This is a genomic window from Bacillus sp. ISL-46, from assembly GCF_018613205.1.
In genome coordinates, this window is the sequence record NZ_JAGGQR010000055.1 from 1 (window position 1) to 57,671 (window position 57,671).

A 57,671-nucleotide genomic window follows, 5' to 3' on the forward strand; every position below is an offset into this window, starting at 1 on the left:
CTCTAACGGGTACAGTTTAAGCATGCTGTCAGCCTTTTTAGATTAGCAAAATAGTTGAATATCTTGTTAACGGTTATAATGATAGTGGAGTTGATTAGGATGAATGCGAAGGAGATATCCACACGGATCGATGTTCTTGATTATTTACGGGGATTTGCACTAATGGGGATTATCCTGGTTAACATCATTCCATTATTGTCAGTAAGATTACCCAATCCCCATACAACTGATGCATCCTACTTGAGGTTTTTATACTTATTGGTGGAAGGTCGCTTTTATACGATCTTTACCTTTTTGTTTGGTGTGGGGTTTTATATATTTATCTCCAGGGCAAATGCGAAGGGGAAAAATGGCTATGTTTTGTTTTTGCGGCGAATCCTCGTGTTGTTTTTCTTTGGGTTAGTGCATGTGCATTTTCAACCAGGGGAAGCATTAACGGTTTACGCTATTTGCGGTCTGATTATTTTACCCTTTTATAAAGCGAACAAGGTTGTAAATCTTGTTTTTGGAATGGTCATGTTGCTGGTCCTAAGTTTGTATGCTCAGAAAATGTTTATGGTGGTTCCATTGATGTTGTTAGGAATCGCCGCCGGGCAATATCGGATGTTTGAGCGAATATCACAACATTTAAAGCAAACTGTTATTTTTACTGGCATAATGTTTGTATTAAGTGTGGCAGGTCTTATTTATCAATATCAGCATGCCCCGTTTATGTTTGGATCGGATGGGGATTTCAAAGATACGCAACGATTCTTAAGGATTGGAATCTCGCTCGGTCCGATGGTCTCTGCCCTTTATGTCGGGGTACTGATTTTGCTTCTGAATTTCCCCGTTGTTCGGCAGGTTCTGTCACCTTTAAAGAGCTATGGACGGATGGCGTTGACAAATTATGTTTCACAAACGACCTTTATCCTAGTTGCGGGGAAGTTGCTGGATTTATTTGATCATATCACTTATTTACAATCACTTTATTTTTGTTTAGCTATTTATGTCATTCAACTTACGTTCAGTGCGATTTGGCTGCGCCACTTCAGCTTCGGCCCATTGGAATGGGTGTGGCGCACGTTGACCTATTTCGAATTCCCGCCAATGCGAAAAACTAGAGTATAGAGAGCAAACGCCCTCCGCTTGATGGGGGATACTAAAGAATGTCAGTCCTCTAATGTTTAAAGCTGGAGGACTGACTCGATTTTTGTTACAGCTTATGTCTGGAGACACTGTTATTTTTCAATATCCACATCGTGTTCCTTTGCTAATTTATCCAATTTAGTTTGATAATCACGAATATGTTTACGCGCGTCAGCCAACATCTCATTGGCCTTTTGGATCAAATTGGCGTCCTGTTCTTCTAACGCCTGTTTAATTATTGCAAAGGCTTTAAACTGTATATCCGCCCCTTCAATATATATTTCGTGGATTTCTCTTACCTCATCTGTTTCAATCTTTACAGAATCTAGCTCTTTAATAAATTCGTTGTAATTTGGAATAACATCATTATTTAAGACATCGTACATTGTTTGATCATCCTGATAGTTTGTACCCGAAACCCCTTCATAGGCTGAAACGGCAGCCCTCTCTAATTTCCCCGCTTCCTTCATTTCTTTATTTACATAATTAAGTAAATCATCTTGCACAGGATCACTGGAGCAACCAGACAATAAAATCAAAATGGGTAGGATTATAGCCAATATCCATTTTTTCAATACATTCACCTCCTAATGCCCAATTTATGAGGGTTAGGAAGTCCATTATGAGTGTGGAAAATATTATTTTATTAATCATCACGTGGCTTTATGTAGTCTTGTTTAGGAAATGCAGCTCTTCAGTAAATGTTTTATTTTGGTAATCTTACTGAAAAAAGTTCTCAATTAGACGTTGACTTCAAAATTCAGAATGTTAAAATCAAATTTATAAATAATTGATAATGATTTTCATTATCAGTATTGGAACGCTAGAATTATAGAAATGATGGGGACAGTTATGAAGAAACGGTATTTACTATTAGCTTTATTCATCTTATCCGCATCTTCACTATTTGTTGGTGTTAGCAGTCTCTCACCAGTAGACTTGCTAGACTTTCAATCAGAGGAGAGGCAAATTTTCTTGGTGAGCAGAGTGCCGAGACTTGTTGCGATACTACTCGCGGGAGCAGGGATGAGTATTGCTGGATTGATTATGCAGCAACTTAGCCGCAACAAATTTGTATCGCCGACAACAGCCGGAACATTGGACGCTACTCGTCTGGGGATTCTGGTTTCGATGTTGCTATTTGCAAATGCGTCTATGCTTGAAAAAATGGTCGTAGCCTTTGCCTTTGCGCTTGCCGGTACATTTTTATTTATGCAAATTCTAGATCGAATTAAGTTTAAAGATGCTATTTTTATTCCGCTTGTGGGACTCATGTTCGGCAATATTTTATCATCCGTCACGACTTTTTTTGCTTACCGAGCGGATGTGATTCAAAATATGTCCGCCTGGCTCCAAGGCGATTTTTCAATGATCATGAAAGGTCGTTATGAACTCCTCTACATAAGTATTCCAATTTTAGTCATCGCCTATTTTTATGCCAATCGCTTTACAGTGGCTGGGATGGGGGAAGATTTTTCGAAAAACTTAGGTCTTGCCTATCGAAGTGTGGTAAATATCGGGTTGACACTCGTTGCTCTAATTACGGCATCAGTGGCCCTGACCGTCGGTATTATCCCATTTCTAGGTTTAATCATTCCAAATATCATCTCCATTTTCAAAGGAGACCATCTACAAAAAACGTTACCGCATACAGCGCTTCTAGGGGCCATTTTCCTGATAGTTTGCGATATTTTAGGGCGGGTACTCATTTATCCCTATGAGATTTCGATTAGTCTCATGGTTGGTGTGATTGGCAGTGGGATTTTCTTATACCTGCTGTTTAGGAGGAAAGCCTATGCGTAATTCCATGAAAATGGCCGGTCTCATATTGATTGCTGCGGGCTGTTGTGCAATATATCTCATACATGATTTAAATGGAAGCTTTGATTATGCTTTGCCAAGGCGCTTTACGAAGGTACTTGCCATGGTTTTGACGGGCTTTACCATCGCTTATGCGACAGTAGTTTTTCAGACAATTTCGCATAACCGCATTTTAACACCGAGCATCATGGGGTTAGATGCCCTTTATTTATTATTACAAACGGTGATTATATTCTTTCTTGGTTCTTCGCATATGATTGTCGTCAATAAACAAATAAACTTTTTACTTTCTGTAGCCGTGATGATTTTGTTTGCCCTTTTCTTATATCGATTCTTATTTAAAAAAGGTGGCCTGCCTATCTGCTTTTTATTGCTAATTGGAATTATTGTCGGGACCTTTTTCTCCAGTATCTCGACGTTTTTACAAGTGTTGATTGATCCGAATGAGTTTCTGATAGTTCAAGATAGGATGTTTGCTAGTTTCAATAATATCAACTCAGACTTAGTGTGGATGGCAATGGTCACTATTGTATTTGTACTGATTTACGCCTGGAGGTATGTCAAGTATCTCGATGTTTTATCGCTCGGTCGGGAGATGGCTATTAATCTAGGTGTTCCCTACGATTCGATTGTGAAACAAATGCTTGTCATTGTCGCGATATTCATTTCAATCTCGACGGCGCTCGTCGGACCGATTACCTTTTTTGGCCGAGAAAAACATGAACTTAATTGGTGAAATGTTTGGAAAAGAAGATAAGGTGGCAAGTGAATTAAAAGACATTAAAGCTAGTATTGAAAAGTTAAATAAACAGGCTTCAGCACTTGATAAGAAAGGTCTAATTCTTTTAGCGAATGAAGGGAAAGTCAGTGCCTACGGACCAAGTTCCCGTTTGGGCTTAATCCATGATGTATTTGGGTTTGGTGCTGCTGATCAAAAAATTGAAGTATCAACTCATGGACAGAGCATTACGTTTGAGTACATTATGGAGAAAAACCCTGACGTATTGTTTGTTATTGACCGTGCGACAGCAGTTGGCGGAGAAATTGGCGCAAAGGAAATTATTGAAAATGAGTTAGTTAAAAAAACTGCTGCCTTTAAGAATGATAAGATTATCTACCTAGATGCAGACACATGGTACCTAAGCGGTGGAGGCTTAAAATCTGTCAAATCAATGGCCAAAGAAATTGAGGCAGCATTATAAAACAAGAAACAACCCAACAAACGCTTGGACTTAAGCTCCGAGCGTTTGTTTTTATGAACTAAAGCAGCTTAAATTGTCCGCGTGGGACGGACATTTGGGCTAAGTGTCTTTCGGTGGTGCCTGACACCATTTTGTAAAATACTTCTTTTCTTTATCGAAAAACTCTGTAAAATGGAGATTAAGAGTATAATTGATGTGTTTGGAGAGATCTCTATGTCGAAGAGTTTCCCGATTTTTACGAAAGAGTATGAATCTGTGGTTTATAATCCAGATGATTTAATTGACTTATTTCTTGACTGTACCGCAGACGCCATTTGTATGGTCGATATGGAAAATCGGTTTATTCGAGTGAACCATGTGTATACGAAGATATTTGGCTATACAGAGGACGATGTCATCGGAAAAAGAGTTGAAGAATTTTCCAATCCTGACATTGTGCATGATATTATTGAATCAGTCAAAAGTGGTGAAGCATATCCTGATATGGTTACCCAAAGATACCATAAAGACGGAAGCATACTTGATATTGCTGTTTCCTATTCTCCCTTTCGAAATTCATGTGGGGAAATTATTGCTGTTATTGCAATCTTTCGCGATATAACAGAGCATATAAATATTGAAAGAGAATTAAAAAAGACACGTGAACTGTACAAGCTTATAACTGAAAATACATCGGATATGATTAAGGTCTATTCGAGAGATAAAAAGATTGTCTATGCATCTCCTTCTCATGAAAACGGAATTGGATATACTCCTGACCAGTTAATAGGTAAAACCGTATACGATCTTATCATGCCTGAGGAAATAGACCATTTTGACAGAGTTTATCAAAGGTTAATAGAAACAAAGGAACCTCAACTGCTACAAACAAAGTTGCAAAAAGGTAATAAGGAAGTAATATACTCGGAGACCACTATTTCTCCAATTTTTAATGAACAAGGAGAAATTGATTCCTATGTGACGGTGGGAAGGGATATTACAGACCGGGTAAAAAATGATGATGCCCTCCGAAATTTAGACCGGCTTTCGATTATTGGCCAATTAGCTGCTGGAGTTGCTCATGAGATACGAAACCCATTGACTTCATTAAAAGGATTTTCAAAGCTGTTGAAAGATACCACGAACAAAGAAAAACAAGGTGATTATTTATCAATCATCATGAACGAATTAGATCGTATTGATATGATTGTGAATGAATTTATGTCGTTGGCAAAACCTCAAGCCATTCAATTTGATCAAGAAAATCTAAATTCAATCATAGAAAGCACGGTTAATATTCTTCATCCACAAGCTTTATTACATAATGTGCAAATAACCAACCATTATCAAAATGATGATATTGATTTGCTTTGTAATCCCAATCAGTTGAAACAGGTTTTTGTTAATTTTTTAAAAAATGCAATTGAATCGATGCCGTTTGGTGGAAAAGTCAAAATTCATGTTCAAAGGGTAGAAGGCAAACGAGTGCAGATTAGCTTTTCGGATGAAGGAATCGGCATTGACGGAGAACTTATGCGCTATTTGGGAACTCCGTTCTATACAACCAAGGATAAAGGAATCGGACTTGGCCTAACTGTCAGCAACAAAATCATCCAGGAACATAATGGTACTATGAAAATCGACAGTCAACCTGGGAAAGGTACCACTGTAAAAGTTGAACTGGAATGCTTTTAAAAAGGATGTAAAAAAAGGGTGTCAGGCATCATTAAGGGACAATTGTCCCTTGTGGTGCCTGACACCCTTATTTGGTGTAACGATTTGCATAGCTAGAAGCAACAAAGGCATTTGGTTTGATTTTCGGTTCAACCCCCATCGATTCGATTCTCGTTACCATTTCTTTTACAAACTCACTCGTCTTGTTTCGTTTCCCAGCACCGATATCAATGTGTCCCTCCATTGTGAAGGTTGCTCCTTTATATATATAGGGGAGGACAAGATTGATTAACTCATTTTTCCTTTCTTCGTTGAACATCGAAACAATTTCCTCAGTTAACGACAATTCAAGGGAAATCCGTTCATGTAAGTGAGTCATTTTTCTTGGAATAATGACCTTCCTTATGCACGCCCATACTCCTTTTCCTTTATTTTGAATCACAATTCCTGTGATAAAAACAGTTGTGGATCTATGGACTTGAGAATCTGTGCCAACCATTAGTCGATAGTTCCCACTTGGATCTAACTTCATGAATGTTACAATCCGTTCAAAGACTTGTTCGAACGACAGCCCATTCTCCTGAAGATTTTGAAACAAATCGTGATAAGCCCCGTCTTTTTTCATCTTGAAGCACCACATCTTTCCTTTCCAACTAAAAAAATTTAGTCTCGACTCTTACTCCTATCTTATGGAAAGTGATTTATTGTCGTGCAGCCATTGAAAGTATTCGATCTTTATTGAAATGTATGTAGATAAGTGAGCAAAAATGCATGGGTGTGACACCTTAGGGTGTCAGGCACCGTCCGTGGACAAATGCTTCATTTGTCCGTCCTGTGAGGACAGCGCGAAGGCTGCTCGGTATTGATTCGGTTTTGAATTATGCCCAATTAACAACGGAAAATGGAATCTGCTAACCCTATATAGAAATTAATAGCGATGAAACAACCTTTTTTTTAAAAACAATTATTTGCCTAACAATATTTGTGCCAGTCCATCATTAGATAAAGAAACGAGATTTAATCTAGATAGGGATGGATGGAAATGGCAAAGAGAAACCGAGGGAAAACAATCAGCTACCTGCCTTCAAATGGCCGGGGAACCTGCCCGCTGTGTGAAAGGACAAGAATCAAGCTACTATATACGCATACAACAGAAACAAACCAAACCATCAAAGTTTGCAAAAACTGTCGGGATAAATAAACAATGGTGTCAGGCACCGCTCGTGGACATTTGTCCTTTTGCGGTGCCTGACACCTTTTTCTTTTTTTAGTGATATCGGGCAAAGGGGGTCGTACACTCATTTTTTAAAAGGATATTAACACTAATTGTCGAATAAACTTAACTGTAGTGCAATTAGCCTAAAGAGGTTGTGAGCGTGTAGTCCCAAATAAATAGATGTTAAAGGGGTGGGATGGATGGCGAAGCGGATTGTAAAACAGCATGAATTAAATTTTTTGAAGCGGGAGCTTAGGTTCTTAGAAGATTCAGAGATTCTTCCTGCAGGAAAGGCCAATGAGATAGATGAGATTTACGAGGTACAGAGACTTTCTTTCACAAAAACACTTTTGTATGTTGGTTCTATTTTGATTGGAGCGGGGGTACTCAGTTTTATCGCGAGTAATTGGGATGAGATTGGAAAAACAGCGAAGCTCCTGTTAATCATCGCGCTTTTCGTTGCCAGTAATCTGGCAGGATTTAAAATGGAAAGGAACTATCCAAAGACATCTAAAAGCCTTTATTATGTAGGTGTTCTTGTGTTTGGGGCGGGGATTTTTCTTGTGGAGCAAATGTTTCATCTCGGAACAAATTCACAAAATGCTTTTTTATGGTGGTCGCTTGGCATTTTGCCGTTGGCATGGGTATTACGGGATAAATGGATCCTACTAGCATCTTCCCTTTTTGTCCTCAAATACATGCAGGATGGACAATATCTCGAAGGGGTAAATATCCCGTATTGGACACTGCTTTGGATTGCCGCCATTTATTTACTTAATGAAAAAATAGGGTTTTCAAAAGTAACTGGATTTGTCGCTGGCTTATTATCGCTAGCATTTATCGGGACGGTCATTAGCTTTTTTGTCAACCGCTATGACTATACTGATTTTCCTTACGTGTATGGATTAATCTATTTGGTCATAGGCGTGGCTCTAGTCCTCTCAAGAGGGAGAATTAGAGACATTTACGTTGTCTTGGGATACCTCGTTCATGGTGCCGCAGCGCTATTGTTATCTTTTGAAGATACCTGGCCAATGGATTGGATGTATATTCCTTTTTCGGTCATCTATGTGCTCTATGTATTGTACTTAATTAAAAAAGGAAGTTTGCTCAGTATCATTATTTTATGCGTGATGATCTTCCGTTTTTACTTGGATTTATCCTTTGAGTTTTTGCCGAAATCGTTCGTATTTATTATAGGAGGATTCCTGCTCCTAGGTTTCGGTTTTTATTTTGAAAAACAAAGGAAAAAAGGGGTGAGTGTGCATGAATAAGCGAGCAAAGCAGTTGGTTTTGGCCTGTTCCGTACCGGTGCTGATTTTGTTAGGCATGTGCTTCACGCCCCTCTATACCATGTTAACGGGAGTGGATATGATTCTCCAAACCAAACCGTTGGACCCATCCGACCTATTTCGAGGTGATTATGTGACCCTTCAATATGAAGCTGAAGAAGTCCCGATAAGTTTGGTGGATAAGGCTGTGGTCTCACGATTGCAGGACCAGGGGGGACAGTTTGAAGTATTCGTTCTTATGGAGAAAAAGGACGGAGTCCACACCCCCATTAAAGTCAGCCTTGAAAAACCTGATAAGGGAATATTCCTAAAAGGAACAATAAACTATATTGATAAAGGCAACCAAGGACAAGAAATTGCCTTCATTGAGTACAATCTGGATAAATACTTCCTAGAGGACAACACCGGGGCAGAATGGGAAAAAGCCTCTGCTAAAGGAGAAATACTAGCCAAACTAAAAGTAAACAACGGCTATGCCGTCCTGACCGATATCACAACCAAGTAATTGTGGTGTTAAAAAGTTGGTGTCAGGCACCGCACGTGGACAAAACTGCCTTTTGTCCACGTGGAGAGGACACAGGTCCTTTTCGGTGCCTGACACCTTTTTCGTTCCGATTGTTAACTTGAATTAAAATTGAGTTGACAATATAGTAAGTAACCATATATTTTAATATTATAACAATTAATATTGGGGTGGGAGAATGAAGAAAAAATTAAGAGCGTTGGATATAACACTAGTGGGGATGTTTGTGGCATTGATGGCGATTGGGGCAAACCTAACCTCGTTTGTGCCTTTTATGGTGGTGGGAGGAGTTCCAATTACATTCCAAACCTTCTTTGCAATCTTAGCAGGGGCTATCTTGGGGAGCCGGTTAGGATCCATAGCGATGGCGGTTTATATGCTAGTTGGCTTTGCGGGCGTTCCTGTTTTTGCTAAATTTGGGGCAGGTCCATCCACAATTTTTAGTCCTACCTTCGGCTTTATTCTATCGTATATTTTTACAGCGTTTATCATTGGAAAAATCGTTGAGAAGAAGAAAACTGTCGCAGCCTTTATCATCGCCTCCTTAATCGGAATGGCGGTAAACTACTTCTTCGGTACTAATTGGATGTATTTTGCCTATAAGCTTTGGGCAGCTGCACCAGAAGGATTCACCTACAAAATGGCCTGGTTATGGATGGTTGCTCCACTGCCAAAAGACATAATCTTAGCCGTCCTTGCCGGAATCATGGCCCACCGACTAGAAAAAACCGTCCTTTCAAAAGGACAATTTAAACATCTAAAGCGTGTTTCTTAAGGGCATCAAGTTATAAACAAACTAAGGGTGTCAGGCACCGCTCGTGGACATTTGTCTTTTAGCGGTGCCTGACACCTTTTTTTGTGACACCTTTTTGTGACACCCTTTTTCGAAGTAATTGCTTGATACGAAACTTTTAGATTATTCGGATGTTATACATATAATTTACAAGGGCATTTTGATATAATTCAGGAATAATGGATTTATATATTGATAGAAGTTATTACAGAATGGGTGATTACAATCATCAGGTCACGATTGAGAAGCTTAAATACCCTGCGTAATCAGATTCTAGCTGTTTTTTTGTTTGTTATGATGATTGTTCTTGCGATTGTTTCCATTATGGTATACAACCAGGTTGGAACTTTAATGAAGGACAATGCAGAGGAACAAATTCAGCAAACAGCAGTTGAAGCAAATGGAAGAATGGAAACATTATATAGACAAGTGGACACACTGTCGAACCAATTGGCGACGAATGGTACCGTCCAGCAGCTACTGTTAGGGATCGTTGACGGGGATATCATGGATTTCGCCAAGCAGCAATCGTTAATCAAAGTCATCAATAATTTCTACGCTTACTCGGATGGGATTTCCAACTTTGAACTATTTACATCTAAGGGGAAAAGAATTTATCCTTTTGATAATAAGCACTTATCTAACCGCATTCAACCGAGATGGATCGAGGTAGCGGATAAAGAAAAGGGACGATTAGTATGGGTAGGAAAAGACCCGGCCAATACCAATTATTCTTATGCCATTAGAAGAGTGAGTTTAATAGACCGTTGGTTTTCAAACGGGGGATATTTGGTCGTTCGGATCTCTAACAGCTATTTTCAAGTAAAAGAGAACATAGAGGAACATGGAGAAAAGGGGTATATGATGCTCCTTGATCGAGACTTAGCTCCAATTACTGCCAATTATGGAATTGATATTCAGAATATGCTTCTAGAAGGACAAAAAGCCGTTACCATTAATAAAAAAGAGTTCATGATAGTAAAGGAATCGTCCAAACTGACGGGCTGGACATTGGTTATCTTAAAGCCGACGAGTTTCCTTTCAGAACGTGTCTCAGCGGTACGTCCCGTTATTTTACTATCGGGTGTAATCGGATATATCATTTTCTTTGTCTCTTCTATTTTTTTGGCGACGATGATCACGAGGCCAATTAAGCGACTAACCAATACAATGAAGAAAGCTAAGATGGATGAACTAAAGATAAATCCTGGAAGTTCCGCGTCGTTGGAAATTATTGAACTTAATAATACCTACAACCAAATGGTCGAAAACACGAATCACCTAATACAAGAGGTGTATGAAAAGGAACTGTTGCGGAGTAGAACTGAATTGAAAGCGCTTCAATCCCAAATCGATCCCCATTTTCTTTACAATACATTAAATGCCCTTTACTGGTCATTAGAAGAAAAGGGAGAAGAGGATTTGGCTGGGACAGTCATTGCAATGTCAGAGCTTTTCCGCTATACAATTGGAAACAAAAATAGTGGCGAATGGGTAACCATTCACGATGAACTTGAACATATTGAACGCTATTTACAGCTGATGAAAATGAGGCTGGGTGACCGATTGATATGGTCTATATCGGTGCGGCCAGAATACATAGATATAAAAATACCAAAGCTTATCATTCAGCCTTTAGTTGAAAATGCAATAATCCATGGAATTGAGAAAAAGAGAAAGCAAGGTGCCGTCTTTATCCATGTTGAAAAAGTGGACGACTCCTCAAATATCACGATAACCGTAAAGGACAATGGCTCAGGAATGGAGGCGGAAATGCTTTCACAAATTAATCACGCGATAGAAATGGATGGTGAGTCTTCCATTAAAGGAATGGGGATGGCGCTTACCAATGTGAATAAAAGAATTCGACTTTATTATGATCAATACAATTTGAAGCATCTATACCTAGTTAGTGAACAAGGCGAGGGAACACAGGTTACATTTGAAATTCCAGAGCTGAGGAGGTAAATAACAGATGTCTACCAAGACTATTTTAATCGTCGATGATGAGCAAACAACAAGACAAGGCTTGAAAAAAACACTGGAAATATGGTCCGCGGGAAAATATGAAATAATAAGTGCTACTGATGGACCTGAGGCATATGAGCTATTTGGCAAACATAAAATTCACCTTCTAATTACAGATGTATGCATGCCTGAGATGGATGGTTTGAAACTGTTGAAAAACATTAAGGATAGAGGATATAAGCCCGTTGTGATGATTATTTCTGGACATCCTGATTTTGAATATGCTCAGGAAGCAATTCGTCTTGGAGTAATTAATTATCTCCTGAAGCCGTTAAGTAAACAAAAGCTAATTGAAGCAGTTGAGCAGGCATTGGAAACAGGAGCTAACATCGAAAGGGCAGACCATCTAGAAAAAGTTGCCGATCAAAAGCTACTGAATGTGGATGCTCGGAAAGACCTCTCGAATTCTCTAATTAAAGATGCAATTACATACATAAATAAAAATTTAAATAGGCAGGTCAGCTTAAAGGAAGTGGCTGATACTGTCCATTTAAATGCCAGTTATTTCAGTGTTTTGTTTAAAGAACAAACCCGTTTGACATTTAGTGAATTCTTGACGAGAAAAAGGCTGCAAATGGCCAAAAACCTGTTATTGACCACGGATGCACATGTCGAAGATATCGCCCAGCAGGCAGGCTATCAGACAGCTAAGTATTTCATTAAAATCTTTAAGGATTATGAGGGAATTACACCAAGCAAATACAGAAAAGTGGCTGTCCTTGACGAAGCACCTATCCAAAAATAGTGGAATTTCCCCCAATCGCGGTTACCTTACCGTGATTTTTTATTAGTGCTAAAATTCAGTATGTAAGCGAAAACAATTTACTGGGGGTTTTGAAATGTTTAAGAAAGCGTATACATTGTTGCTAGTACTTGCACTTCTTCTTACAGCTGGTCTTGCTGGCTGCAGTGGTTCTGACAAGGCTAGCAATGAGAGCAGTTCCAAGAAAACGATTAAATTCATGCATCTTTGGCCTGCCGGAAGCTCCAAACAACAAAATTTGATCGTGTCAGATATTATCAAGCAATACGAGGCAAATCATAAGGATGTAAAAATTGAGGTTGAAGTACTTGAAAATGAACAATACAAGAACAAAATGAAAGTTCTTTCCTCATCTAACGAGCTTCCAGATGTAGGTTTTACATGGGCAGCTGGATATATGACTCCTTTTGTTAAAGGAAAGCTTTTTTCACCACTTGACGATGTATTATCTGGCGGTTTGAAAGATTCTTTCGTTAGTGGAACAACCGAAGCATATGCGTTAGACGGCAAAACTTATGGTCTTCCACTAGAATTAAACATCGCTCCTATTTATTACAATAAAGAAATCTTCAAAAAATTTAATCTCGAAGTACCTCAAACTTACAGTGATTTCACAAATGTTGTGAAAACACTTGCTAGTAAAGGTGTAGCACCAATTGCACTTGGAAATAAAGATCGTTGGACTGGATCTCTGTGGTATATGTACCTTGCAGACCGTTTAGGTGGTTCTGTGGTTTTAAACAAAGCAATCGATCGTACTGGTTCATTTGAAGATCCTGCTTTAGTAGCAGCTGCAGATGAAATTCAAAAACTTGTAAAAGAAAATGCATTCAATAAAGGATTTAATGGTTTGTCTAATGATGAAGGAAAATCAGAATTCTTAAATGGAAAAGCTGCTATGTACCTGATGGGGACATGGGAACTTCCGAACTTCACGACAAATGAAGAAATTCCACAAGCATTCCGTGACAATGTTGGATTCTTTAAATTCCCAACAGTTGAAGGCGGTAAAGGGAACATCGACAGCTGGGTTGGCGGTCCTGGGGTTGGCTTGTTCGTATCTGAAAACTCAAAGGTTAAGCCTGAAGCAAAAGAATTTGTTAAATTTTTTGTTGAAAAATGGGGAGAGCAATCTGTTGAAAAAGCAGGTGTAATTCCAGCTACTAAAGTTGATACTACCAAAGTTAAATTACCACAACTTTATATTGATGTATTAAACGAATTGAATAAAGCTAGCAATCTAACATTATTCGCAGATGTTCAAATGAGTGCATCTGTTGCTGAAACACATTTGAATCTAATTCAATCAATGTTCGGGAAAGAAGTGAATCCAAAAGATTTTGCTAAACAACACGAAGATGCGTTAAAGGCTGACGAAGGTAAATAATCGTAACTTAGAAAAAAGGGGCATATATCTTTACTTTTGGTATGTGCCCCTTCATTTTTATCCTGTTTGCAAAGGAGTTGAATCGTAATGAATAGAGTTATGTCCAATAAAAAGATAGTTGCTCTGTATATCGCACCAGCGCTTTTTCTTATCCTTGCCTTGATTTATGTCCCAATTGTCCAAACCGGATATTTCGGCTTAATGAAATGGAATGGAATCGGAGAGATGGAATTCATTGGCTTAAAAAATTATGCCCATCTGATACAGGATTCCTTGTTTTGGAAGAGTGCCTACCACTCCTTAATACTGGCAGTTTTTTCAACACTTAGCTTGATTGGTTATTTATTCATCTCGATGATATTGGCAGGCAAAATAAAAGGAGCAGATTTGCTTAGAAAAATCTATCTGATTCCCATGCTGCTTGCATCTGTTGCCATTGCGCAACTCTGGCTGAAAATTTACCACCCTACAAATGGAATTCTAAATAGTGTTCTGGTTTCACTTGGAGTTGAAAATCCACCCGCATGGCTAGCGGAACCAGGCATCGCGCTATACGCGATTATCGTCCCGATTATCTGGCAATATGCAGGCTTTTATATTTTGATCTATTATGCAGCATTGAAAAACATCCCGGATTCCCTTGAAGAAGCTGCGAGAATTGATGGCGCTACGCCACTTCAAATTGCATTAAAAATAAAAATCCCATTAATCATGAATGTAATCAAGGTAACGATTGTTCTTGCAGTTGTCGGATCATTGAAATATTTCGACTTGATTTATGTCATGACTGATGGAGGTCCAAACAATTCCAGTGAGGTTATGGCCTCATATATGTACCATAAAGCATTTAAGGGCTTTGACTTTGGGTACGGAAGTGCTATTGGTTTCTTCTTATTAATCATCTGTTTAGTTGTTACGTATATCATAAGGAAACTTACCACACAGAATGACGATATTTATTAAAAGAGGGGGGATTTAGGTGAATACGGTGAAAACGACTGGATCTCCGGTAATCATAAATAAGGAAAAATCGAGTCTAGCGAAGAGCCCATTCCTTAATCGCGCAGCCTATGGAATTATGTACCTATTCCTTATTATCGTAGCAATTTTTCAAATCTTTCCGATCATCTGGTTATTTCTTTTCTCATTGAAAAATAACCAAGAAGTTTTTAATATGTCTCCCTTTTCCTTGCCAGCACAGCCAAAGTGGGAGAATTACCAAAAGGTTTGGACAGAGGGGAACATTAGCCAATACTTTTTCAACAGTATCACCTACACGGTAGTAGCGGTTGTATTGACTGTTATTTTAGCAAGTATGGTAACATTCGCCCTTACGAGAATGAACTGGAAGGGCAGTAAATTGGTGTTGGGCTTATTCATGGTGGGACTAATGATTCCGGTCCATTCCACATTGATTCCTTTATTCAATACTTTTACAAAAATAAACCTGATTGATAATCCGCTTTCCGTCATCTTCGCCTATACTGCCTTTAATCTGCCGATCACAATTATGATATTGCTTGGATTTTATGAGGCACTGCCAAGAGAGGTAGAAGAGGCTGCTGTTATGGACGGAGCTTCGATTAATCATATGTTTTTCCGGATTACCCTGCCAATGACTGCACCAGTTATTGCAACGGCAGCGATTATTAACATGATTTACAACTGGAATGAATTTGTTTTCGTCAACACATTTATTAGTTCAGACAGCTTTAAAACGCTGACAGTTGGAATTCAGAACTTTATCGGTCAATATACAACGGACTGGGGTGCAATTGGTGCAACACTTGTTATTAGTATCCTGCCAATTCTGATTGCATTCTTAATCTTGAGCAACCGAATTGTCGAAGGAATTGCTTCGGGTTCAGTTAAAGGCTGATTTATTATAATCTAGCAACCTATGAAAATAGGATGGAAGGTATTGAGGGAAACTAGGGATTAGAGGTGATAAACCGTGCAATTAGGAAAAACGATGGGGAAACTGTTCACTTTTTGTGAGTGGATCATGAGGCTTGCATACGTCAATCTATTATGGTTTTTCTTTTCCCTGGCAGGATTGGTTCTCCTAGGAATCATGCCGGCAACGGTGGCTCTTTTTACGATCGTCCGAAAATGGCAGTTGAAAGAAACCGACCTCCCCATTTGGAAAACGTTTCTTTCCGTTTACAGACAAGAATTCAAAAAATCAAATGGATTGGGTATATGTATCGGATTGAGTGGGGCATTTATCATTTTTGACCTTCTTTACTTGAGAACAGTAGGAGGAGCGCTCCAATTTACCTTGTTCATCCCATTACTGATTATCACAGGATTTTATGTACTTACCCTTGTTTATATTTTTCCAGTCTATGTCCATTTTGAATTAAAAACTTTGGATTATATAAAAAATGCCTTTTTCTTAAGCGTACTTAATTTCCACATGACAGTATTGATGCTGGCAGCTTCAGCAGCGATCATTTTCTTGAATTTGTACCAAACAAGCTTCATCCCATTTTTTAGTGCTGCAACGATTGCTTGGATACTGATGTTTGGAGGAAATTATAGCTTTAACCGGGTGGGGGCAAGACACTAGGTTTGCAGCAACTCTTCCAAACAAAAGAAAAATGGCGCATTCCTCATGTCATTAAGATACAGGTACAAAAATGAGCATGAATATTAGTTGATGAACAGGAGTGTTAAAAATGGCTACAATTCAAAATCCAATTTTAACGGGTTTCAATCCAGATCCGTGTATTTGCCGGGTTGGCGAAGATTATTATATTGCGGTGTCGACATTTGAATGGTTTCCAGGGGTGGGGATTTACCATTCCAAGGATCTAAAAAACTGGCGTTTAACAGCGAGGCCGCTAAACCGGCTAAGCCAGTTGAATATGATGGGGAATCCGGATTCGGGAGGAATATGGGCACCAGCACTTACCTACTGTGATGGTCAGTTCTGGCTGATTTATACGGATGTAAAGGTGGTTGAAGGTCAATGGAAGGATTGCCATAATTACCTTGCTACCTGTGAAACGATTGATGGCGAGTGGTCAGACCCAATTTATTTGAATAGCTCAGGCTTTGATCCCTCATTATTCCATGATGAAGATGGTAAAAAATATTTGGTCAACATGAATTGGGATCATCGTATGGGTCATCACAATTTTTACGGGATTTCACTTCAGGAATACAGTCCGGTAGAACAAAAGCTAGTTGGTAAGGCTGAAATTATTTTTAAAGGAACAGATATTAAACTAACGGAAGCGCCGCATTTATATAAAATTGATGACTATTATTATCTATTAACAGCTGAAGGCGGCACGAAATTTGATCACCAAGCAACCATTGCGCGCTCTAAACAACTGAGTGGTCCATACGAAGTGCATCCGGAGAACCCGCTGATCACTTCGTTCCATGCCCCGAGGATTCCTCTTCAAAAAGCGGGTCATGCTTCGATTGTACATACCCATACAGGTGAGTGGTTCCTTGTTCATTTAACTGCAAGACCATTGTCTAGAGAAGGACAGCCTTTGTTAGATCCCCGTGGCTACTGTCCACTTGGAAGGGAAACTGCGATCCAGAGACTAGAGTGGAAAAATGATTGGCCATACGTTGTCGGAGGAAACCAGCCATCTGTTGAGATAGAAGGGCCAAGGGTGGACGAAGTGAAGTGGGACAGGGACTTCCCTGAGAAAGACGAATTTGATACAGAAATGTTGAACCCTCATTTTCAGAGCTTACGGATCCCATTAGGGGAGAAAATCGTTTCATTAAAAGATAACCCTGGCCACTTGCGCCTATACGGGAAAGAATCGTTAACTTCTAAATTCACACAAGCATTTGTAGCAAGACGTTGGCAGCATTTTACCTTTAGCGCGGAGACAAAGGTTGCCTTTAACCCGAATACCTTCCAGCAATCTGCTGGCCTGGTGAATTACTATAATACACAGAACTGGACATCATGCCAGGTCACCTGGAACGAGGACAAAGGGAGAATCCTTGAACTCATGACCTGTGACAATTTTACCTTTGACCAACCGCTTCAAGGTCAAGAAATTGTCATTCCAGAGGATGTTGAATATGTGTATCTTCGTGTGGATGTGAAGACGGATGTATACCAATACTCCTTCTCCTTTGATGGTGAGAACTGGTCAGTGATTCCAGTAACATTCCACTCCTACAAGTTGTCGGACGATTATATTCAAGGCGGCGGCTTCTTCACCGGCGCATTTGTAGGCATGCAATGCCAAGACACATCAGGCCAAAACCTGCATGCAGATTTTGACTACTTTAGTTACAAAAACAACAATTAATACTATTTTACATTTAAGTTTGTTGTTGATATCAAAAAAGGTGTCAGGCACCGCTCGTGGACATTTGTCCACGAGTGGTGCCTGACACCCAGTGCGTTCACACTGATGAAGGGCTATTTTGATTTTTACAGTTGGCAAAAAACTAATCAAACGTTTGATTAAATGGGACTGAGACCATGGCAGATCTGGTCTTATTAATGATAATGAAAAAACTAATCAAGCGTTTGATTAAATGAAGTTGAGGCCATGATAGATTTGATTTTTTTAGGGAAATGGAAAAACTAATTAAACGTTTGATTAAATCGAATTAAAGACATGATAGATCTTGTTTTTAAGCAAAGTGGAAAAACTAATCAAACGATTGATTAATCGTGTCGAGGCCATGATAGATCTGGTTTTTTAAGCAAAGCGGGAAAACTAATTAAACGATTGATTATAAACAGGATCAGGCCACAGAAGTTCATTTGAGTATTTAAGCAAAGTGTAAAACTAATCAAACGTTTGATTAAATTGAATTGAAGCTATGGTACATTGGGCTTTCAAAGAAAAGTGGAAAAAACTAATCAAACGTTTAATTAAATTATGTTCAAGCCATGATACATCTGGCTTTTTAAGAAAAGCAAAAAAACTAATCAAACGTTTGATTAAATCCAAGTAGCAGTAATAAACTTAATAACACACCAGCTTAGTTGGTCTTGTATAATGAAAAAGAATTAATCAACGTTAATGACCTTCAAAAGGACACATCCTGCCGTATCATAAGCTATATTGATGAAAAGGCGTCATCCTAAAATTGGATGATGTCTTTCGAAATTTTGGCCATTCTTGCATGAATTCTAAATTACCAATAATGCCGAGCTACAAACCGAGGCCGGCGATAAATTCCCCTGTTAACAAAATCCAAACATTCTTGTTCCTCAACATAAACTGTGTCCCTCAATCCTCTATTCATATCCATATGAAACTATAATACTGTTAAAAATACTAACAGAAAACGGTGTCAGGCACCACTCGTAGACAAATGTCCACAAGTGGTGCCTGACACCGTCCTTTTTAGTTCGAATCCCCCAATAATCTATTTCAGACTCCTGCTATAAAGACGGAACATATTTGAATTGAAGTTTGGTGGAAATTTGCTTTCCGTACGCGATGACTCTCTCGATTAGGAAGTTTTTTCTTTCTTCCGTTATGTTGAAATTGACATAACCAATACTAATAGCGCCAATTAGTTCATTTATTTGGTTAAAAATAGGGGCAGCCACTGATGATGTGCCTTTCGTTCTCTCCCCATGACTCTCCCCATAGCCCTCTTTCACTATTTGATTTAATACAGTTAAAAAAGTATCTCTATCTTCTTCAGCTACTAGTTCATTTACGATTTTTTGCCTTTCAATTGAGGGCATATGGGCTAACATGACTTTATTTGCTGCTCCAATGTTTAGTGGAATGCGTAATCCTAGTTGATCATATATACGGATCGGATTTTGCTGGCAGTCAATTCTCTCAACGATTAATGATTCTAGCCCCATTGGTTTACTGAAATAAATACTCTCTTCTACCTCAAGCATTAATTTTTCCATCTCGGGGCGAATTAACCCTACAAAATCAAAGGTATCATACATCTGTAAGCCGTATTCTAACCAGGTGTTCCCCATTGAATAATGTTTTAAATTTGGATCCTGTTGTATCAGTCCATGCTGCTTCATTGATTGTAAAAGACGATGCATTGTACTTACAGGTAAGTCACACTCCTTAGATAAATCAGTAATTGAAAACCATTTCTTTGTTTCATTTCCAACAAGGACTTTGATCACCTGCATGGCTCGATCGATCGTTTGCATATCTTCATCTCCTATTTAAATTAGATATCAGTAAAAATATTAATAACTATTAATCAGTAAATTCAAAATATATTGACATGAAATTATTACTACTATAGTATCATATTATAGGTTTTCCTGTCAGGGGAAATGAATTCCACTATACGGAAAAACAAAGGAGGAACTGCTTTGGCATCATCTATGTATAAAAAACTCAATACCGTTATTGTTAAACACCCAAATGAATCCTTTATTAGTCAAGAACATTTAAAAAAGGAATGGGAAAAATTCAACTATATTCATGAACCTGATTTTTCAAAAGCACAGCAGGAATTTGAACAGTTTCTTTCTATTATTAAACAGCATGTGGACCATATTGAATTTTTACCCGCGTCAGAACGTGTAGGATTAGATTCTCTATATGCCCATGATCCCGTTAAATTTACGAAAAAGGGTGCCATTATTTTAAAATCAGGGAAAAAATTACGACAGCCGGAAGCCGAGGTGTATAAACAATTTTTAATAGAAAAGGACATTCCTATATTAGGTGAACTTACTGGTGAAGCAGTAGCTGACGGGGGAGATCTTGTTTGGCTGGATGATCGCACATTGTTAATTGGCCGTGGCTATCGAACGAATGATGAAGCAATCCGCCAAATCAAGGAAATTACTAAAGGTTTGGTGGACGAATGTATCGTTGTTCAGCTTCCGCATGACCAAGGTGAGGACGAATGTCTACATCTTATGTCTTTTATTAGTATCGTAGATGAAAACCTGGCTGTTGTTTATTCGAGATTAATGCCAGTCTTCTTAAGACAAATGCTAATCAAGCGTGGCTTTGAATTAATTGAAGTTCCCGATGAAGAATACCATCGACTAGGCTGTAATGTCCTTGCCTTGGCACCGCGAATTTGTATGATAGTTTCTGGAAGCCCTTACACTAAGCAGAAATTAATGGATGCGGGGGCAAACGTCTATGAATATGAAGGAAATGAAATCTCTTATTTAGGTACAGGTGGTCCTACATGTCTCACTTGTCCTGTTATCCGTACATAATTGAAGGAGGAAATAATATGTTTAAAACTACAATTGTCAAAACACCTGGAGAAAGCTTCATCCATGGCTTAACGACTTCTGATCTAGGGAGTCCTATTTTAGAAAAGGCACTCGAGCAGCATAAAGCTTATATTGATGCACTAAAAACCTGTGGGGTAGAAGTAACCGTCCTGACTAGTCATGAGGATTTCCCAGACTCTACCTTTGTAGAAGACACGGCAGTGCTGACACCTGAGTTTGCGGTTATTTCAAACCCAGGGGCCCCTTCACGTAACGGGGAAATTTTTGAGATGGAGCCGACAATAAAATCCCATTATGAAAACATCTATTATATCAAGTCACCAGGAACCCTTGACGGCGGCGATATTTTACAAATTGATAATCATTTTTATATAGGACTTTCTGAAAGGACAAATTTGGAAGGAGCTGAACAATTAAAGCAAATTCTTGAATTGGAACATTACCAGGCGTCTATTGTTCAACTAGAAAAGTTTTTCCACCTCAAAACAGGTATTTCTTATCTTGGAAATCATACAATTGTTGTCGCAGGTGAATTTATTGATCATCCAGATTTTAATTCCTATACAAAAATTATCGTTCCACCCGAAGAGGAGTATGCAGCGAATTGTATTCGCGTGAATGACTATGTTATCATTCCAGCAGGTTTTCCTCAAACGAAGCAAAAAATGAACGAGGCAGGTTTTCGGACGATTGAGCTCGACATGTCTGAATTTCGTAAATTAGATGGCGGCTTAAGCTGTTTGTCCCTACGTTTTTAAGGAACATTAGAGACTGCTAATAGACAAGGGGTGTGTGGGAGATGGTTGAACGAGAGGGTCAGCAGAATCAATTAAATCGATCGATGAAACGTCGTCATTTGTTTATGCTTTCGTTAGGAGGAGTCATAGGAACAGGGTTGTTTTTAAATGCTGGCTATACCATTAATCAGGCCGGAGCTGGTGGTGCATTAATAGGTTATTTATTTGGTGGGATCATTTTATACTTGGTCATGGTGTGCCTAGGGGAACTGGCTGTCCACATGCCCGTAACAGGCTCATTTCAAACATATGCAAGTAAATTCATTAGTCCTTCCGCTGGATTTTCGTTAGGATGGATGTATTTCGTTGGTTCAGCCACAACGGCTGGGGTTGAATTTACCGCGGCAGGAATCCTAATGAAACGGTGGTTTCCTGATGTTTCAGTCTGGATATGGTGTGCTGTTTTCATCGCCCTGTTATTTGTCCTCAATGCTCTTACAACCAGAGGATTCGCAGAGGCAGAATATTGGTTTGCAGGTATTAAAGTGGTTGCTGTTATTTTCTTTATTATTATTGGTTTCGCTGCTATTTTTGGAATCATTCCATTGGCGGACCGTCCTGCACCATTTTTAGAAAACTTAGCACCATCTGGATTGTTCCCTGCAGGTTTTGTCATCCTTTTTGTTACGATGATGAATGTTATCTTTTCCTATCAAGGATCTGAACTGATTGGAATTGCTGCTGGGGAAAGCGAAGAGCCGGAAAAGAATATTCCCCGAGCCATTCGAAACGTCCTTTTTAGAATTATCGTCTTTTATCTAGCTTCTATTGTTATACTATCCGCCATTTTCCCATCTAAGGAACTGGGATTATTGGAAAGTCCATTCGTAACCCTTATGGATATGGCAGGTATTCCTTTCGCACCAGATATTATGAACTTTGTTATACTGACAGCGATATTATCGGTTGGAAACTCATGTATTTACGCGTCGACCCGGTTACTATGGGCGATGGCGCAAGATGGAATGGCTCCAAAACGGTTTGGAAAGCTATCAAAACGCAGGGTTCCATTTGCTGCTCTAGTATTTACGATGCTTTTTTCTCTATTATCCTTGCTAACTAGCTTTATTGCAGCCGACACAGTGTTTGTGTTGTTAATGTCGATTGCCGGCATTTCTGTTACGATTTCGTGGATCGGTATTGCCCTTTCACAGTTATTGTTTCGAAGGAAATACCTGCAAGACGGCGGAAAATTAGAGGAGTTACAATATAAAGTCCCATTTTATCCATTAATACCAATTATTTGTATCGTATTCTGCGTTTCAATCTTAATATTCTTGGCCTTTGATCCGACCCAATTAGTAGGTTTACTAGTGGGTTTAGGATTTTTAGCCGTATGCTATATTTCCTATTATTTTAAGAATAAAAAGGACAAATTGAGCGCAAATAATGATGTGGACTATCGATAGGGTGTCAGGCACCACTCGTGGACAGTTGGTTGTATTTGTCCATCTCAGGTGGACAGTTGTGATTCACCATATTGTATTTAATTAAAGGAGTAATCGGGTAATGAATCAGCTAAATTGGGGGACACCAGAGGCACTTCGTGAGCTTTTGTGCGAAGTGGTGAGCTGGAGAAGCATGACATTAACAGAGGGTGAACGTAATTTTCCTTTAAAGCTAGAAGTAAAACTACGAGGGTTGGGCTATTTTCAGGAAAATCCTACTCATTTGCTTCTTCACGATGCCGATCAGGGCAGGCGGTTTTTAACTGCTTTATATAAACATCCAAATGCAAAAGAAACCATCGTTCTCATTAGTCATTTTGATACAGTGAATACGGAGGAATATGGAGATCTAGAGGATTTTGCTTATCAGCCAGAAGAGCTAACCAACTTGCTCCATGAAAGATTGGAAGGGTTACCGGAAGATGTGGTGCAGGATCTAAAATCTGGAGAATATTTATTCGGCAGAGGCACGATGGATATGAAAATGGGACTTGTAATGCATATGGGATTAATCGAAAAAGCAACTGTCGAACAATGGCCGATTAATCTTCTCTTGTTAACCGTGCCAGATGAGGAAGTAAATTCGGCGGGTATGTGTGCAGCTGTACCGAAATTATTAGAACTAAAGGAAAAGCATGATCTCACCTATAAGCTTTTCTTGAACGGAGAACCCGTATTTTCACAAGAACCGGGTGACGAAAATTATTATGTGTATTCAGGTTCCATCGGTAAAATTATGCCATCGGCACTTTTTTACGGGAAAGAGACACATGTTGGTGAACCTCTCAGTGGAATCACAGCACCATATATTGCATCGTTTTTGACGCAGAAGATGGAATGGAATTTGAGCCTCCAAGAAACGGTGAGGGGTGAAACAACCCCTCTTCCGGTTACACTTCAACAAAAAGATTTAAAACTTGAATACTCCGCTCAAACACCATATCGCGCAGCAGCCTTGTATAATGTGTTTTTAATGGAGCGGAATGCGGAAGAAATTATGGATATCTTTGAAAAAGTGGCTGTTAACGCGGCTAGTACCTGCAACCGGGCATATATGGAAGTCTGCAAAGAGCAGTATGTAGACCCAGTTGGTGAAGTGCATGTCTTACGTTATGAAGCTTTACTTACGCATGCGATTAATAAATTTGGAACAGATTTTGTCGAAGCAATCAAAGCAGCCATTCATGCAAATTCAGAATGGGATGACCGTGAAAAATCCCTCCGAATTGCAGATACTCTAATGATTCAGTGCCAGGAACTTGCACCTGCGATGGTTTTGCTATTTGCTCCACCTTATTATCCAGCGGTAAATTCATCAAATGATGAACTCATTACACAATGTGTAGAATATGTGAAAGAGCAAGGTCTCGCAAAATTTAATTTGCCTGTTCAGCAAGTTCACTATTTTAATGGAATTAGCGACTTAAGCTATGTTAATTATCAGGACGATGGGGAAGGATGGACCGTCTTCAAATCAAATACCCCGGTATGGGGCAGCGGTTACAGCATCCCATTCGATGCGATGAAAGAACTCCAAGCTCCTGTCTTAAATGTTGGCCCACTCGGAAAAGACGCCCACAAACGAACGGAGCGACTTCATATGAAAAGTGCATTTGAAGAAGTTCCGGTTCTTGTCGAAGGTATGATAAAAATGATGATTAATAACTAGGAAAGAAACTGATTCGCATCGTCGAATCAGTTTTTTTTATTTGCTGGGACTACTCTTATTCAAATGTTCAATTTTTATTAAGAAAATATAAAGAAAAATAGGCCTTTTTAAGGAGGAGTTGATCTGACAATTTAATGGAAAATGTAGCTTTCTGTTCAAAAGTAATTTACTCTCATACAAATTACCTATATTTTAGCACTTCCGATTTATTCGCCTTTACAATTGTTTACATTCGCTTAATAAACCCCCGCTATAATGAAAATCGTAATACAGTACATTCAAGTTTATTTGAGGGGGAAAACGAATTGTTTAAGAAAAAACTTATGAAAAAGGTTCTTCCAGTTGCTGTCCTTTCAAGCATTGCTTTTAGCAGTCTTGTTGGAACTGGAACAGCAAACGCTAAATCCGAAAAAGTAGATAAAAACAATGCAGATATAAAAAATGTCATTTTTCTAATCGGGGATGGAATGGGCGTTTCTTATACGTCGGCCTACCGTTATTTAAAAGACGATCCGTCTACTAAAAGAGTGGAGTCAACTGAGTTTGATAGATTTCTAGTTGGACAACAGACTACCTATCCAGAGGATGCAAAGCAAAATGTAACGGATTCAGCATCAGCCGCTACAGCAATGGCCGCTGGTATAAAAACCTATAATGCTGCCATCGCGGTTGACAACGACAAATCTGAAGTAAAAACAGTTCTTGAAGCTGCGAAAGAGCAGGGGAAATCAACAGGTCTAGTTGCAACATCAGAAATCACACATGCCACACCTGCATCGTTTGGTTCTCATGATGTAAACCGTAATAATATGAATGCCATTGCGGATGATTATTATAATGAGATGGTTAACGGAAAACACAAAATTGACGTCCTTTTGGGTGGCGGATCAGATTTATTTATCCGCACAGACCGTAACCTTACAGAGGATTTCAAAAAAGACGGATACAGTTATGTTTCAAACCTTCAAGAATTGAAAAAAGACAAAAATGACCAGGTTCTTGGATTATTTGCGAAACGGGGTATGCCAAAAATGATCGACCGGACGGCTGAGATACCTTCCTTAGCAGATATGACGACTTCGGCCATTGAGCGCTTAAATCAAAATAAAAAAGGGTTCTTTTTGATGGTGGAAGGAAGCCAAATCGACTGGGCAGGTCATGATAATGATATTGTAGGCGCAATGAGTGAAATGGAAGATTTCGAAAAAGCGTTCAAAGCAGCGATTGAGTTTGCTAAAAAGGATGGACATACATTGGTTGTGGCAACAGCTGACCATTCAACTGGCGGTTACTCCATCGGTGCCCGCGGAGAGTATAACTGGTTTAGTGCACCGATTAATGCAACAGAACGCACACCTGATTTTATGGCAGAGCAAATTGCTAATGGGGCAGATGTGAAAGACACGTTGACTAAATATATCAATCTCACTTTAACAGATAAAGAGATTCAGTCTGTAAAAGATGCTGCGGCTACGAAGAAAGTAGTGGATATCGATAATGCGATCGAACAAATTATTGATACCCGTTCATTCACCGGATGGACGACGGGCGGACATACGGGGGAAGATGTAAATGTATATGCATTTGGTCCTGACAGCGAACGCTTTGCCGGTCAAATTGATAATACGGATAATGCCAAAATCATCTTTGACATTCTTGAAAAAGACAGCCGAAAAACAGTCATCGAAGACAAGTAAGTTTAAAAATTAAGTAGATTAGGATTGGAAAATATGATATCCCGTTGCCTTTTTAGCAGCGGGATATCTTTCTAAAAAGGAGTTTTACGTGATGGGAGGAATTGATATGAAACAGGCAATAATAACTATTTTATTTGTATTTCTACTTACGGGTTGTTCATTTGTTTCAATTCAACCAACTAATGAGAAAACTGATTCAAAAACAGAGAATACTTCCACAGCTACCAAAAAGATCTCGAAAGACGAACATGACGCCTATTATAATAGCCCTCAAGTTACGGATGATTCAACCTTACAAAAACCCGGACAGTCTGTTACGGATGAAAAAGGAGAGGCTACCTTAAAAGCGATCAAACAAATAAATAAGGTATATCATTTTGGGGATATCGAGTACACGATCAAAGAAATGAAACTACTTCACTACCGACCTGATTATAGTTTAATTGACTATTTCCATCCGTTAACGGAATCCGAGGAATTTGATTTTATTAAAATAAGTGTCGATATTAAAAATCAATCCATAGAAAAGCGTAATTTTGCCCCAGTCGCCCTTTTTGAAACGAATACAGGTGAGAAAATGGACTGGAAACAGGATATGTATCTTGAACATTTAAATGGAGAAATCGGAGGAAACCAAATCAAACGGGGGAGTCTAGGCTTTATAGTTGACCAAGCTGGCAGCAAAAAAACGGAATGGATTAAAATTCTAACCAGTGACGTGTTTAATGATAAACAGGAAAGGCTGGAGGAAGCACAAAAAATCCAACTTGATTTTTAATGGAGAATAAAAAGGTGTCAGGCACCACTCGTGGACATTTGTCCACGAGCGGTGCCTGACACCCTTTGACCTGTGTAAAATTTTTACGAATATATAAAGACCTTGAGTAATAGTACCTTTCTGGATGAAACGGAAGGACATCAGGGCCCTACCCATGATTGGGATAGGGCCCTTTTTGTATTCCGAGGTTGTGCAACAAATTGGTACAATTTTTATGAGAGGGTAGTCATTATGGATATAGTATAATAAAAATATTGAAATTTCTAATTGTACATGTCTTCTTCTGGAGGGATTGCGTTGACAGTCGGGGAACTATGCCGAACACTAATTGTAGACGATGAAATGTTGATCAGACAAGGGATTAAGCACTATATCAATTGGGAGCAAGAGGGCTTTATGATTGTTGGGGAAGCTTCGAACGGTCAAGAAGCACTGGAATTAATTGAGGCCACCGCCCCACATATCATTATTACAGATATCGTAATGCCGATCATGGATGGGGAAGAATTAACAAGAATTGTGAAGGAAAGATATCCTCACATTGAAATCATTATTTTAAGCAGTTTTGGAGAATTCGATTATGTTCGCTCCACCTTCCAAAGTGGTGTCGTTGATTATATCTTAAAGCCGAAGCTCAATGCAGACGGTCTCTTAAAGGCGCTGAAAAATGCCGCAAGCAGAATTCCTTCCTTTCAGAAAGTGGATCAAAGATTAACAGGCAATCTCCCAATTGGGCAGATTATCAATAAACTGATTTCAGGATATGAAGTGAATTATGATTCGGAGTTAGTATCCAAAGCTTTGCCATACAGCCATTATTGTTTAATTGGAGCTGATTTAAGGAATCACCAGTCTAGAAATAGTGCAGAATTTCAAACAAGTATCAAGGCGAAAATCAAAGAGGCATTGCAACATATCATAAATCAAATTGTTTACGAGCCCTTAAGCGTTGAAGAGAATATCATTGGATACTTAATTAATATAAACAAGCAGAATGATAAAGAGTTTATTAAATTGGCCAGCCAACTTGCAGAGTCTATACCAGGAATGAGTATTGCTTTGACGGATGAGTTTTCAGACCTTTCTCAACTAGGAAGCAACTACAAAGAAAGTCTCGTAAAATTGTTAGATTATCGCTTTTATTTTCCAAATCAACCGTTTTTAATGAAAGAGAATCTTCCAAAAGTGCCGCCCAAACCCGAAAATTTTAATTTGGATTGGTTTACAGAAGAATTAAAGAGAAAACATTTTGATTCCGCTTTCAAATATCTACAAGACCATGTAAAGGTAATGTCTTCTTGTTATACGATGGATGTCTTTGAATATAAAGCTTTTTTTGGCAACATTATTTTTAACATTACCATTCTCCTAAGTAATATGAAATTTGACGTAACAGAATTGGAAGAAGCCAAGTATTCATATTTTAGATCGATTGATGAAGCACCTTCGGCGAAGGCCACGGTTGAACTAATGAATCGCTTTATTGAAGAAGCGGAAAAATGCATATTTTTGGTGCAGAGTGAGCCCGAAGATATAAATATGAAAAAACTGATGGAATATATTAGAGAACATTATGCCGAACCGCTTACCCTTACTGGGGTCGCAAAGCACTTTCATTTTAATCCATCTTATCTTTCAAGCTATTTTTCAACGCATAATAAGGAAGGATTCATCGAATATCTAAATAGAATGCGGATCGAAGAAGCGACGAAACTGCTCATGGAGGGAATGGAATCTATCTCAGAAATTAGTGGAATGGTCGGTTATTCGGACCACAGTTATTTCTGTAAAGTTTTTAAGAAAATAAAGGGATTGTCTCCAAGCCAATACAAAAGAAAGCAAAAACTAAGATAAGAGATGGTGAATTATGAGATTTATTCCCGAACGTTTTAAACATAACGGATTGTTTATCGTTATGTTTTTCATTACGGTTATGATGATTATCACAGTTTCGATCACTATTACATGGACAACGATTCGGATGTCGGAGCAATTTTTTATTAAAAAGTTTAGCATTACGAACTCTAAAGTAATGAGTCAGGTAAAGGGAAGTTTCGAATCCTTTAACTATTCGGTCGTCCTAGCATCTAACAATCTCCTTCAAAGCAATACGGTTAAAAAAATTCTTACGAGGGAGCAATATAGCAATAAAGAGAAACTTAATGCCTATTTTAATGCGGGCCAACAGTTAAAGCGAATTGAAACTAATTTAGATGCATATGAAGAAAGCATTCTAGTCATGGGTAGAAATGGATTCAGTTTTGCAACGGATCGGACGTACTGGCCAATAACGGATGAGGAATTAAGGACTAGCAGACTTACTAGTAATACGTTTAAGGAACCAAAGAAACTGGTGTACCAATTGGACAAGCGAAATGATGGAACGAATCGCCAGTTCATTGTGGCATCAAAGGTACTAATGGAACGGATCAACGGTACTGTTTATGGATCGATGTTCTTTGCGTTTGATGAAAGTCAATTTAGACAGTTCTTCACAAGCTATACAGGACCTGGTAATAATGTGTTTGTCGTAGACAAGCAGGGAGTTATTGTTTCTAGCAACCAATCAAAGCTCATAGGGCAAGCACCAAAAGGCCTGCTTAGCTATGTAGGAAAAATTGAAAAGAGTTCAGACCATTATATCATTGATAATTTTATGGGAAAGGATCAGATTATCTCGATGGAATACCTTCCATCGTTTGACATGTACCTATTTAATATAATTGATAAGCAAAAAGCAGTTGGAGACCTAATTGATAAGAAAGATATCGTGCTCATCTCAATGGGTATCGTCTTTGTGGCGTTAATCATTGTCTTACTAGCGACGAGGAGATTGACAAATTCGTTATCGAGTCTTGTTAAGCAGATAGAAGATGCGTCAAAACATGAATTCCACCAATATGTTACTGCAACCGGCACATATGAAACCATGAAAATCGGCAATGCCTTTAATTCCATGCTCGATGAGCTTCACTTGTATGTTGAACAGCTTGTGGAATCACAAAAGCAAAAGCGCAATGCGGAATTGGCTGCGCTGCAGCAGCAAATTAATCCTCATTTTTTATACAACACGTTAACTTCAATAAAATTCATGGTGCAGCAAGGTGGAAAAAAAGAAACCGAAGCAACAATTAATGCTTTAATATCCTTGCTTCAGAATACAATTGGCAATGTCAGCGAGACGAATACCATTGTCCAAGAAGTGGATAATTTAAAAAACTACGTCCTTATTAATCAAAAGCGGTACGGTAACCGGATTAATGTTAACTATTTTATCGCGCCAGATTGTTTGGAATATCACGTACCAAAGCTTATCCTGCAGCCTTTTATGGAAAATTCATTCTTTCATGGCTTCAATCGTAAGACTGGTGGCTATATTAATGTACTTGTCTGGAAAGAGGAGAATACGTTGATTTGTGAAGTCGTGGATAACGGAGATGGAATGGAAGTCTCTTCAGAGAATAAACTCCCGACTACAAAGCGTAAGCAACAGATGTTTTCAGGGATTGGTGTGCGGAATGTCCATGAGCGTATCCAGCTGATTTACGGGGAACAGTATGGGGTGACAATTTCTAGCGAGTTGGGTGAAGGGACAAAGGTCCGGATGACACTTCCAGTTTCAACTAAGTGAAAATAGTCATAAAATCTAAAAATAATCCAAATAAATCAATTGGAAGCGTGTTCATGTTATAAAAATATTACCAACCATTTAAAATATCGTCCTAACGGTTACTTCCTAACAGGTGATAACATTGTATTTGCAAGTTAGATAACGCTTACAAAAATAGAATGTTGGGGGAATATCAATGAAAAAAGTACTAGCACTCTTTTTAGTTAGTATATTGATGCTAACTGCCTGTTCTTCGGGATCAAATAAAGAGACTTCCGACAGCGGCAAAGATACAAATGAAGTAACAGTATGGGCATGGGACCCGAATTTTAACATTAAAGCAATGAATTTAGCAAAAGAAGCTTATAAATCTGAAAACGCAGATGTAAACATTAAAGTTATTGAACATGCTCAAGATGACATTATCCAAAAGCTAAATACAAGCTTAAGCTCTGGGACTACAAAAGGGTTGCCGAATATTGTTCTAATCGAAGATTATCGGGCGCAAAGCTTCCTTAAAGCGTATCCAGATATGTTCCATGAATTAACAGGATCGTTTAAAGCAGATGATTTTGCTCAGTATAAAATTGCCCCTACGAGCTTGGACGGCAAAAACTACGGCCTTCCATTCGATACGGGTGTAACGGGACTATACGTTAGAACGGATTACATGGAAAAAGCGGGCTACACGGTTGATGATTTAAAAGATATCGACTGGAACAAGTACATTGAAATTGGTAAAAAGGTAAAAGAAGCAACGGGGAAACAAATGCTTACACAGGATCCAAAAGACCTTGGTCTTATTCGTATGATGGTTCAGACAAGCGGTTCATGGTATTTAAAGAATGACGGGGTTACACCTGACATAGCGGACAACGCTTCTTTAAAGGAAGCATTCCAAACATATAAAGCAATTTTAGATGCAGATTTAATAAAACCTGTTTCTGACTGGGGTCAGTTCGTAGCAGGCTTTAACAGCGGTGATGTTGCAACTGTTCCTACTGGGAACTGGATTACTCCATCCATTAAAGCGGAAAGCTCACAAGCAGGTAAATGGGCAGTTGTTCCGATGCCAAGACAATCTGGCATTTCAAGTTCAGTGAACGCTTCAAACTTAGGAGGAAGTTCTTGGTACGTGCTTAACATCCCTGGTAAAGAAAAGGCTGCTGACTTCTTAGGAAAAACATTTGGATCTAATGCTGATTTTTATCAGACCTTAAATAAAGAAATGGGCGCTATTGGTACTTATAAACCAGCTGCTGAAGGTGAAGCCTATAAGGCTGCCGATGATTTCTTCGGAGGTCAAAAAGTAGTTTCAGACTTTGCAGCTTGGACAGAAAAAATCCCTCAAGTGAACTATGGTATGCACACATATGCCCTTGAGGACATTTTAGCTGTGGGAATGCAAGATTACCTTAAAGGTAAAGATCTAGATAAAGTATTAGAAGATGCACAAAAACAAGCAGAAGAACAAATTAAATAACACAACAAATTAGCAAGTAACACATCTTTGTAAAGAGATTATGCCTTTGAATTCGCCGGCTTCTACCCTTCAGTAATTGGAGCTATCTGATGTGTCAGGCGATTTTCTGAGGCTCTTTTCTTTTTTTCTTGAAATTACAACGTAAGGAGTTGACTAAAATTGATAACTGCGAAAGAAAACCACACTCAAACTCTTCCAAAAGCAAATTCAGGTCGGAAGCTTCGGTTAAAAAATAATGTTATTGGCTGGTCCTTTGTGATTATCGCTGCCGTAATGATCTTTTTGTTTTACTTCTACCCAATGGTTCAGGCTCTTATTTTGTCATTTCAATCAGGGGTAGGTGCGAATTTAACATTTACAGGTATCGATAATTATACGCGTTTATTTAAGGATCCAACGTTCCTTACAACGGTAAAAAATACGGTGATCTATCTGATCATCCAAGTACCAGTTATGATTCTACTTGCTTTATTTCTTTCCGTTTTACTAAATAATAAAACGTTGAAGTTCAAGGGCTTTTTTCGAACAGCCATCTTCTTACCATGCGTAACCTCACTTGTTGCCTATTCCGTCATTTTCAAATATTTGTTTGGTCAAGATGGGATTATCAATATCATGTTAATGAAAGTTTCACTAATTTCTGAGCCCATCCAATGGCTCACCGATCCTTTTTGGGCCAAAATTGCCATTATTGTGGCTATCACTTGGCGTTGGACAGGTTATAACATGATCTTCTATTTATCGGCTCTTCAAAACGTCGATGAATCTATCTATGAAGCAGCTAGGATAGATGGGGCTTCGCCAGTTCAACAATTTTTCAAGATTACGATCCCAATGTTGAAGCCGATTATCCTATTTACATCTATCACTTCAACAATTGGTACGCTTCAGCTATTTGACGAGGTCATGAATATTACCAAGGGTGGGCCGGGTAATGCGACAATGACAATTTCTCAGTATATCTATAATTTATCGTTTAAGTATACCCCTGACTTTGGGTATGCGGCTACTGTCTCTTATGCCATTGTCATTATGATCGTCATCTTCTCTATCATTCAGTTCAAAGTGGCAGGTGATAAAAATGAATAACCTTAAACGCTCATTCAGCTATACAGTCCTTATCATCGCTTCCATTGTTTCTATGTTTCCGTTTCTATGGATGATTGTGAGCTCGACGAACAAGTCTGTCGATGTAACGCAAGGAAGGATGCTGCCTGGCAGTCATTTTATAGAAAACCTTCACAATCTACTAGACACAGTTGATCTTGTACCTGCTTTAATAAATTCAACGAAAATCTCGATTTTAACGACCGTCCTTGCCATGCTTATCGCCTCCTTGGCAGGATATGGATTTGAAATTTACAAAAGTAAGTCGAAGGACTTTGTGTTTAATATTTTACTGGTTTCTATGATGATTCCTTTTGCGGCTTTAATGGTACCGCTCTTTAGAATGTTCGCCACCATTTCTCAAGCCCTTCCAATGATCGGAATCGATACGCTTACAGCCGTCATCTTACCAACGGTTACAACTGCTTATCTTATCTTTTTCTTTAGACAAAGCACAAAGATGTTCCCGAAGGAAATTCTTGAAGCGGGAAGAATTGATGGTCTGTCCGAATTGGGATGTTTCTTCCGGATATATGTTCCGACAATGAAGACGACCTATGCAGCAGCTGCCATCATTACCTTCATGGCTAGCTGGAACAGTTATTTATGGCCGCTGGTTGTGTTGCAGTCACCCGAGAACCAAACCATTCCGCTGTTAATCTCAAACCTTGGTTCAAGCTACTCACCCGACTTTGGAATGATTATGACAGCGATTGTGATTGCCACCCTGCCGGCAGCACTTATCTTCTTCATTATGCAAAAGCATTTCGTTGCAGGGATGATGGGTTCAGTTAAATAATAAAATTTTGGAAAAATGTAGATAGGAAGAGTGATAGTGATGACAACCATTCCAAAAATAGATTGGCTTACAGACTTAAATGTATTTGCCGTTAATCGACTTCCAGCACATTCAGACCACCGATATTATGAAACACTGGAGCAGGCAAAAATTGCAGGCCCAATGGCAATGCGCCATGAATTAAACGGTAACTGGAAATTTAACTATAGCGTAAATCCAGACAATCGTCCGGAGAATTTTCACCGGCTGGATTTTAATTGCATGGGCTGGGGGGACATCACCGTCCCAGGTCACATTCAGCTTCAAGGCTACGGGAAACCACAATATGTGAATACGATGTACCCATGGGACGGGCTTAACGAGATCCGTCCGCCAGAAATTCCACACGACCATAATGCGGTTGGAAGCTATGTGAAGATGTTTACCGTTCCCCCTCAAATGGAAAACAAGCCACTGTATATATCCTTTCAAGGTGTGGAGTCGGCCTTTTATGTGTGGTTAAATGGGGAGTTCGTCGGCTATAGTGAGGACTCGTTTACTCCTGCAGAATTTGAGCTTACCCCATTTCTTACAGAGGGTGAGAATAAGCTTGCCGTCGCGGTTTACCAACGGAGCACGGGCAGCTGGCTCGAGGACCAGGATTTCTGGCGTTTTTCTGGTATTTTCCGTGATGTTTACCTCTATACAGTACCGGAAATTCATGTTTATGACGCCGGTATTCGCGCAGAGCTGGATCCGACTTTTACGAAAGGGACGCTTCAAGCAGACCTAAAGCTTTTATCTGATGTGGTTTCTCCGGCAAAAATAGTTGCTGAATTGTACGATACCGAGGGGCACTTAGTAGCAGCACAAAACGGTGATTTCACTGACGGAAATTGGACAGTTTTAATGATGATCAATAATCCAAAGCTATGGAGTGCGGAAAATCCTTATTTGTATCAGTTTTATATTCAGGTATATAACGAGTTAGGTCATTTGGTAGAGGTTATTCCGCAGAAAGTCGGCTTCCGAAGATTTGAAATGGCTGATAAAATCATGTGCCTTAATGGTGAACGAATTGTATTCAAGGGTGTCAATCGCCATGAATTTAATTGCCGTACCGGCCGCGCGATTACAAAGGAAGACATGCTTTGGGATATTAAAACATTGAAACAGAACAACATTAACGCTGTCCGGACGTCCCATTACCCGAATCAAAGTTATTGGTATGAGTTATGCGATGAATACGGTGTCTATGTCATCGATGAAATGAACCTTGAAACGCACGGTTCATGGCAAAAGATGGGGGCAGTCGAGCCGTCATGGAACATCCCCGGGAATAAGCCGGAATGGGAGAACATCGTCATGGACAGAGCGGTATCCATGTTTGAACGGGACAAAAATCACCCGTCGATCCTCATTTGGTCATGTGGCAATGAATCCTATGCGGGTGAAGTGATTCTGAATGTTTCTAAATATTTTAAGAGTGTAGATCCAAGTCGCCTGGTTCATTATGAAGGTGTTTTCCATGCGCGTGATTACAATGATACGAGTGATATGGAAAGCCGGATGTATGCAAAGCCAGCTGACATTGAGAATTATTTGAACGATAACCCGTCAAAGCCATACATTAGCTGTGAATATATGCACGCCATGGGGAATTCCCTTGGCGGTATGAACAAATATACAGATTTAGAGCGGAAATATCCGATGTATCAAGGTGGATTTATTTGGGATTATATTGATCAGTCGATTATTAAAAAAGACCGTTATGGCAAGGAATTTTTGGCCTACGGCGGTGATTATGACGATCGCCCAACGGATTATGGCTTCTGTACGAATGGGATTGTGTATGCCAATCGAGAGTTGTCGCCGAAGATGCAGGAAGTAAAGTATTTATATCAAAATATCAAACTGAGTCCGGATCGTACGGGGGTAACCATTCAGAATGAAAGTCTTTTCGTAGATACGTCCGATTATGATTTGGAGTACACTCTCTACCTTGAAGGTAAAGAGTGGTATCGGAATCAGCTCGATGTGGTGGTGGCACCGCAGAGTGAAGGGCGCATCGAATTTAAATTGCCTGCTGAAATCACCAGCGTTTCTGGCGAATATTGTATACAAACTTCTTTTAAGCTGAAGGAAAGTAATCTCTGGGCGGACGCTGGCTACGAGATCGCGTTCGGACAATATGTGTTCAGGACGGAGGCGTTTGTCGAGCAGACGGCAGCTCACGGGGAATTACGGGTTGTCACTGGCGATGTCAATGTTGGTGTCCACGGCACTGACTTCACCATCTTGTTCTCGAAACAGGCGGGCAGCTTGGTTTCACTTAACTATGCAGGGAAAGAGATGATTGCTCTTCCGCCGGCACCGTTATTCTGGCGGGCGACGACGGATAATGACCGCGGTTATTCCCAAGGCTATCATTCGGGACTTTGGTATGCAGCCAGTCTTGCGCGCCAATGCATTGGGATGGATGTCGAACAAGCTAATGGTCAGGTGAGCATTGCTTTTACTTATAAATTATCGATTAGTGAAAAAGTAGTGGTGAAAGTAAATTATACCGTTCTTGCCAATGGCAGTGTTCATGTGAAGTCGGTCTATCAGGGGGCGGAAAATCTCCCGCAGCTGCCGATTTTTGCAGTATCCTTCAAGGTGCCTGCCGATTATGACCAACTAGAATGGTATGCGATGGGTCCTGAAGAAAATTACTCAGACCGAGCGCAAGGAGCAAGACTTGGAATATTTAAAAATCAAGTAATTGAGAATTTATCCGGATATGTCATGCCGCAAGAATCGGGCAACCGGACGGGAGTGCGCCGAGTTAGTCTGACCAACAAGGAAGGACAGGGAATAAAAATTTCAGCTGCGACTAAACCATTAGAGTGCAATTTTTCTCCTTATACGGCTTTTGAACTCGAGAATGCTCAGCATCATTACGAGCTTCCAAATGTCCATTACACCGTTGTGACGGTCGCAGGCAAACAGATGGGCATCGGCGGAGACGACAGCTGGGGTGCACCGGTGCATGATGAACACCTCATTCCTGCCAATCAAGACATGGAATTCGAGTTTGTGATTAATAGAATCTAATTATGAAATGGATCAAATAAAGAAAAGAGCCTTATATTGCCAGGCTCTTTCCTTTTAAGTAAGTAAGCTTTGTAAAAATTTTATACACAAGTTGATTGTAGCGAAGTGCCTGGAGCGGAAATCAAAAACCAAGTTTAACAGAGACTATAAGTAAAAAGAATATGTCTAAAACAAACCAATTTTGTGAAGGAGAAAGTTATGCTAATTCATGTTAATCAAGAGGACAGACAGTTTCATTTAACAAATGGCCAAGTTAGTTATATTTTTCACGTGATGAAAAATGGACAATTAGGCCATCTTTATTATGGAAAGGCATTGCGCCATAGAGAAGATTTTTCTCACTTGCAGACGTATGATGTGCCAACAGGGGCTACTACACACGTGTATGCAGATGATCCTGCTTTTGGTTTGGAAACGCTCCGTCAAGAATACCCTGCCTACGGAAATTCTGATTTTCGCGAACCGGCAATCAGTGTGAGTAAAACGACGGCTAATCATGTTCCTAATTTCAAATATGATTCGTATCAACTGGTAGACGGAAAGCCTCGTCTTGAAGGTCTGCCGGCAACCTATACAGAAGACAATCAGGACGCTAGTACACTTCAAATTATCTTAAAGGATGAATTCCTCCAAGCAGAATTGACGTTAAATTATACAATATTCCGTGATATGCCTGTCATAACGAGAAGTGCTTCCTTGAAAAATGAAAGTCAAGAGGAATTGGTTATTGATCGATTAATGGCAGCATCGCTCGACCTTCCGGATAAAGATTTTTTATTTACCCATTTAGCGGGTGCATGGTCACGGGAGCGGCATGTAAAAGAGAGAATACTGGAAACAGGCATTCAGTCTATTTCCAGTCTGCGTGGTGCCAGCTCTCACCACCATAATCCATTCTTGGCACTAAAGCGTCCGGAGGCGACGGAACGTACAGGTGAGGTATATGGCTTTAATTTTATATATAGCAGTAACTTTTTGATGCAAATAGAAGTGGATCATTACGACACAGCAAGGCTCATGGTTGGGATTCATCCGTTTGGCTTCAAGTGGAATTTAAAGCCGCAAGCTGCATTTCAAACCCCAGAAGTGGTGATGGTGTATTCCGACCAAGGCTTAAATGGGATGAGCCAGGCCTTTCATAGTCTTTATCGCGAGCACCTGGTTCAATCGCAATGGAAGAAGGCCGTCCGTCCGATTTTGATTAATAACTGGGAAGCAACCTACTTTGATTTTAATGAGGAGAAACTCGTCAATATTGCGAAATCAGCAAGTGAATTAGGAATCGAACTGCTGGTCCTTGATGATGGTTGGTTTGGAAAACGGAATGATGATACCTCCTCTCTTGGAGATTGGCATGTGGACTTAGATAAACTTCCGGGTGGCTTAGAAAGCTTAGCCCAGAAAATATCTGCAACTGGAATGAAATTTGGGCTATGGTTTGAGCCGGAGATGATCAGTCCGAACAGTGAATTATTTAGCGAACACCCAGATTGGGCCGTTGGTGTTCCAGGTCAGCACTATACATTGGGACGCAATCAGCTCGTTCTTGACTTTTCAAGACCAGAAATTGTTGATTATCTTTATGAAAAAATGTCCGATATTATTAAAAAAACAAACCTTGCTTATATTAAATGGGATATGAATCGGAACATTACCGAAGCATTCTCACAAAAACTAGCCGTTCATCAGCAAGGCGAGTTCTTCCATCGCTATATTTTAGGAGTCTATGATCTCTATGAACGGTTAACACGTGAATTCCCGCATGTGTTGTTTGAATCTTGTGCAGGCGGCGGGGGAAGATTCGACCCAGGGATGATGTATTATGCACCGCAAGCATGGACAAGTGATGATACGGATGCGATTGAGAGGCTAAAAATCCAATACGGTACCTCCTTCGCCTATCCAGTTTACAGCATGGGATCTCATGTGTCGGCTGTTCCGAATCACCAAACATTGCGGACGACACCGTTAGCAACAAGGGCAAATACTGCTTACTTTGGAACCTTTGGCTATGAATTAGATCCAGTGAAATTGACCGAAGAAGAGCGTGCAGAAATTAAAGAGCAGGTTGCTTTTTATAAAAAGCATCGAGGATTAATTCGCGATGGTCAATTTTATCGCTTGTTGAGTCCTTTTTCGAATAATGAAACGGCTTGGATGGTCGTGAGTAAGGACCAATCGGAAGCCTTGATTGGCTGGTATAAGGTTTTGGCTACGCCGAATCCTAAAAAGCAGCAAACGCTTCGTCTCAGTGGACTAGCTGAATCGAAGATGTATAAAGTGGCTGGAAGAGAGCAAACGTATTATGGCGATGAGCTCATGAACGTGGGACTGCCGCTTCCAACGGAGTTTAACGGTGTCAATGGAGGGAGTGCCGAGCGTGGCGGCGACTTCCAGTCCCAGGTTTTTTATTTGCAAAAGACCGAAGGAAAGGTAATGGAATAAAAGCAGGACAGGAAACGATTTGTCATTGAAGAAGTCCACTAGAGAAAAAGGTATAGTACCTCTCCTAATTGGAAGGTAGTATACCTTTTTTTATTAACAACTAAATATCCCTCAAAATTTAATTATATTGATAAAGTGTGTTAGTAAAGAAACGACTAGATATTTTATCAACTTGACATATAAGTAAAAAGAGGTAAAATATAAGTAAAAAGAGGTAAAATATAAGTAAAAAGTTTTCCTTAATAATAATTAGTGTGAGTTAAGGGTTAATGTTGGAGGTGGCGGAATGGCAACAATTAAAGATATCGCTGAAGAAGCAGGTTTTTCTATATCAACGGTTTCTCGAGTTTTAAACAATGATCAAAGTCTTTCTGTTCCTGATGAGACGCGAGAAAGAATTTATGAGGTTGCAGAGAAGTTAAATTACCGGAAGAAAACAGTCCGGCTTTTAGTGAAAAATATTGCGTTTTTATACTGGCTAACTGATATTGAGGAATTAGAGGATGTTTATTTTAAATCGATGAGATTAGAAATAGAAAAGCTATCCAAAAAGTTTAATGTAGAACTAACGACGTATAAAATTACTGATGGGATTCATAATATCCCTGATAATATAGAAGGGTTCATTGCGGTTGGAATGTTTTCTAACAAAGAATTAGAGCATCTTAGAAGTATTACGCCGAATGGTGTTTTTATTGATACAACACCTGATCCGAATCATTATGATTCAGTTAGACCGGATTTAGCGCAAATCACAAGAAAAACTGTCGATTTTCTCATTGAAAAGGGCCATAGCGAGATTGGTTTTATTGGGGGGACGTATCATAATCCCAATACGGATGAGGATGAAATGGATATACGTGAACAGACATTTCGTTCCTATATGATTGAAAAAGGATTATTAAAGGATGAATACGTTTTTTCTAGAAGAGGATTCTCTGTTGAGAGTGGTTACTATCTAATGACGAATGCGGTTGAAAAATTAGGTGATCAATTACCTACTGCTTTCTATATAGCAGCAGACCCGATTGCTGTTGGCTGCCTTCAAGCCTTGAATGAAAAGGGAATCTCGATACCGAATCGGGTAAGTGTTATCAGTATTAACAACATTAGTGTGGCAAAATATGTATCGCCACCGCTATCCACCTTTCATATTGACATGAAGGAAATATGTAAAAATGCGATAGAACTCTTACTTGAACAAGTTCTAGATAAACGGAAAACTGTAAAAACATTATTCATAGGATCGGAATTAGTGGTCAGGAAGAGTACAAACTAATGATGAATGGTGCTTAGGAAACTAAGCATTTTTTTATTTGGTTTATTTTCGTAAAAATATTTACTTATTTTTAGTAAAAAATTGTTTACAGTTTTTCTAGGTGGTGCTATATTAATTTTAGTAAAACGTTTTCAAAATAAATTGAATTTATTTGAAGGGATGTATATCCATGAAAAAGTATAAAAAATATTTGGGCGTTATGAGTACACTGGCTTTAAGTTTTTCATTAGTTGCATGTGGACCACAAGAAAGTGGGAAAACAGGCGTAAGCACCGATGCAAATAAAGAATCAAAGAATAAAACATTACTAGTTTGGGAAGATCAACAGAAATCTGCTGGTATTAAAGATGCGATTGCACAGTTTGAAAAAGATCATAGTGTGAAAATCAAAATAGTTGAAAAACCGTATGCTAAACAAATTGAAGGTTTACGATTGGATGGTCCAGCTGGAACGGGTCCCGATGTGCTAACAATGCCTGGTGACCAAATAGGTACAGCTGTAACAGAAGGATTGATTAAAGATTTAAGCGTTGATGACGATGTTCAATCAACTTTTACAGACGTTGCCATGCAAGCTCAAAAAGTAAATGGTAAGGTTTACGGTCTGCCAAAAGCAGTAGAAACAACGATGCTCTATTATAATAAAGACCTAATTTCAGAAAAAGATCTGCCAAAAACGCTTGAAGAATGGTATGAGTACGATAAGAAAGTAACTAAAGGCGGAAATTATGGATTCTTAGCACTATTTGACCAAATTTATTATGCTCAAAGTGTAATGAGCGGTAATGGCGGATACATCTTCAATAAAGATGCTCAAGGTAATTTTGACCCAACTGATCTAGGCATCAACAATGAAGGTGCAGTTGAAGGGGCAAAAACAATCCAGAAGTTTTATAAAGAGAAATTATTCCCGGCCGGTATCATCGGCGCACAAGGTATTAACGTATTAGAATCATTATTTACTTCAGGAAAAGCGGCGGCAATTATTTCTGGTCCGTGGAATCTTGAACCATTTACAAAAGCTGGTATTAATTATGGTGTCGCTAAACTCCCAGCACTAGCTAATGGTAAAAATATGAGTGCGTTTGTTGGTGTAAAGAGCTATAACGTAAGTGCTTATTCTAAGAATGCTGAACTTGCTCAAGAACTAGTTGAATTCTTAGCAAACGAAGATAACTCGAAGACACGATATGAAATCACAAAAGAAGTTCCTGCTGTAAAGGCATTAGCTAATGACCCTGTTGTGACAGAGAGTGAGGCAGCTCAAGCTGTGGCTCAGCAATCTCAATTCTCAGAATTAACACCTAATATCCCTGAGATGAATGAAGTTTGGACACCTACTGATGCAGCCCTGCAAACAATTGCAACTGGTAAGGCAGAACCAAAAGCAGCATTAGATCAAGCAGCTAAAACCATCAAAGGACAAATTAAAGCAAAACACGGTAATTAATTAGGTATGTATGATGGTGTCAAACGCCTAATGATGTTTGACACCATTTGTTTTTAAAAGAAATGAAATTTCCAACTTCGTTTACAGTCTAGCTTCAGCACCTAGCCCCTCGGGTCATAAGCCAATCGCTTCGGAAGGCAAAAAGCGCCTTCTGTCAGCGCTTGTCTTATGCCTGCCGGGGATGAACAAGGCGCTTACGCTTTCTAAAAATAAAGAGGTGAAAAATGTGCAGCATCGTAAAACAGCCGTAGTACTATCTGTAATTCCAGGACTTGGTCAATTGTACAATAAGCAATGGGTAAAAGGTCTTTTGTTCCTCTTTCTGGGTGTATCGTTCATATCAGTGTTTAAAGATCTGTTAAATATGGGTTTTTGGGGGCTTATTACACTAGGTACAGAGGTACCTAGGGATAACTCCATTTTTCTATTAGCTGAAGGTATTATTGCTCTTATTGTTACATGTTTTGGACTAGCATTTTATTATGCTAATTTCCGGGACGCCTATAAAAATGGGGAATTACGTGATGAGAATTCGAGTCCAAGTTCTCTTAGGGAAGATTATCAAAACTTAATTGCTCAAGGTTATCCATATGTAATTAGTGGCCCGTCGTTATTTATTTTGATCTTTGCGGTCATTTTTCCAATCCTTTTCAGTTTCGCTTTAGCTTTTACAAATTATGATTTATACCATTCGCCACCAGCTCATTTAGCTGATTGGGTTGGATTAGACACTTTCAAGCAAATATTCACAGTGGATATTTGGCGCTCAACCTTTTTTGATGTTTTAGGCTGGACGGTAATCTGGACGCTTGTCGCTTCATCGGTTCAGGTTGGTTTAGGTGTCTTTCTAGCTGTTTTAGTAAATCAAAAAGACCTTAAATTTAAACGCTTTTATCGCACGGTTTTAGTATTACCATGGGCAGTTCCGGGGTTTGTCACCATTCTAATCTTTGCCGGTTTGTTTAACGATAGCTTTGGTGCGATCAATAATACCATATTAGCTGCGATTGGAATTGACCCGATTCCATGGATGACGGATGAAACATGGTCAAAATTAGCCCTTATTCTTATGCAGGGATGGCTTGGATTCCCTTATATTTTCATAGTAACAACAGGTGTCCTTCAGTCTATTCCTGAAGACCTTTACGAGGCTGCGACCATTGATGGGGCATCTGTTTTTGCAAAATTTAGACATATTACCATGCCAATGATTTTACTCGCAATGGCTCCGATTATCATTACGCAGTATACCTTTAACTTTAATAATTTTAATATTATTTATCTATTCAACGGCGGTGGGCCTGCTGTTCCTGGCTCAAATGCAGGAGGAACCGATATATTAGTATCTTGGATTTACAAATTAACGATGCAGTCCAGTCAATATTCTCTTGCCGCTGCGTTAACAATTCTTTTATCTATTTTTGTCATTGCAATTGCATTATGGCAATTCAGACGGACAAATTCGTTTAAGGAGGAGGCTTAAATCATGACTGGTATGAAGGGAAATAAATTCATTCGTCTCCTTACTTCGCATTCCATTTTAATTATAATGGCGGTTATTATCATATACCCTTTACTTTGGACTGTTGGGGCAAGCTTTAATCCGGGTAACAGTTTAGTTAGTAACTCGATCATTCCAAAAAATCCAACATTGGATCATTATAAAGAATTATTTGCAGGGAAAGAGAGTCTGCAATATGTACATTGGTATTTAAATTCGCTTAAGATCAGTATCTTTACGATGATTGGCTCGGTTATTAGTGTTTCCTTTACGGCCTATGCCTTTTCGCGTTTCCGTTTTAAAGGCAGAAAAAATGCGTTAACTTTGTTTTTGTTACTACAAATGATTCCACAGTTTTCGGCGTTAATTGCTCTGTTTGTATTAGCGCAAATGCTTCACATGATGAACAGCCATTGGTTATTAATTCTCCTTTATATTGGCGGAACCATTCCGATGAATACCTATCTGATGAAAGGGTATATGGATACTATCCCAATGGATTTGGATGAAAGTGCCAAGATTGATGGGGCAAGCAATACAAGGATTTTTTTACAAATTATCATGCCTTTGTCGAGACCAATGTTAGCAGTAGTCGCGATGAATGGATTTACCGGACCGCTTGGAGATTTCGTTATGTCATCCACCATTTTGAGAACACCTGAATCCTACACATTACCTATTGGTTTATATAATTTAGTTAATGAAGTAATGGGTGCAAGTTATACAACCTTTGCTGCAGGAGCGATTCTCATCAGTATCCCGATTGCTATCGCCTTCTTAATGCTGCAAAAACACTTTGTTTCAGGATTAACGGCTGGTGGTACAAAGGGTTGATATCAGGAACGACTGTAAAAATGTTAGAAGGAGATTATTATGTCAAAACATGAGAAAACATTTACGACTAAAGCAAACTTCATGCTGCACGGAGGAGACTATAATCCTGATCAATGGCTAGATCGGCCTGATATTTTAGCGGATGATATAAAGTTGATGAAGCTTTCCCATACCAATACTTTTTCAGTAGGAATCTTTGCCTGGAGTGCACTCGAGCCAGAAGAAGGGGTTTATCAGTTTGAATGGCTGGATGAAATTTTCAAAAATATCTCCAGCATTGGCGGTCGCGTGATTTTAGCTACACCTAGTGGGGCTCGTCCTGCCTGGATGTCTCAAAAATATCCGGAAGTATTGCGGGTAAATGGGGCGAGGGTGAAGCAACTGCATGGTGGAAGACATAATCACTGCTTTACTTCTGAAGTATACCGTGATAAAACACAGCAGATGAACCGTTTGCTGGCAGAAAGGTATGGCAATCATCCTGCATTATTAATGTGGCATATTTCAAATGAATATGGCGGTGAATGTCACTGTGATTTATGTCAGGATGCCTTTAGAAACTGGCTTAAAGAAAAATACAATCATGACCTTAAATCCTTAAATGATGCCTGGTGGGGTCCTTTCTGGAGCCACAGCTTCAGTGATTGGTCGCAAATTGAATCGCCTTCTCCAATCGGGGAAAGTATGGTTCACGGCTTAAATCTGGATTGGCGAAGATTTGTTACTGACCAAACCATTTCTTTCTTTGAAAATGAAATAGTGCCTATTAAGGAATTGACACCGAATATCCCGATTACAACCAATTTTATGGCGGATACTCATGAGTTAATTCCATTTCAATCACTTGATTATAGCAAGTTTGCCAAACATCTCGATGTGATCAGCTGGGATGCGTACCCTGCGTGGCACAATGATTGGGAAAGTACCGCTGATTTAGCGATGAAGGTTGGCTTTATTGATGACCTGTACCGCAGCTTAAAACAACAGCCTTATCTTTTGATGGAATCTACCCCAAGTGGAGTAAACTGGCATCAAGTGAATAAAGCAAAACGCCCGGGTATGCACTTGCTTTCATCGATGCAAATGGTTGCCCATGGATCTGATAGCATTTTGTACTTTCAATGGCGGAAATCCCGTGGATCGTCGGAAAAATTCCACGGTGCTGTAGTTGATCATGATAATAGTTCAGAAAACCGCGTATTCCAAGAGGTTGCAAGAGTTGGCCAAACATTAGAACAGCTGTCTGAAGTTGTAGGAACGAATCGTCCGTCTGATGTGGCCATTCTATATGATTGGGAGAGCAATTGGGCCATTAATGATGCGCAGGGATTTGGATTAGAGACGAAACGTTATCCGCAAACACTGCAGCAGCATTATCGCACCTTCTGGGAACAGGATATTCCTGTAGATGTTATCACGAAAGAACAGGACTTTTCAGCGTATAAATTATTGATTGTTCCAATGCTGTATCTAGTAAGTGAAGAAACGATTTCTCGGTTAAAGACATTTGTTGCAAATGGCGGCGTTCTAGTAATGACCTATATCAGTGGACTTGTAAATGAACATGATTTAACGTATTTGGGCGGCTGGCACAAGGATCTGCAAGAGATTTTTGGGATGAAGCCTGTTGAAACAGATACCTTATATCCAAATGATAAAAACTATGTGAAATTTCGTAATCAATCATACGAATTGAAAGACTATGCTACTGTCCTTGAACTAAATACGGCAACTGCAGAAGGTCACTACGAGGATGATTTTTATGCGAATACACCAGCGGTTACGAGCCACAAATTCGAAAATGGCCAAACCTATTATATTGGCGGCCGTTTGGAAGATCAATTCCACCGCGACTTCTATCAAGAATTAATCAATCAATTATCTCTTGAACCAGCTGCTTCTGTAAAACACGGGCAGGGCGTATCTGTTCAAGTCAGACAAGCCCCAGATAAAGATTTTATTTTTGTGATGAATTTTACGGAAGAGAAGCAACCTATTGCATTCGAATCATTAGTAACAGATTTGGTTACAGGTGAAGAGATCTCTGGTGAACTTACGCTAGATAAATATGAAGTAAGAATCGTAGCGAAAACCAAATAATGCCTTACGCAACGAACAGGGAGAGGGGAGAGAAAACCCTGCTCATGAAAGTGGTAGCGCAGTGCTAAAAGCTAGAAAACATCCATTTTAAAATGGGTGTCTTCTTTATATAATTTAGTGGAACCGCTTACTAGATTAGACATAAATACAAAATTCCACTATATCTTTCAAATATAATAGTAAGGGTGAGGAGAGAATGGGGAAAATACGAAAGCTTTTAGCAATACTACTGGCGATGATAGTGGTGTTTAGTTCCATTTTGGTCAATATTCATAGTGGATACGCCGCAACTGTAAGCGGTGCACCCGATGCGTGGGGCTATTTAGATAGCTTTAGTTTAAAATCACAAGGTACACAGCCGGTCCCAGCAGATATCTTTGTTAAAAAGGTTGAGGGACTTAATCCTAATTTTATCAAAGGTGTGGACGTCTCTAGTATTATTTCCTTAGAAAATAGCGGAGTCAAATTTTATAATACAGCCGGAGAAGTGCAGGATATTTTTAAAACTTTGCATGAAGCAGGAGTCAATTACATTCGGGTCCGTGTATGGAATAATCCATATGATTCAAACGGAAATGGCTATGGCGGCGGTGATAACGATTTAGCAAAAGCGATTGAAATTGGAAAAAGGACGACTGCTAACGGAATGAAGCTCTTAGTAGACTTCCATTATTCTGATTTTTGGGCAGATCCAGCTAAACAGCAGGCACCAAAGGCATGGGCAAACTTAAGTTTTGAAGATAAGAAGAAGGCTTTATATACCTATACAAAAGAAAGCCTGCAAGCCATGAAGGATTCCGGAATTGATATTGGTATGGTTCAGGTTGGGAATGAAACAAATGGAGGAGTTGCTGGAGAAAAGGATTGGACGAAGATTAGTGCTTTATTTAGTGAAGGAAGTAAAGCAGTTAGATCGGTAGATCCGAATATCTTAGTAGCCGTGCATTTTACTAACCCTGAATCAACAGGAAGATATACTTCCTATGCTGAAACTTTAAAGAAAAATAACGTAGACTATGACGTATTTGCCAGTTCTTATTATCCATTCTGGCATGGTACGTTAAGCAATTTGACAGCTGTTCTTAAGAATGTTGCCGATACTTATGGCAAAAAGGTGATGGTGGCTGAAACATCTTACGCGTATACGGCTGAAGATGGAGATGGACACGGAAATACAGCACCAAAAGATTCAGGTCAAACGTTAGATTACCCGATTACCGTTCAAGGTCAGGCTAATTCTGTCAGGGATGTGATCCAAGCGGTTGCTAATGTTGGTGAAGCAGGAATTGGTGTATTTTATTGGGAGTCAGCGTGGATTCCAGTTGGACCTCCACGAAATTTAGAGCAAAATAAACAGCTTTGGGAAAAATATGGTTCTGGTTGGGCATCTAGCTACGCTGCCGAATATGATCCTCATGATGCAGGTGCGTGGTATGGCGGAAGTGCCGTAGACAACCAAGCTTTGTTTGATTTTAATGGTAAACCATTACCTTCATTAAATGTATTTAAGTATGTCAATACTGGAGCCGTTGCCCCATTAAAAATCGACGGAATAAAAGATATTTCTTTAAGTGCTATTTCAGGGGAGAATATTTCATTACCAGAAACCTTAGCCGTTACTTATAATGATGGCAGTAAAGGAACTGCTCCGGTTACATGGGATCAAACAGCCCTTAAACAAGCCATTAGCAGTGGTATGGGCACCTTTATAATAGAAGGAACTTTAGAAGGTGGCACGGTGGTAAAGGCCCATCTTGAAATAAAACCGGGAAATTTTGTAGTGAACCCAAGTTTTGAAAATAGTGATCGAACAATGTGGAAAATTATTTATGAAAATGGAACAGCACCACACACAGATTATCAGCAAAAGGCTTCAGATGCCAAATCAGGCAAGTATTCTTTGCACTTTTACTCGGCTGCTGGGGTCAATTTTAGAGCAGAACAGACGATAACTGGCTTGAAGCCAGGATATTATAATCTTTCCATGTTTCTACAAGGGGGAGACGCTGTAGACTCCATTATGTATCTCTATGCCAAAACTGGAGGTAAAGAATTAAAAGTTGATACCGGTGTAAATGGCTGGGGAAATTGGAGTAATCCTGAAATCAAAAATATTCTTGTTACTGACGGAACCCTAACGATTGGTGCAAAAATAAAAGCGGGTGGCGGTGCATGGGGAAGTTTAGATGATTTCTATTTATACCGTGTAAATAATTATGACACCAAGGCGCCTGACACTGCGACGGTCCTATCAGGGCAAGACCATAATGGTTGGTATAATCAGAGTGTAAATGTCTCTCTGAATGGTACGGATGATAAATCTGGTGTAGCAAAAACAGAATATAAAGTTAATGACGGTAATTGGCAAACCTATCAGGGGCCATTTGATGTAACTGCAGAAGGGAAAAATGTGGTTCAGTATAGAAGTACAGACCACGTAGGGAACATTGAGGAGGTAAAATCGGTTTCAATAAAAATTGATAAAACGGCTCCGGCATTGAATGTTTCGTTTAACTCGAGTGTTCTAATCGAACGTAACCATGCCCTCATTCCAATTAAAGCTACGGTTGATGGTGAAGACACCCTTTCAGGGATTAACAGGATTGAATTAGTATCGATCGAAAGTAATCAACCAGATAATGGAAAAGGTGATGGGAACACAGTCAATGATATCCAGGGAGCAGACTTTGGAACCTTTGATACTGAGTTTCTGGTAAGAGCAGAGCGAAGTGGAAGTGGTGACAGGGTTTATACTGTAACCTATGAGGCGTGGGATAATGCGGGGAACTCTTTGATCCAATCCAATCGGATAATTGTAAAGCATGATAATTCGAAAAAATAAGGCTTCTCTCGTTGAAAGAAAGGGAGCTGTGAAAGCGCATGAAAATCTCATGCGCTTTTCTTAATATTTTTAAGTAAACTTTTAGTAAAAATAGTTGAATATTTTTACTAACCGTTATAAAATTAAGTTGAAATTAATAATTTACTTACAAGAAACAGAATTTCTGGAGGAATTAAAATGAACGTTACCAAACTTAATAAAGTATTTTTAGATATGTTTCATATTTTACCTAGAAAAGCCTTTTTTGCTCCTGGAAGGATTAATTTAATTGGCGAGCACACCGATTATAATGGCGGTCATGTGTTTCCATGTGCGATTACCTACGGTACCTACGCTGTAGCAAGGAAGCGGGAAGACCAAGTGATTCGTCTATACTCAACGAACTTCACTGAAAAAGGAATCATCGAATTTAACTTAAACGAACTAGATTATGAGAAAGAACACAATTGGGCCAACTATCCGAAAGGGATGATTCGTTACATGATCGAGGCGGGATATGAAATTCCAACGGGATTTGATTGTGCCATTGAAGGCAATATACCGAATGGCGCAGGACTTTCTTCGTCAGCCTCCATTGAACTTTTAACCGGAGTGCTAGTAAACGGCCTGTTTGAATTAGAAATTCCTAGGCTTGATCTCATCAAGCTTGGCAAGAAGGTAGAGAATGAATTTATTGGTGTGAACAGCGGCATCATGGACCAGTTTGCAATTGGCATGGGGAAGAAAGATGCTGGAATTTTACTAGATTGCCAGACTCTAAGCTATGAATACGCACCCATTCACCTTGATGATTACAAAATTTTAATCATGAATACGAACAAGCGCAGGGAATTAGCTGATTCGAAATACAATGAGCGAAGAGGAGAATGTGAAGAGGCGCTAGCGCAACTGCAACAAAAACTTCCGATTGAGGCTCTAGGTCAATTATCTGAAGCGGAGTTTGATGAAAATCAATACCTAATTACCAATGAAACGGTCCGCAAACGAGCAAAGCACGCTGTCTATGAAAACGTGCGAACAATTAAGGCTCTAGAAGAGCTGAAGGCAGGAAATTTAGAGGCATTTGGACAATTGATTAACCAATCACACGTATCCTTACGAGATGATTATGAAGTGACTGGAGTGGAACTTGACAGTTTAGTAGGGGCTGCATGGAAACAACCGGGAGTTCTAGGGGCGCGGATGACTGGTGCAGGGTTCGGCGGCTGTGCTATTGCAATTGTAGAAAATGACAAGGTTGAAAACTTTATTGCAAATGTTGGGTCAGCCTATCTCGAGAAAATTGGCTACAAGGCAGAATTTTATGCAGCGAGCATTGGTGACGGGGCAAAAGAAATTCAAATGGAGGCGGCGATCTAAATGAGTATCCTTGTATTAGGTGGAGCGGGCTATGTCGGTTCACACGCTGTTTATCAGTTGATTGATCAGGGGTTTCCGGTGGTTGTGATTGATAATTTGCAAACAGGCCATAGCGATGCAATTCATCCAAAGGCAAGCTTTTATGAAGGGGATATCCGCAGTCGTGAGTTTATGCGCTCTGTTTTTGAAAAAGAAGACATTGAAGCAATCTTGCATTTTGCCGCCAATTCCCTTGTTGGGGAATCCATGGTTGAACCGTTAAAATACTTTGATAACAACGTTTATGGGACACAAGTTGTCCTTGAAATGATGAAGGGATTTAGCGTCAAGCACATCGTTTTTTCTTCGACAGCAGCTGTTTATGGAGAGCAGAAAGTTGTACCGATTACAGAGGATGCGGCAACCATTCCAACGAATACCTATGGCGAAACCAAGCTCGCAATGGAAAAAATGATGGCTTGGTGCGAAAAAGCGTTTGATCTTCACTATGTTTCTCTTCGCTATTTTAACGTAGCTTCGGCAAGAAGCGACGGACAAATTGGCGAGGACCATAACCCAGAAACGCATCTCATCCCTGTTGTATTAGAAGCAGCATTAGGCAAAAGGCCTGCCGTTACGATATTTGGGGAAGATTATGATACAGCAGATGGTACTTGTGTTCGTGATTATATTCATGTAGAAGACTTAATTGATGCCCATATATTAGCCCTCCGTTATCTACAAAATGGCGGGGAGAGTAATCATTTCAATCTTGGCTCAAGTCAAGGATTCTCGGTAAAAGAAATTGTTGAGACAGCTAAAGAGGTTACAGGAATTGATATCCCGGTAAGAATCGGTGAACGAAGAGCTGGAGACCCAAGTACATTAATTGCTTCTTCGGAAAAAGCAAAAAAGATATTGGGATGGAATCCAACGAGAACATCGATTCATCAAATGATTAGCAATGCCTGGAACTGGCATCAGCACCACCCGAATGGATATCAGAAATAGAGGTGAATATGATGATTTATCAACTAATACAACAATTAATCAATCAAGCAATAGCCACTCAATTAATTGAGCGGGAAGATGAAATCTATGCGCGCAATCAAATATTGTCACTTCTCCGTCTAACGGAGTTTAAGGAAGTGGACGCAGCAGGGGAAAGTAACTTTGATATCCCTGATTTACTCGATTTAATTGTAGATTATGCCTGCAATCAAGGGATTATTGAAGAATTATTTGATGAAAAAGAGATTTTTTCAAGTAAAATTATGAACTGTTTCATCGCCCGGCCATCAGCTGTTAATCAGCTTTTTTATGGGAAATATAAACAGGATCCAAAAGCAGCAACACAATATTTTTATGAGTTAAGTAAAAATAGCAACTACATTCAAATGAAGCGAATTCGAAATAACATTGAATATAAAACCACTACAGAATATGGTGAACTTGATATTACCATTAATCTATCAAAACCAGAAAAGGATCCTAAAAGTATTGAACTCGAGCGGTCGGTGAAGCAAATGGACTATCCGAAATGCTTGCTTTGTGTGGAGAATGAGGGATATGCGGGAAGAATCGGGCACCCTGCCCGCTCCAATCACCGCATGATTCGTGTAAATCTATTAGAAAACACATGGTACTTGCAGTATTCACCATATGTCTATTACAACGAGCATTGTATCGTGTTAGCAGAAAAACATACCGATATGGTTATTAGTCCAACGACATTCTTACGGCTGTTAAGCTTTGTTGAGCAATTTCCACATTATTTTGTCGGCTCTAATGCGGACCTGCCGATTGTAGGGGGCTCGATTTTATCCCATGATCATTATCAAGGCGGGAATTATCAATTTGCGATGGCGAAGGCAGGGGATGACTGGGCATTTAAAATGGCTGGATATCCGGAAGTAGAGTGTGCGGTTGTTAAATGGCCTATGTCCGTTATTCGCCTGCGTTCCGATCAAATTAGTACGCTCGTTGAAGCCGGTTCACATATTTTAGACAAATGGAAAAAGTACAGTGATGAAGATTTAGGAATTGAGGCGAGGACTGGAGTAACTCCGCACAATACAATTACACCCATTGCACGCAAAAATGGGAATGTATTTGAACTGGATTTGGTACTGCGTAACAACCGAAAGAGTGATGAGCATCCGCTTGGCATTTTCCATCCTCACGCCGATGTACATCATATTAAGAAGGAAAATATTGGCCTAATTGAAGTGATGGGGCTGGCGGTTTTACCAGCACGGTTAAAGGGTGAACTAGGAGAAGTGGAAAATTATATCCTAGGTCAATCATCGGCGGTGGCAGAATATCATTTAGACTGGGCGGAAGCGTTAAAAGCACGCTATCAAGCTATTGCCAATGAAGCGAATGTGGATGGTCTGGTAAGAGAAGAAGTAGGAAAGAAGTTTTTAAGGTGCTTGGAGGATGCAGGTGTGTTTAAGCGAAATGAAGTGGGTGCAGCTGGGTTCCAGCGGTTTATCAGTACGTTATAAAAACATAATAGGCCCAGAACTTTGTTGATTGCCCGAGCTTTTTAAAAAGAACTAAATTAGATACCTTCTGAAAAATATGGAGTGATAAATCGATGAAAATAGTAGATAGAATATTTGGCAGTTACGAGGGTGAGTCTGTTACAGAGTATACCTTAGTCAATGATTACGGCATGATAGTCTCTTGCCTTAATTATGGTTGTGTGATTACTAAAATCATCGTCCCTGACCGTCATGGAAACTTTGAAAATGTAGTGCTTGGATTTGAAAACTTCGAAGATTACACAGAATGGTCCCCGTATTTTGGCGCAGTTGTGGGACGAGTAGCCGGAAGAATTAATGGTGCCAGCTTTGAGTTGGACGGAAAAGAATACCATCTTGCAGACAATGATTATCCCAATCATATACACGGGGGCAAGAAGGGCTTTAACTCTGTGATTTGGAAAACCGAAATAATAGAGGAAGAAAATGCAGTCGGTTTGAAGTTTTTTTATCATAGTCCAGACGGTGACGAAGGCTATCCTGGTTATCTAGACACCACTGTTACCTATATTCTAAACAATAAAAATGAACTCGATATTACTTTTGAAGGAAAAACGGATCAAAAAACGGTTGTCAACTTAACGAATCACTCGTATTTTAACTTGAGTGGAAATGTAAAAAGAGATTGTTCTGAACATATTCTCCAATTAGAAAGTGATCAGTTTTTAGAACTGGGCGAAGGTTTTATCCCTACTGGTAAAATGATTGATACCAAAAATACCCCATTTGATTTTAAGCATGGCAGAAGGTTACGCTCTGGGATGGTTTCGTCTCATCCACAAAATGTGCTTGTTGGTAATGGTTACGACCACCCACTTGTTTTTACCAAAAAGGGTGAAAATACAATCATGCTTAGTGATGAGGAAAGCGGCCGTTCGCTGCTTGTTTCGACCGACCAGCCATGCGTCGTCCTTTATACTGGGAATCAATTAGAAGGACCTTATTCCATAGCAGGTGTCAGGTCAAGAAATTATTTGGGTGTCTGTCTGGAAACGCAAGGATTTCCTGATGCTATCCATCATCCGGCGTTCCCCTCTGTCATTTTAAACCCGGAGGAAGTATACTATTCCAAAACAGTGTTTCGATTTTTTGCTAATACATTAGGAGATTGATTTATGGCTACCATCAAAGATATTGCACAAATTGCAGGTGTATCGATCGCCACTGTATCCCGTGTTTTGAATTATGATACAACACTTTCTGTCAGTGATGAAACCAAGAAAAGAATTTTCGAAGTGGCAGAAGAACTATCGTATAAAAAGAAATCAGCTCGCAAGCAGGAGTCGGGAAAAATTGCCCTCTTGCAATGGTATACCGAGAAAGAAGAACTGGAAGATTTGTATTACATGTCGATCCGGCTTGGGGTTGAAAACCAATGCCGACAGCAAGGGATTCAAGTGGCCAAATATTTTCAAGACAACTATGAGGATTTGAGGGAAGACGATATTCAAGGGCTGATTGCGATTGGGAAATTTAGCAAGAAGCAAGTGAATGAGCTGCTTAAGATAACCAAAAATATTGTCTTTGTTGACACCTCACCAGACGAAGATCGGTTTGATTCGATCGTCATTGACTTTGAAAGGGCAACAATAAAGGTACTTGATCATTTTATGAAGAAGGGTCATGAGAAAATCGGCTATATCGGCGGAAGAGAAGTTTTTAAAGATAAAACTTCCATCATAGAAGACCCAAGGGAATCGGCGTTCAAGCGCTATTTAACAGGTAAAGGGATGCCCTATGAAGCTTTTATGTATGTAGGAACCTTCTCAGCCGATGATGGTCATGCAATGATGAAAAAGGCGATTGATGAACATGGGGACAACCTGCCAACCGCCTTTTTTGCAGGTAATGATTCGATTGCAGTTGGGGCATTGCGGGCTTTACTGGAGGCAGGAATTTCTGTTCCAGAACGGGTTAACATCATCGGTGTGAATGACATCAGTATCTCCAAATATGTCTATCCAGCGTTAAGCACGGTTAAGGTGTATACCGAAATCATGGGAGAAACCGCCGTTGACACCCTTTTGGAGAGAATCGCAGGCAGAAAAACAGCAAAAAAGATATTCATTGCAACCGATCTTATCATTAGGAATAGCAGTTTTTAAAAAGCAAACTCACCAAAAAATTTGGTGAGTTTCTTCTGTACTATTTGCTGGAATCTATTTATTTAATGACTGGGCAGCCATCCATTCCATGATTGTTGTTGTTTTGCCATTAATAGATGCTGCAGGTTCATTGTTGTATACATAAATCCATGACCAGTGTCCAGCGTATTGATATGGTGTACCATCTGCATTGTTATATAAGCCTGAAGTATCATGTACGTCATCAAATAACGATAATTGTACATTCTTTGCTCCAGCTTGGATTAATCGGTCATAGGTTGGTACTGTGTTGATTGCAGGAGGCAATGTCGTATCATTTTTAGCTGCAACAAACCAGATTGGAGTTTCTTTAATTTTTTGGATGTCAGCATCGGTTATCAATGTATCATTTAACCCTTCACATACCGGATAAGCGGCTGCAAAGTATCCTGGATAATCACGAACCATTAACATTGTCATATATCCGCCATTTGAAGCTCCGCCAATGTAGATTCTATTTGGATCAATATCAGGATTTTTTGAAACATAATCTTTAATTAGTGCCATAAGAGCTTCTTCATAGATAGAAGTTCCATCTGCTCCACCCGTTATAGAACCATGCATCCATCTAGTAGGTGCCTGAGGTGCTAAAACATAAGCTCCACCAAAGTAAGATTGAATTTTATCAGTAGAAAGACTTACAGCTTTATTTGCAGAAAGTGGAATGGTTGCATCTGTTCCCCCTTCACCGCCGCCGTGGAGCCAGATAATTAGTGGATTCTTTCCTTTGTCTTTTGCTGGTGCATAATCTGCGTAAGTTAATGTAGTATTATCAAACGTTGCTTTCCCGGTAGTGAAGTCATCGACAAGTTCTCTTTTTTCCCCTGCAAATGTGTCAACCACTAACCCTGAGATGGTTCCAGCGCTAGTCACAATGTCTTTTTGTTGAGTGATCGTATATTTGCTATCAATCCAATCATTAAATCGGGTTCCAGCAAAATCATAGTTGAGCGGGGAACCTAAAGATACAGTTGGTCCAATCTTCATTTCTAATACCACGTATTTTCCTGTTGCAACTGCAGGGTTTCCGTCTTTATCCGAAACATATGCTTTTGTAACGGTGCGGTCACCTTCTTCTAGAAATGGTGTCTTTAACCTGCTGTCACTTCTAACAACATGAACATTGAACGTATCTGTTGTTACGGAGTCTTTTGGAATCGGTCTGACTACATCGACGATTACTTTTGTAATGGCCGCTCCCCAATCTTCAATCTCTGTAACCGTACGGTAAGAGGTTTGCTGCGTCTTAACTTCCTTGGCAAGTGCCCCTAAGCTGAAAGGAAATGCCATCATAATGGCCATCAGTAAGAACATAATTCTTTTTATCATTTATTTTGCCTCCTCATTTTTCCTTTTAAGTCTATCTATCTTTCTATTGATTGTACTTTGATAGCCTATCTAATTGAACTTCAGGACCATTGTTATTAACCGTTTCAACAACTAGGTCTTTATCTACTTTAAAGGTTAAGGTGCCTCTGAAATCCTTTGAAGACGAACCTACATGGAATTGATAGGAACCCTTTTCTAAAATCCATGAAGAAGTATCTTCATCAAAGGAAGCAATATCTTTTGGACTTATAAAGAAATTAACTGTTTCTTTCTGCCCAGGCTTTAACTCTCTAGTTTTTGCGAAGGACTTAAGTTCAATGGCTGGTTTTTCTAATTTTCCATCTGGAGCACTTACATATAGTTGTGTTGCTTCTTTTCCAGCAAAGGAGCCGGAGTTTGCCACTT

42 protein-coding genes and 3 pseudogenes (1 of these 45 running past the window's edge) are annotated in these 57,671 nt (G+C 39.5%); 40 read left to right on the top strand and 5 right to left on the bottom strand.

Annotation, left to right across the window (positions count from 1 at the left end):
- Positions 1 to 99: 99 nt before the first annotated feature.
- The gene (locus J7E67_RS24285; RefSeq protein WP_214714244.1) at positions 100 to 1,110 is read left to right on the top strand and encodes a DUF418 domain-containing protein; all 1,011 of its coding nucleotides are present in this window, start codon (positions 100 to 102) and stop codon (positions 1,108 to 1,110) included.
- Between the two features lie 110 nt (positions 1,111 to 1,220).
- On the opposite strand, the gene J7E67_RS24290 is transcribed toward J7E67_RS24285, so the two are convergent.
- Complete coding sequence (locus J7E67_RS24290; RefSeq protein WP_214714242.1) at positions 1,221 to 1,703, bottom strand: hypothetical protein; 483 nt, start codon at positions 1,701 to 1,703, stop codon at positions 1,221 to 1,223.
- 277 nt (positions 1,704 to 1,980) lie between these two features.
- On the opposite strand from J7E67_RS24290, the gene J7E67_RS24295 reads away from it, so the two are divergent.
- The 4 genes and pseudogenes from J7E67_RS24295 (at position 1,981) to J7E67_RS24310 (ending at position 5,825) form a co-directional block, all read left to right on the top strand.
- Entirely contained in the window at positions 1,981 to 2,931 is a 951-nt protein-coding gene (locus J7E67_RS24295; protein WP_214714240.1) for an ABC transporter permease, read from the top strand.
- Positions 2,924 to 3,658 (top strand): annotated as a pseudogene (locus J7E67_RS24300) (iron chelate uptake ABC transporter family permease subunit); the annotation flags it as partial. The gene J7E67_RS24295 and the pseudogene J7E67_RS24300, both read left to right, overlap by 8 nt.
- Before the next feature lies 1 nt (position 3,659).
- Positions 3,660 to 4,151: pseudogene (locus tag J7E67_RS24305) on the top strand (ABC transporter substrate-binding protein); the annotation flags it as partial.
- Between the two features lie 213 nt (positions 4,152 to 4,364).
- Positions 4,365 to 5,825, top strand: a complete 1,461-nt coding sequence (locus J7E67_RS24310) for a PAS domain-containing sensor histidine kinase (RefSeq protein ID WP_214714238.1) — start codon at positions 4,365 to 4,367, stop codon at positions 5,823 to 5,825.
- A 67-nt stretch (positions 5,826 to 5,892) separates the two neighbouring features.
- Here J7E67_RS24310 and J7E67_RS24315 read toward each other — a convergent pair whose 3' ends face one another.
- Positions 5,893 to 6,429 carry a ribonuclease H-like YkuK family protein gene (locus tag J7E67_RS24315; protein ID WP_214714236.1) on the bottom strand — a complete coding sequence of 179 codons (537 nt, stop codon included), beginning with the start codon at positions 6,427 to 6,429 and terminating at the stop codon, positions 5,893 to 5,895.
- Positions 6,430 to 7,220: 791 nt separating this feature from the next.
- Between J7E67_RS24315 and J7E67_RS24320 the strand changes: the two genes are divergently transcribed.
- The 10 genes from J7E67_RS24320 to J7E67_RS24365 all read left to right on the top strand — a co-directional run bounded on the left by J7E67_RS24320 (position 7,221) and on the right by J7E67_RS24365 (position 18,098).
- The gene (locus tag J7E67_RS24320) at positions 7,221 to 8,294 is read left to right on the top strand and encodes a DUF2157 domain-containing protein (protein WP_214714234.1); all 1,074 of its coding nucleotides are present in this window, start codon (positions 7,221 to 7,223) and stop codon (positions 8,292 to 8,294) included.
- Positions 8,287 to 8,817 (top strand): GDYXXLXY domain-containing protein, encoded by a 531-nt coding sequence (locus J7E67_RS24325; protein WP_214714232.1) that lies wholly within the window; start codon positions 8,287 to 8,289, stop codon positions 8,815 to 8,817. Before J7E67_RS24320 ends, J7E67_RS24325 begins: the two co-directional genes overlap by 8 nt.
- A 196-nt stretch (positions 8,818 to 9,013) precedes the next feature.
- Positions 9,014 to 9,610, top strand: a complete 597-nt coding sequence (locus tag J7E67_RS24330) for a biotin transporter BioY (RefSeq protein ID WP_214714230.1) — start codon at positions 9,014 to 9,016, stop codon at positions 9,608 to 9,610.
- Between the two features lie 210 nt (positions 9,611 to 9,820).
- Positions 9,821 to 11,596 carry a sensor histidine kinase gene (locus J7E67_RS24335; protein WP_251026967.1) on the top strand — a complete coding sequence of 592 codons (1,776 nt, stop codon included), beginning with the start codon at positions 9,821 to 9,823 and terminating at the stop codon, positions 11,594 to 11,596.
- A 7-nt stretch (positions 11,597 to 11,603) separates the two neighbouring features.
- Complete coding sequence (locus J7E67_RS24340; protein ID WP_214714228.1) at positions 11,604 to 12,401, top strand: response regulator transcription factor; 798 nt, start codon at positions 11,604 to 11,606, stop codon at positions 12,399 to 12,401.
- A 94-nt stretch (positions 12,402 to 12,495) separates the two neighbouring features.
- Positions 12,496 to 13,806, top strand: coding sequence for an extracellular solute-binding protein (locus J7E67_RS24345; protein ID WP_214714226.1), 1,311 nt, complete (start codon positions 12,496 to 12,498; stop codon positions 13,804 to 13,806).
- Positions 13,807 to 13,893: 87 nt separating this feature from the next.
- Positions 13,894 to 14,769, top strand: a complete 876-nt coding sequence (locus J7E67_RS24350) for a carbohydrate ABC transporter permease (protein WP_214714224.1) — start codon at positions 13,894 to 13,896, stop codon at positions 14,767 to 14,769.
- Between the two features lie 16 nt (positions 14,770 to 14,785).
- A complete protein-coding gene (locus J7E67_RS24355) occupies positions 14,786 to 15,685 on the top strand; it encodes a carbohydrate ABC transporter permease (protein ID WP_374102966.1) in 900 nt (299 codons plus the stop codon).
- 75 nt (positions 15,686 to 15,760) lie between these two features.
- Positions 15,761 to 16,378 (top strand): YesL family protein, encoded by a 618-nt coding sequence (locus J7E67_RS24360; protein ID WP_308160525.1) that lies wholly within the window; start codon positions 15,761 to 15,763, stop codon positions 16,376 to 16,378.
- Between the two features lie 109 nt (positions 16,379 to 16,487).
- Complete coding sequence (locus J7E67_RS24365; protein ID WP_214714222.1) at positions 16,488 to 18,098, top strand: glycoside hydrolase family 43 protein; 1,611 nt, start codon at positions 16,488 to 16,490, stop codon at positions 18,096 to 18,098.
- 1,091 nt (positions 18,099 to 19,189) lie between these two features.
- Here J7E67_RS24365 and J7E67_RS24370 read toward each other — a convergent pair.
- Positions 19,190 to 19,939, bottom strand: coding sequence for an IclR family transcriptional regulator (locus tag J7E67_RS24370; protein ID WP_214714220.1), 750 nt, complete (start codon positions 19,937 to 19,939; stop codon positions 19,190 to 19,192).
- A gap of 180 nt (positions 19,940 to 20,119) precedes the next feature.
- On the opposite strand from J7E67_RS24370, the gene J7E67_RS24375 reads away from it, so the two are divergent.
- The 25 genes and pseudogenes from J7E67_RS24375 to J7E67_RS24490 all read left to right on the top strand — a co-directional run bounded on the left by J7E67_RS24375 (position 20,120) and on the right by J7E67_RS24490 (position 55,898).
- The gene (locus J7E67_RS24375) at positions 20,120 to 20,974 is read left to right on the top strand and encodes a dimethylarginine dimethylaminohydrolase family protein (RefSeq protein WP_214714309.1); all 855 of its coding nucleotides are present in this window, start codon (positions 20,120 to 20,122) and stop codon (positions 20,972 to 20,974) included.
- Positions 20,975 to 20,991: 17 nt separating this feature from the next.
- Entirely contained in the window at positions 20,992 to 21,753 is a 762-nt protein-coding gene (locus J7E67_RS24380; protein ID WP_214714218.1) for a dimethylarginine dimethylaminohydrolase family protein, read from the top strand.
- Positions 21,754 to 21,794: 41 nt separating this feature from the next.
- Positions 21,795 to 23,201, top strand: coding sequence for an amino acid permease (locus tag J7E67_RS24385; RefSeq protein ID WP_214714216.1), 1,407 nt, complete (start codon positions 21,795 to 21,797; stop codon positions 23,199 to 23,201).
- Between the two features lie 100 nt (positions 23,202 to 23,301).
- Positions 23,302 to 24,909, top strand: a complete 1,608-nt coding sequence (locus J7E67_RS24390) for a M20/M25/M40 family metallo-hydrolase (protein ID WP_214714214.1) — start codon at positions 23,302 to 23,304, stop codon at positions 24,907 to 24,909.
- Between the two features lie 323 nt (positions 24,910 to 25,232).
- Positions 25,233 to 26,606: an alkaline phosphatase gene (locus tag J7E67_RS24395; protein ID WP_214714307.1), complete on the top strand. Its 1,374-nt coding sequence runs from the start codon at positions 25,233 to 25,235 to the stop codon at positions 26,604 to 26,606.
- Positions 26,607 to 26,712: 106 nt separating this feature from the next.
- Positions 26,713 to 27,384, top strand: coding sequence for a hypothetical protein (locus J7E67_RS24400; RefSeq protein WP_214714212.1), 672 nt, complete (start codon positions 26,713 to 26,715; stop codon positions 27,382 to 27,384).
- Between the two features lie 297 nt (positions 27,385 to 27,681).
- Complete coding sequence (locus tag J7E67_RS24405; RefSeq protein WP_285290535.1) at positions 27,682 to 29,238, top strand: response regulator transcription factor; 1,557 nt, start codon at positions 27,682 to 27,684, stop codon at positions 29,236 to 29,238.
- Positions 29,239 to 29,251: 13 nt separating this feature from the next.
- Positions 29,252 to 31,015, top strand: coding sequence for a sensor histidine kinase (locus tag J7E67_RS24410; protein WP_251026968.1), 1,764 nt, complete (start codon positions 29,252 to 29,254; stop codon positions 31,013 to 31,015).
- A gap of 175 nt (positions 31,016 to 31,190) precedes the next feature.
- Positions 31,191 to 32,477, top strand: a complete 1,287-nt coding sequence (locus J7E67_RS24415) for an ABC transporter substrate-binding protein (protein WP_214714208.1) — start codon at positions 31,191 to 31,193, stop codon at positions 32,475 to 32,477.
- 240 nt (positions 32,478 to 32,717) lie between these two features.
- Positions 32,718 to 33,566, top strand: coding sequence for a carbohydrate ABC transporter permease (locus J7E67_RS24420; protein WP_374102967.1), 849 nt, complete (start codon positions 32,718 to 32,720; stop codon positions 33,564 to 33,566).
- Positions 33,559 to 34,383, top strand: coding sequence for a carbohydrate ABC transporter permease (locus J7E67_RS24425; protein WP_214714206.1), 825 nt, complete (start codon positions 33,559 to 33,561; stop codon positions 34,381 to 34,383). The genes J7E67_RS24420 and J7E67_RS24425 overlap by 8 nt, the downstream gene beginning before the upstream one ends.
- 39 nt (positions 34,384 to 34,422) lie before the next feature.
- Complete coding sequence (lacZ, locus tag J7E67_RS24430; RefSeq protein WP_214714301.1) at positions 34,423 to 37,458, top strand: beta-galactosidase, LacZ type; 3,036 nt, start codon at positions 34,423 to 34,425, stop codon at positions 37,456 to 37,458.
- A gap of 198 nt (positions 37,459 to 37,656) precedes the next feature.
- Positions 37,657 to 39,903: an alpha-galactosidase gene (locus tag J7E67_RS24435; protein WP_214714204.1), complete on the top strand. Its 2,247-nt coding sequence runs from the start codon at positions 37,657 to 37,659 to the stop codon at positions 39,901 to 39,903.
- A gap of 286 nt (positions 39,904 to 40,189) precedes the next feature.
- Positions 40,190 to 41,182, top strand: coding sequence for a galactan degradation operon transcriptional regulator GanR (locus tag J7E67_RS24440; RefSeq protein ID WP_214714202.1), 993 nt, complete (start codon positions 40,190 to 40,192; stop codon positions 41,180 to 41,182).
- 169 nt (positions 41,183 to 41,351) lie between these two features.
- On the top strand, positions 41,352 to 42,632 hold the full coding sequence (gene ganS, locus J7E67_RS24445) for an arabinogalactan oligomer ABC transporter substrate-binding protein GanS (protein WP_214714199.1): 1,281 nt from the start codon (positions 41,352 to 41,354) through the stop codon (positions 42,630 to 42,632).
- A 226-nt stretch (positions 42,633 to 42,858) separates the two neighbouring features.
- Positions 42,859 to 44,115: a galactooligosaccharide ABC transporter permease GanP gene (ganP, locus tag J7E67_RS24450; RefSeq protein ID WP_214714197.1), complete on the top strand. Its 1,257-nt coding sequence runs from the start codon at positions 42,859 to 42,861 to the stop codon at positions 44,113 to 44,115.
- Positions 44,116 to 44,127: 12 nt separating this feature from the next.
- Positions 44,128 to 44,967, top strand: coding sequence for a galactooligosaccharide ABC transporter permease GanQ (gene ganQ / locus J7E67_RS24455; protein WP_251026978.1), 840 nt, complete (start codon positions 44,128 to 44,130; stop codon positions 44,965 to 44,967).
- A 36-nt stretch (positions 44,968 to 45,003) separates the two neighbouring features.
- Complete coding sequence (locus tag J7E67_RS24460; RefSeq protein ID WP_214714297.1) at positions 45,004 to 47,067, top strand: beta-galactosidase GanA; 2,064 nt, start codon at positions 45,004 to 45,006, stop codon at positions 47,065 to 47,067.
- Between the two features lie 370 nt (positions 47,068 to 47,437).
- A pseudogene (ganB, locus tag J7E67_RS32385) lies at positions 47,438 to 48,598 on the top strand (arabinogalactan endo-beta-1,4-galactanase); the annotation flags it as partial.
- 30 nt (positions 48,599 to 48,628) lie between these two features.
- Positions 48,629 to 49,909, top strand: coding sequence for an Ig-like domain-containing protein (locus J7E67_RS32390; protein WP_374223942.1), 1,281 nt, complete (start codon positions 48,629 to 48,631; stop codon positions 49,907 to 49,909).
- 177 nt (positions 49,910 to 50,086) lie between these two features.
- Complete coding sequence (locus J7E67_RS24470; protein ID WP_214732998.1) at positions 50,087 to 51,268, top strand: galactokinase; 1,182 nt, start codon at positions 50,087 to 50,089, stop codon at positions 51,266 to 51,268.
- Positions 51,269 to 52,258, top strand: coding sequence for a UDP-glucose 4-epimerase GalE (galE, locus tag J7E67_RS24475; protein ID WP_214714191.1), 990 nt, complete (start codon positions 51,269 to 51,271; stop codon positions 52,256 to 52,258).
- An 11-nt stretch (positions 52,259 to 52,269) separates the two neighbouring features.
- Positions 52,270 to 53,754 carry a UDP-glucose--hexose-1-phosphate uridylyltransferase gene (gene galT, locus J7E67_RS24480; RefSeq protein ID WP_214714189.1) on the top strand — a complete coding sequence of 495 codons (1,485 nt, stop codon included), beginning with the start codon at positions 52,270 to 52,272 and terminating at the stop codon, positions 53,752 to 53,754.
- Between the two features lie 92 nt (positions 53,755 to 53,846).
- Entirely contained in the window at positions 53,847 to 54,905 is a 1,059-nt protein-coding gene (locus tag J7E67_RS24485) for an aldose epimerase family protein (RefSeq protein ID WP_214714187.1), read from the top strand.
- A gap of 3 nt (positions 54,906 to 54,908) precedes the next feature.
- A complete protein-coding gene (locus tag J7E67_RS24490) occupies positions 54,909 to 55,898 on the top strand; it encodes a LacI family DNA-binding transcriptional regulator (RefSeq protein ID WP_214714185.1) in 990 nt (329 codons plus the stop codon).
- A gap of 54 nt (positions 55,899 to 55,952) precedes the next feature.
- Here the strand turns inward: J7E67_RS24490 and J7E67_RS24495 are convergent, their stop codons facing one another.
- Positions 55,953 to 57,266, bottom strand: coding sequence for a prolyl oligopeptidase family serine peptidase (locus J7E67_RS24495; RefSeq protein WP_214714183.1), 1,314 nt, complete (start codon positions 57,264 to 57,266; stop codon positions 55,953 to 55,955).
- A gap of 43 nt (positions 57,267 to 57,309) precedes the next feature.
- Positions 57,310 to 57,671: the final stretch of a glycoside hydrolase family 3 C-terminal domain-containing protein gene (locus J7E67_RS24500; protein ID WP_214714181.1), read on the bottom strand. The gene runs 1,993 nt beyond the window's last position; the window shows 362 of its 2,355 coding nt (coding positions 1,994-2,355); its start codon lies beyond the right edge, outside the window; it ends in the stop codon at positions 57,310 to 57,312.

Bases quoted from the DNA above. Each gene is read 5' to 3' on its own strand.
- J7E67_RS24310 (WP_214714238.1), top strand. From the start codon at position 4,365: ATGTCGAAGAGTTTCCCGATTTTTACGAAAGAGTATGAATCTGTGGTT.
- J7E67_RS24425 (WP_214714206.1), top strand. From the start codon at position 33,559: ATGAATAACCTTAAACGCTCATTCAGCTATACAGTCCTTATCATCGCT.
- J7E67_RS24395 (WP_214714307.1), top strand. From the start codon at position 25,233: ATGAAAAAGGTTCTTCCAGTTGCTGTCCTTTCAAGCATTGCTTTTAGC.
- J7E67_RS24440 (WP_214714202.1), top strand. From the start codon at position 40,190: ATGGCAACAATTAAAGATATCGCTGAAGAAGCAGGTTTTTCTATATCA.
- J7E67_RS24340 (WP_214714228.1), top strand. From the start codon at position 11,604: ATGTCTACCAAGACTATTTTAATCGTCGATGATGAGCAAACAACAAGA.
- J7E67_RS24390 (WP_214714214.1), top strand. From the start codon at position 23,302: ATGAATCAGCTAAATTGGGGGACACCAGAGGCACTTCGTGAGCTTTTG.
- J7E67_RS24315 (WP_214714236.1), bottom strand. From the start codon at position 6,429: ATGAAAAAAGACGGGGCTTATCACGATTTGTTTCAAAATCTTCAGGAG.
- J7E67_RS24495 (WP_214714183.1), bottom strand. From the start codon at position 57,266: ATGATAAAAAGAATTATGTTCTTACTGATGGCCATTATGATGGCATTT.
- J7E67_RS24365 (WP_214714222.1), top strand. From the start codon at position 16,488: ATGGCTACAATTCAAAATCCAATTTTAACGGGTTTCAATCCAGATCCG.
- ganS (WP_214714199.1), top strand. From the start codon at position 41,352: ATGAAAAAGTATAAAAAATATTTGGGCGTTATGAGTACACTGGCTTTA.
- galE (WP_214714191.1), top strand. From the start codon at position 51,269: ATGAGTATCCTTGTATTAGGTGGAGCGGGCTATGTCGGTTCACACGCT.
- J7E67_RS24320 (WP_214714234.1), top strand. From the start codon at position 7,221: ATGGCGAAGCGGATTGTAAAACAGCATGAATTAAATTTTTTGAAGCGG.
- J7E67_RS24295 (WP_214714240.1), top strand. From the start codon at position 1,981: ATGAAGAAACGGTATTTACTATTAGCTTTATTCATCTTATCCGCATCT.
- J7E67_RS24370 (WP_214714220.1), bottom strand. From the start codon at position 19,939: ATGCAAACGATCGATCGAGCCATGCAGGTGATCAAAGTCCTTGTTGGA.
- lacZ (WP_214714301.1), top strand. From the start codon at position 34,423: ATGACAACCATTCCAAAAATAGATTGGCTTACAGACTTAAATGTATTT.
- J7E67_RS24350 (WP_214714224.1), top strand. From the start codon at position 13,894: ATGAATAGAGTTATGTCCAATAAAAAGATAGTTGCTCTGTATATCGCA.
- J7E67_RS24410 (WP_251026968.1), top strand. From the start codon at position 29,252: ATGAGATTTATTCCCGAACGTTTTAAACATAACGGATTGTTTATCGTT.
- J7E67_RS24415 (WP_214714208.1), top strand. From the start codon at position 31,191: ATGAAAAAAGTACTAGCACTCTTTTTAGTTAGTATATTGATGCTAACT.
- J7E67_RS24380 (WP_214714218.1), top strand. From the start codon at position 20,992: ATGTTTAAAACTACAATTGTCAAAACACCTGGAGAAAGCTTCATCCAT.
- J7E67_RS24400 (WP_214714212.1), top strand. From the start codon at position 26,713: ATGAAACAGGCAATAATAACTATTTTATTTGTATTTCTACTTACGGGT.
- J7E67_RS24470 (WP_214732998.1), top strand. From the start codon at position 50,087: ATGAACGTTACCAAACTTAATAAAGTATTTTTAGATATGTTTCATATT.
- J7E67_RS24345 (WP_214714226.1), top strand. From the start codon at position 12,496: ATGTTTAAGAAAGCGTATACATTGTTGCTAGTACTTGCACTTCTTCTT.
- J7E67_RS24485 (WP_214714187.1), top strand. From the start codon at position 53,847: ATGAAAATAGTAGATAGAATATTTGGCAGTTACGAGGGTGAGTCTGTT.
- J7E67_RS24325 (WP_214714232.1), top strand. From the start codon at position 8,287: ATGAATAAGCGAGCAAAGCAGTTGGTTTTGGCCTGTTCCGTACCGGTG.
- J7E67_RS24490 (WP_214714185.1), top strand. From the start codon at position 54,909: ATGGCTACCATCAAAGATATTGCACAAATTGCAGGTGTATCGATCGCC.
- J7E67_RS24385 (WP_214714216.1), top strand. From the start codon at position 21,795: ATGGTTGAACGAGAGGGTCAGCAGAATCAATTAAATCGATCGATGAAA.
- ganQ (WP_251026978.1), top strand. From the start codon at position 44,128: ATGAAGGGAAATAAATTCATTCGTCTCCTTACTTCGCATTCCATTTTA.
- J7E67_RS24285 (WP_214714244.1), top strand. From the start codon at position 100: ATGAATGCGAAGGAGATATCCACACGGATCGATGTTCTTGATTATTTA.
- J7E67_RS24375 (WP_214714309.1), top strand. From the start codon at position 20,120: ATGTATAAAAAACTCAATACCGTTATTGTTAAACACCCAAATGAATCC.
- J7E67_RS24435 (WP_214714204.1), top strand. From the start codon at position 37,657: ATGCTAATTCATGTTAATCAAGAGGACAGACAGTTTCATTTAACAAAT.
- J7E67_RS24330 (WP_214714230.1), top strand. From the start codon at position 9,014: ATGAAGAAAAAATTAAGAGCGTTGGATATAACACTAGTGGGGATGTTT.
- galT (WP_214714189.1), top strand. From the start codon at position 52,270: ATGATTTATCAACTAATACAACAATTAATCAATCAAGCAATAGCCACT.